Genomic DNA, 55,210 nt, shown 5'->3' on the forward strand with positions numbered 1-55,210 from the left:
TGCCCCATCAAAACTTCAACCTGCCGCAACTTCGAGACAATCTCTTCGGGCTTCGGTCGCTTGTTCGCCATTCTCAGTCCTCCGTTTCCTAAACATAACGGTGGACCAGTTCAGATGGGGAGGCTCAGGGTCGAAAACGAAGTGCTCTCGACCGAGGGATAGGCCGTCCAGCAGCCGGGGGTCGGAATTTCCACCAGATCCTTGCCGGCCTTCAGGTCGACGATATTGACAGAGGTCGCAGGCGTGGCGTTCTGCAGGACAAGGTAGTTGCCATCCGCCGAAAGATTGATGATGCCCTTCTGGCTAAGCGTTTGCGCCAGCTTGTTCGATACGACAAGTTCGCGCTCGGGGTTCAGGGTCGAGGCATTCCACTGCTGAACCACACCCTCGACTTCGCCATAGGTATAGCGCCGCAGATAGACCGACCCGGTATAAAGCGACGCCATGTCCGGCGACATCATCATCTGTGCAAACGTGCCCGTGCCGATAGTGCCGGCCATGGACAGGTCGTTAGCGTTCAGGATCGAGATCTGGCTGGACCCGTTGATGCCGAAATCCATGACGAAGACATGCTCTCCTTCAGAGATACGCTCTTCGACGGTCAGGATTTCAGGTTCGATGTTCACTTCCTGGGCGAACGCGGGGCTACCTGCACCGGCCGCCACGGAAAGAAGTGCGATAAGTTGATGTTTCATTGACCACCTGTTGAATTGTGTTTTGTGACTGATCGCCATCAGAGGCTGACGCACCCAATGGTTCGCTTTGCTGGCGCCATAAGCGCCAGAACTAGGTTTCACCGACGCCAACGGCGTCTGCCGCGACCCGTCGCCAATGAACGGGTTGGGGCGTGAAAGGGTGATTTTGATCCCTGGTATGTCTCCTCGCCAGCCAATCCTCCTTTGGCTGTCCCTCAGCTAAGCACGATTTTTTTCAGGCGACTTGGCGTACAACGCCAGAAACACTGCACGCTGCGCCAAAACCAAGCCTGTTGATATCTGATAGAGAGCCGGCATCCGCGACACGGCCCGCTTGCCAGTAGGACAAGTCAAATCGGCCGTGAGTGCGAAACCGCGGATCTGATGCCCGTTCCTGGCTAAAAGGCGGGGGGCACAAGCCCCCCTTTAAACCTTGAACAACCGGGGCAGGCGACCTGCCCCCATCGTGATGCAATTACGTCAATAGGCTGGCCTGTCGCCGGGCGATCAGTGCCCTGCCCCCAGCACGCCGGTGCGCACGGCATAGTTGGTCGCGACCTGATAATCGGGGTCGTCGTCTGAATCGATCATCAGCTGCCCGGCCTTGGTCAGCAGTTGGTGGCAGTCGCGGCTGAGATGGCGCAGTTGCACCTGTTTGCCGGCGGCCTCGTACTTCGCGGCGATGGCCTCGATGGCGGTCAGGGCCGATTGGTCGGCGACGCGGCTGTCGGCAAAGTCGATGATCACCTGTTCGGGATCGGCGGCGATATCGAAGATTTCAGAGAACCCCGCGGCCGAGCCAAAGAACAGCGGCCCCTGGATCTGATAAACCTTGGCGCCGTCGGGGGTTTCGCTGGTGCGGGCGTGGATGCGGCTGGCATTCTGCCAGGCATATTCCAGCGCCGATACGATCACGCCCACCACCACGGCGATGGCCAGGTCATAGGCGACGGTGGTGATGGTCACCAGCACGATCACCAGCGCATCGGCCAGCGGGATTTTCCGCATGATGGTCAGCGATTGCCAGGCGAATGTACCGATCACCACCATGAACATCACGCCGACCAGCGCGGCCAGGGGGATCTGCTCGATCAGCGGGCTGGCGGCCACGATGAACAGCAGCAAAAACAGCGCCGCCGAGATGCCCGACAGGCGCATCCGCCCACCCGATTTCACGTTGATCATCGACTGGCCGATCATGGCGCAACCGCCCATGCCGCCAAAGAAACCGGTGACCACATTGGCCGTGCCCTGGGCGATGCATTCCTGGCTGGCGCCGCCGCGCTCGCCGGTGATTTCACCGACCAGGTTCAGCGTCAGCAGGCTTTCGATCAGGCCGATCGCGGCCAGGATCAGCGCATAGGGAAAGATGATTTCCAGCGTGTGCAGATCGAACGGCACCATCGGCAGGTGGAATTGCGGCAACCCGCCCTCGATCGAGGCCATGTCGCCCACGCGCGGCACGTCGATACCAAAGGCGATGACCAGGCCGGCGGTAATCGCGATGCCCGCCAGCGGCGCGGGAATGGCGCGGGTCAGCTTGGGCATGCCCCAGATGATCACCATCGTGGCCACGACCAGCGCCAGCATGGTGATCAGCGGCCAGCCGGTCATCCATTCGCCATCAATCTTGAACTGGGTCATCTGCGCCAGGAAAATCACGATCGCCAGACCGTTCACAAAGCCCAGCATCACCGGGTGCGGCACCAGCCGGATGAATTTCCCCAGCCGGAATATGCCCGCAAGAATTTGCATGATGCCCATCAGAACCACGGTGGCGAACAGGTATTCGACGCCGTGCTCGGCCACCAGCGCCACCATCACCACCGCCAGCGCGCCGGTCGCGCCCGAGATCATGCCGGGCCGCCCGCCGATCAGCGCCGTGATCAGGCCGACCAAAAAGGCCGCGTAAAGGCCCACCAGCGGATGCACCCCCGCGACAAAGGCAAAGGCCACCGCCTCGGGCACCAGCGCCAGCGCCACGGTCAGACCGGCCAAGAGCTCGGTCTTGATGCGGCCGGGGGTCAGCCCGGCGGGCGACATCGACAGGGATGCGGGCGAGTAACGCTCGGCAAAAGCGGCAAGAAGGGATCGGGGCAAGGGATCTGTCCTGATTGGGATCGGTTGTTCGCGCCCGTGCTGGATAGCCGCATTTTGCCTTAAAGGAAACCGCTGCACCGCAGAAAATACCGGGGCTGCGCCGCGCGCATGGCCGCATTTGCCGGGTTTACAGCCGCTTTCGCCGGTCTAAAGTGGGGCGGCACAACCATCGGGGGAACAGGCATGGCGCGCAAGATCGGGGTCATCGGCGGCTCGGGCGTTTACGATATCGACGGGCTGGAAGGCGCCGAATGGCGCAGCGTCGACACCCCCTGGGGCGCGCCCTCTGACCAGATCTTGACCGGGCGGCTGAACGGGGCCGAGATGGCCTTTCTGCCCCGCCACGGACGCGGCCATGTGCATTCGCCCAGCACGGTGCCCTATCGCGCGAATATCGACGCGCTGAAACGGCTGGGCTGCACCGATGTGGTGGCCGTGTCGGCCTGCGGGTCGTTCCGCGAAGAGATGGCACCGGGCGACTTCGTGGTGGTCGATCAGTTCATCGACCGCACATTCGCCCGCGAGAAATCGTTCTTTGGTACCGGCTGCGTGGCGCATGTGTCGGTGGCACACCCCACCTGCCCGCGCCTGTCGGCGGCCTGCCTGACGGCGGGGCGCGCGGCCGGGATCACCATGCATGACGGCGGCACCTATCTGGCGATGGAAGGGCCGCAGTTCTCGACCCTGGCGGAATCGAAACTCTACCGCGAGGTCTGGGGCTGTGACGTGATCGGCATGACCAACATGCCCGAGGCCAAATTGGCCCGCGAGGCAGAGCTGTGCTATGCCAGCATCGCGATGGTCACCGATTACGACAGCTGGCACCCCGACCACGGCGCGGTGGATATCAGCGATATCGTGGCCATCCTGACCGGCAATGCCGACAAGGCGCGCAACCTGATCACCCGCCTGCCCGCCCTGCTGGGCGCGCCCGCTCCCTGCGCCGATGGCTGCGACCGGGCGCTGGATCATGCCATCCTGACCGCGCCGTCCAAGCGCGATCCGGCGGTTGTGGCGCGGCTGGACGCGGTGGCGGGACGGGTGCTGTAGGCCCTACTGTTCGGTGTTTTCCTGAATGAACCGGCGGATGAATCCGCGAATCTCGCGCGCGGCGCTGGTGTCCATATCCTTGCACAGCTGCACGAATTCGTCGCGCTGCGCCTTGTCCAGCCGCAGAACCAACTGACTGTCTTTGTTGTTCTTTTTCTTGTCAGATCTCTTGTTCACGGATTTTTCACGCTGTCACAATTGATTCACACTGATATGCAATGTATATACAAAACATATCAGTTTGCATTACTAGTTACTCAATCGAGCATGTAGGAGGAAACAAAAAATGATGCTGCAAACGGCACAATCGCTTTTGGTTCGCGACCGGATGGACTGGCGCAAGCCGCATCTGAATTGGCTGCCCGGCCGGCTGTATCGCTATTTCAGCGAGGTAAAGAACCGCGCTTGATCCGCGCGCGCGGCTAGGCCACAACATCGGCAGTTCACGCGAAAGGTCTGCCGATGCCCCCCCGCAAAACCGTCAAGGATTACATCCGAACCATCGTGGATTTCCCGCATGAGGGGATCATGTTCCGCGATGTGACCACGCTGTTCGCCGACCCACGCGGGTTTCGCATGGCGATCGACCAGATGCTGCACCCCTATGCCGGCATGCCGATCGACAAGGTTGTCGGGCTCGAGGCGCGCGGCTTCATCCTGGGCGGCGCGATCGCGCATCAGCTGTCGCTGGGCTTTGTTCCGGTTCGCAAAAAGGGCAAGCTGCCCGGCGCGGTGATTTCCGAAGAATACACGCTGGAATATGGCGAGGCCGTGGTCGAGATCCACGATGACGCCATTCAGCCGGGCGAGCGCGTGCTGCTGGTCGATGACCTGTTGGCCACCGGCGGCACGGCCGAGGCCGGGATCAAGCTGATCGAGCGTCTGGGCGGCGAAATCGTCGGCTGCGCCTTTGTCATCGACCTGCCCGATCTGGGCGGGCGGGCGCGGCTGGAAAAGATGGGCATGGATGTGCATGCCCTGTGCGATTTCGACGGGCTTTAATCGGCCAGACGTTCCAGCGCGGGATAGCGCGAGCCCAGCGTGAGGCCGCGCGCCACGAAGGAAATCAAAAAGGCGATCCACAGCCCGTGATTGCCCAGGGGCGGGATCAACAGCGCCGCCGCGATCACGTAGATCACAAAGGACAGGGCCATCATGTTGCGCATGTCTGTGCTGCGTGTCGCGCCGATGAAGATGCCATCCAGCAGCCAGCTGGGCGCGCCCAGCAGGGGCGCCGCGATCATATAGGGCAGATAGGCGCGTGCGGCCTCTCGCACCAGGGGCGCCGTGGTCATCAGGTCGATGATCAGCCCGCCCGCCACCGCAAAGATCAGCGCCAGCACCGCGCTGGTGCTCATCGTCCAGATCAGGCACAGCTTGGCCGCGCGGCGCAACGTTTCCCGCGCATGGGCGCCCAACGCCTGCCCCACCAATGCCTCGACCGCGAAGGCGAACCCGTCCAGCGCATAGGCGGTGATATAGAGGAATTGCAGCAGGATCTGGTTCGCGGCCAGCGGCACGTCGCCGAAATCGCTGCCCAGAAACAGGAACGAGATAAAGATCGCCTGCAACAGCATTGACCGGATCATGATGTCGCGATTGACCCGCGCCATGTGGATCAGCCGCGCCCGATCAAAGACGCGCGGCCAGTCGCGCCAGGCGGGGGTGTTAAACCCGTCGCGGCACAGCCACAGGCCCAGCGCGGCGCCGCTGGTTTCGGCGATGACGGTGGCCGTGGCCACGCCGCCCACGCCCCAGTCCAGCCCCAACACGAACAGCAGATCCAGCACGATATTGACGCCGTTCATCCACAGCTGAATGACCAGCACCGCGCGGGTGCGTTCCTGCGCGATCAGCCAGCCGGTCAACCCATAGACCGCGATCGCGGCGGGCGATGACCAGATGCGGATGCTCATGTAGTGACGCGCGAGGCCCTCGACCTCGGGGCTGGCGGGCGAGATGGCAAAGGCCGCGTTGAACAGCCAGATCTGGCCTGCAATCAACAGCACCCCCGCCGCCATGGCCAGCATCATCGCCCGCGACAGCAGGGCCGAGACCTCGGGCGCGTCGCCCGCGCCCAGCGCCTGGCCGGTCAGGCCGGTCGTGCCCATCCGCAGAAAGCCAAAGATCCAGTAAAGCCCGCCGATGATGATCGCACCGATGCCCACGGCGCCGATCGGGGCCGCCTGCCCCAGTTGTCCCACAACGCCGGTATCGACCGCGCCCAGGATGGGCACGGTGGCATTCGACAGGGCAATGGGCCAGGCAATGCGTAGCACGCGCGCATGGGTGACGGGCTTAGCGGTCATCCTGGGGCATGAGGAAATGGCCGGTGGCCTGTGCGAACAGCCGGCTGCGGTTGTCCTGCCAGCCTTCGACATGAACGCTGGCATAGCGCCGCCCCGACCGGTTGACCCGCGCCCGCGCATAGGCGTCGCGCGGCAGGCCCGACCGCAGGTAGTCGATGGTAAAGTCGATGGTCTTGGGCAGGCGCGGCAGATGCGCGGGGTCAAGCGCGGTGGGGTCCAGATCGCCGCGCTCCATCCGATCCCACAGGATCGACCAGCTGAGGCCGATGATCGCGGTCACCTCGAGAAAGGCCGAGGTCACCCCGCCATGCAGCGCGGGCAGAAACGGGTTGCCGATCAGCGTGTCATTGAAGGGCAGGATGGCGGTCAGCTCGTCCCCGCGGCGGTCGAACTCGATACCCAGATAGTTGATATAGGGCACGCCATGCACCAGCGCGTTCAGCGCGGCATCGCGGCGTTGTTTGACCACTTGCATGGGTTCAGGAGGGGTACGCGTCATTTCCGGCCCTCCACGGTAAAGGCGCCCGAGGCCGTGGCGACGGGCCGGTCGCGGTCCTCATCCATGGCCACCGCCTTGACGAAGGCCACCGAGCGGGTGACGTGATAGCATTCGGCGCGGGCGACGATGCGCTGCCCCGGCGTGGCCGGGCGCATATAGTCGATCCGCAGGTCGATGGTGGCGGTGACGGGCGATGAGGTCGGATGCGCCATGACCGAGGCCCCCGCGCAGGTATCCAGCAGCGCCGACACCGCGCCACCATGGATCACCCCGGTCAGCGGATCGCCGACAAGGCGTTCGTCATAGGGCATGGACAGTTCCGCCACACCCTCGCCCAGCTCATCAACTCGGATCGACAGGGCGCGCGCATGGGGAATGCCATTGATGAATTGTTGTGCAAGTTCCTGACGCTCGTCCGACATGACCACCCCTTTTTCTGCACTGCAGTGTATTCGCTCTTGCCAAGGCGACGGCAAGCCCCTAAATGTGCAATTGAGAATTATTCGCATTTAACGTCGCGTGAGCACATGACCCCTGTCGATCTTCATACGCCTGCCCGTGGATCGTCGCTGACGGCCCGCCTGCCCGGGCCTCTGCGCCCCCGGCGGCTGTTGGTGGTGCTGGCCTATCTGGCCCTGGCCCTGGCCCCCGGCGAGCTGGGCGAGATGACGCGCGGGCTGTTCACCGATGCCTTTACGCAGGTGTCGGTGTTTGTCGCGGCGACGCTGATGCTGTTCTACGGGGCCGAGCGGCTGTTCCGCTTTGATCTGGGCACCGCGTTGGAAAACGCGCGGGGCTGGCAGGTGCCGGTTGCCGCGCTGTTGGGCGCCACGCCCGGCTGCGGCGGTGCCGTTGTGGTTGTGGCGGCCTATAGCTCGGGCCATGTGGGCCTTGGCGCGATGGTGGCGACACTGACCGCCACGATGGGCGACGCGGCCTTTTTGCTGATTGCAACGCGGCCCGACGCGGCGATGGTGGTGCTGCCGCTGTCGCTGGCTGTGGGTATCGTGTCGGGCTGGATGGTGGATCGCATCGCCCCCATGCCCGAGGCCAGCCCGGTTGCCAAATGCGACATCGCCCCGCGGATCGGCCGCGTACGCACCCGCGACTGGGCCTATCTGGCCATCGCCCTGCCCGGCCTGGTGGTCGGCGCCGCGCAGCTGGGCCAGATCGAGATCACCCAGATGCTGGGCATTCCCGTGACCGCCATCGCCTGTGCCGGCATCGGCCTGGGCCTTGCGATCTGGGCCATCTCGCCGGTTACGGCAATGACCAACCCCGCCGATGCCCCCGCGACCAGGGCCGCCGAGGAAACCAGTTTCATCACCGTCTGGGTCCTGGCCGCCTACCTGGCCTATGACCTGGCGGCGGTCTATGCCGGGCTTGATCTTGAGGCCTGGTTCAAGACCTTTGCCCCGATGTTGCCGCTGATCGCGATTACCGTCGGTTTCGTGCCGGGCTGTGGGCCGCAGGTTCTGGTCTGCACGCTGTATATCAACGGGGCGATCCCGTTCTCGGCCCTGATCGGCAACGCGATCTCAAACGACGGCGACGCGCTGTTCCCCGCCATCGCGCTCAGCCCGCGGGCGGCGTTCCTGGCAACCGCCTATTCCGCCATCCCGGCGCTTATCGTGGCCTATGGGTTCTATTTTCTTGCCCCCGGTTTCCTGAACTGATTTGCACACTGCCTCTGATGGGTTTACCGTTACGTTAGCAACGATTTTTCGTAACGTCATAAAGACAACAGGGAAGTGCAATGGTTGGCGAGCGTCTGAGCTTTAAAGAGATGTGCGCGCGATTCGATGTGACACCGCGAACTTTGCGGTATTACGAGTATATCGAGCTGCTCAGCCCGGAGAAGGAAGGCCGTAGCCGGTTCTACACCGGACGCGAGATCGCCCGCATGACACTGATCCTGCGCGGTCGGCGCTTTGGATTCAGCCTTGAGGAAATCCGCCAGTGGCTGGAAATGTATGAAAGCGAAGGCACCGAGGCGCAAAACCGCGTCTGGGTCGAACGTGCCGACCGGCAGCTGGAAGTGCTGCAAAAACAGGTGCAGGACCTGCAAGACACCATCACCGACCTGCAAAAGCTGCGCGACGACGTGGCGGTGACGCTGAAGGACTGAGGGCGGCTAACGCCACGTCATATTGACGTTTACGTAAACGTCACTTGCGAGACCCACCCCGCTTGCCCATTCTTCTCTCGAGACGAGACATATGGGCAGAGCCATGGACGACGAATTCTCGACCATCAGTGAAATGTGCAGCGCGTTCGACGTGACGCCCCGCACCCTGCGGTTCTACGAGGCCAAGGAACTGCTGTTCCCCAAGCGCGAGGGGCAAAAGCGCCTCTTTACCCGCAGTGACCGCGCCCGGCTGACCCTGATCCTGCAAGGCAAGCGCTTTGGCTTCAGCCTCGAGGAAATCCGGCAGCTGCTCAATCTCTATGACATCGACGACCAGCAGGAAACCCAGCTGTGCAAGACCATCGACGCCTCGCGCCGCCATCTGGCCGAGCTTGAGCGCAAGCGTGACGAGTTGAACGACGCGATCCGCGATCTCAAGGTTCAGATGGACTGGATGGCCAATCGTCTGACGGAAATTCAGCAAGACTGACCCGCAATCAGGAGGACATGATGCCCACCTACGCCGCCCCCACCCGTGATTTCGCCTTTGTGCTGCACGATGTGCTGAAGGTCGACCAGTCCGACATCCCCGGCTATGCCGAGCTTGAGGCCGATTTCACCAACGCCGTGCTGGAAGAGGCCGGCAAGCTGGCGTCCGAGGTTCTGGCGCCGCTGAACCGGGTCGGCGATCAAGAGGGCTGTGTTCTGGAAAACGGCACTGTGCGCACGCCCGAGGCCTTCAAACCCGCGTTCGAGCAGGTCAAGGCGGGCGGCTGGACCGGGCTGGATTGCGATCCCGATTATGGCGGTCAGGGCATGCCGCTGGTGCTGAACACCGCCGTGGGCGAGATCTTTGTCTCGGCCAACATGGCGTTCAACATGTATTGGGGCCTGACCCACGGCGCCTATTCCACCATCCACGCCCATGGCACCGACCAGCAAAAGGCGACCTATCTGCCCAAGATGGTGTCCTGCGACTGGACCGGCACGATGAACCTGACAGAGCCCCATTGCGGCACCGATCTGGGCCTGATGCGCAGCAAGGCCGAGCCGCAAGATGACGGCAGCTATCGCATCACCGGGCAAAAGATCTTTATCTCGGCGGGCGAGCACGACCTGGCCGAGAACATCATTCACCTGGTGCTGGCCAAGGCGCCGGGAGGTGGCGAGGGCACCAAGGGCGTGTCGCTGTTCATCGTGCCGAAATTCCTGGTCAACGACGATGGCAGCCTGGGCGAGCGCAACGGCGTGTCTTGCGGCGCGCTTGAGGAAAAGATGGGCATCCACGGCAACTCGACCTGCGTGATGAACTATGACGGCGCGACCGGCTATCTGCTGGGCGAGTTGCACAAGGGCATGAGCGCCATGTTCACCATGATGAACGAGGCCCGCCTGGGCGTTGGCCTGCAAGGCATGTCCCAGGCCGAGGCCGCCTATCAGAACGCGGTGATCTATGCCAAGGACCGCCTGCAGGGCCGTGCGGTGACGGGGGCCGAAAACCCCGACGGGCCGGCCGATCCGCTGATCGTGCACCCCGATGTGCGGCGCAGCCTGATGGATCAGAAAAGTTTCATCGAAGGCGCGCGTGCCTTTGGCCTGTGGTCGGCCACGCTGCTGGATCGCGCGCACAAGATGGACGACGCCGATGCCGAAGGGCTGGTCAGCCTGCTGACCCCGGTGATCAAGGGCTTTTGCACCGACAAAGGGTTCGAAAGCGCGGTTCTGGCCCAGCAGGTTTACGGCGGTCACGGCTATATCGAGGAATGGGGCATGTCGCAATTCGTGCGCGATGCCCGGATCGCCATGATCTATGAGGGCGCCAACGGCGTGCAGGCGCTGGATCTGGTCGGGCGCAAGCTGACGTCAGACAGCGGCAAGCACGTGATGGCCTTCTTTGATCTGGTCAAAAGCTTCATCAAGGAAAACGAGGCCGATGCCGCACTGAAAGAGGGCTTTTTGGACCCGCTGAAAAAGGCCAGCAAGGATTTGCAGGCGGCGGGGATGTATTTCATGCAGCACGGTATGAAAAACCCCAATGCGGCGCTGGCGGGGTCGTATGACTTTATGCATCTTTTCGGCCATGTCTGCCTGGGGCTGATGTGGGCGCGGATGGCCAAGGCCGCGCAGGATGCGCTGGCCTCTGGCACCGGCGACGCGGCCTTCTACGAGACCAAGATCGCCACCGGGCGCTATTACATGGCGCGGCACCTGCCCGCGACGGGGATGCACCTTGCGCGCATCGAATCCGGCGCCGATCCGGTAATGGCACTGGACGCGGGGCAATTCTGACCCGAGGATCGGCATGACACGATCCAACCCAAGGAGACCGACCTTGCCCAAGCGCCTGCGCCTGACCCGCCGCTTTCCCGTCGCGATGACCGAGGACGGATACCGCCGCCTGCGCCGCTTTGCCCGCGAGGCCGGTCTGGACGAGGGCGAGGCGCTGTCGTTCCTGTTCGAACATTTCGACAGCATCACCAACCACGAAAACCTGTCGCACCGGTTGCGGCTGTTCAACGCCGAACTGGAGGCCCGAAAGAGATGACCATCAAGCTGTATTGCTTTGGCGAAAGCGGAAATGCCTACAAGGCGGCGCTGACGCTGCAACTGGCCGGGCTGGAGTGGGAGCCGGTCTTTGTCGATTTCTTCAACGGCGAGGCGCGGTCCGAGGCGTTTCTGGACCTGAACCCGATGGGCGAGGTGCCGGTGATGATCGACGGCGATGTGACGCTGACCCAATCGGGCGTGATGCAGGATTACATCTCGTCGAAAACCGGCCAGTTCGGCGGGCGCAGCGCGGCCGAGCGACGCGAGATCCTGCGCTGGCTGTTCTGGGACAATCACAAGATGTCGTCGCAATGCGGCACCACGCGGTTCCTGATGAATTTCATCCCGCCCGAGAAACGCCCCGCCGAGGTGATCACCTTTATGCAGGGCCGCCTGCGCGCCGCCTTCAAGGTGCTGAACCGCGCGCTTGAGGGGCAGGACTGGCTGGTGGGCGATCAGCCCACGATCGCCGACCTGGCCTGCTGCGGTTACCTCTATTACCCCGAGCCGTTCGGCTTTGATCGCGCGGACTGGCCCAATATCGACCGCTGGCTGGACGGCATCGCCGCCCTGCCCGGCTGGAAACATCCCTATGACCTGATGCCCGGAAACCCCGGTGACCGGGCCGCATGAAAGAGGACATGATGACCGACGCCTATATCTATGACGCCGTGCGCAGCCCCCGTGGCAAGGGCCGCCCCGATGGCAGCCTGCACGAGGTGACCTCGCTGCGCCTCAGCGCGCAGATCCTGAATGCAATCCAGGCCCGCAACGGGCTGACCGGCCATGCGGTCGAGGACGTGATCTGGGGCAATGTCACCCAGGTGGGCGAACAGGGCGGATGCCTGGCGCGCTCGGCCGTACTGGCGTCAGACCTTGACGAACGCATCCCCGGCCTGTCGATCAACCGGTTCTGCGCCAGCGGGCTAGAGGCCGTGAACATGGCCGCCAACCAGCTGCGCGGCGGGGCCGGTCAGGCCTATATCGCCGGCGGGGTCGAGATGATGGGCCGCGTCGCCATGGGCAGCGATGGCGCGGCCATTGCCGTCGATCCGTCGCTGGCGATGAAAACCTATTTCGTGCCGCAGGGCATTTCCGCCGACATCATCGCCACCGAATACGGGTTCTCGCGCGAGGATGCCGATGCGCTGGCGGTCGAAAGCCAGCGCCGCGCGGGCGTCGCGATGGCCGAGGGCCGGTTCGACAAGTCGATCATTCCGGTGACCGACCAGAACGGCCTGCCCATTCTGGATCACGACGAATACCCCCGCCCCGGCACCGACATGGCGTCGCTGGGCGCGCTGAAACCGGCCTTCAAGGACATGGGCGAGGTGATGCCGGGGTTCGATCAGGTGGCGCTGATGAAATACCCGCACCTTGAACGCATCAACCACATCCACCATGCCGGCAACAGCTCGGGCATCGTGGATGGCGCGGCCGCCGTGCTGATCGGCACAAAGGAATTCGGCAAGGCCAACGGCCTGAAACCCCGCGCCCGCATCCGCGCAACGGCCAAGATCGGCACCGATCCGACGATCATGCTGACCGGCCCGGTGCCGGTGACCGAAAAAATCCTGGCCGACAGCGGCATGTCGATATCCGACATCGACCTCTTTGAGGTGAACGAGGCGTTTTCGGCCGTCGTGCTGCGCTTCATGCAGGCGTTTCAGGTCGATCCGTCGCTGGTCAACGTCAATGGCGGCGCGATCGCGCTGGGGCACCCCTTGGGCGCCACCGGGGCAATAATTCTGGGTACCCTGCTGGATGAGCTGGAACGCACCGGCAAGGGCGTCGGCCTGGCGACGCTTTGCGTGGCCTCGGGCATGGGCGCGGCCACCATCATCGAACGGGTGTGACCATGGGCGTGATCGACATGGATAGGGTGCCGGTCAAGACCGGCTCGATCTACCCTGCCCCTTACGGCGAACAGATGGCCGGGCGCAGTTCGCTGCGGCTGGGCCAGGCGGGCGGGCTGACGCAGTTCGGCGCCAATCTGGTGATCCTGCAACCCGGCGCGCGCTCGTCGCTGCGCCACTGGCATGAAAACGAGGATGAGTTCGTGATGGTCACCCAGGGCGAATGCACTCTGGTCATGGACGCGGGCGAAACGGTGATGCGCGCGGGCGATTGCGCGGCCTTTCCGGCCGGTGTGGCCGACGGGCATTGTTTCGTGAACAACACCGATGCCGAGGCGCGGTTTCTGGTGGTGGGCAGCAAGGCCCCGCATGAAGTCGCCTGGTATTCCGATATCGACATGAAGGTTGAGGTGGCCGATGGCACGGCCGTCTTCACCCGCAAGGATGGCAGCCCGCTGGATCAGGCCTGATCCGCGCACAGACGAGACCCTGAAAGGGAGAGAGACATGACTGAATTCAGCTATGCCGTGGATGGCGAGGGCGTCGCGCTGATCACCTGGGATCTGGCCGGCAAAAGCATGAACGTGATGACCATGGCCGGGCTGGCCGAGTTCGAGGCGCATCTTGATGCGGCGCTGGCCGATGAGGCGGTCAAGGGCGTGGTGATCACTTCGGCCAAGGACAGCTTTGCCGCCGGGATGGATCTGAACGTGCTGGCGGGCATGGCCCGTGGCAGCGACCCGGCGCGCGGCGTGTTCGAGGGGCTGATGAAGCTGCACGCCCTGCTGCGCAAGGTGGAACGCGCGGGCATGGACTCCAAGACGCTGAAGGGCGGCAAGCCCATCGCCACCGCCCTGCCCGGCACCGCCCTGGGCGTCGGGCTGGAACTGGCGCTGTGCACCCATCGCATCTTTGCCGCCGACAACCCCAAGGCCCGGATCGGCCTGCCCGAAATCATGGTCGGCATCTTTCCCGGCGCGGGCGGCACCACGCGGCTGACGCGCAAGCTGGGCGTGATGGCGGCGGCGCCCTTCCTGCTGGAAGGCAAGACCGTGCCACCGCAAAAGGCGAAGTCGGCGGGCCTGATCGACGAGGTGGTCGATGACCCGGTTGCCTCCGCGCGCGAATGGGTGCTGTCAGCCACGGATGCCGATCTGGTGAAACCCTGGGATCAGCGCGGCTATAAGATGCCCGGCGGCGCGCCCTATCACCCGGCGGGTTTCATGACCTTTGTCGGCGCCAACGCGATGGTGCTGGGCAAGACCAAGGGCGTCTACCCCGCCGCCAAGGCGATGCTGTCGGCGATCTACGAGGGCGCGATGGTGCCCTTTGACACCGCGCTCAAGGTCGAGGCGCGCTGGTTCACCACGGTGATGATGAACCCCTCGGCCAAGGCGATGATGCGGTCGATCTTTATCAACAAGGAAAAGCTGGAAAAAGGCGCCTCGCGCCCGGCGGATGTGCCTGATCAGCGGGTGAAAAAGGTCGGCGTTCTGGGGGCGGGGATGATGGGCGCGGGCATCGCGCTGGTCTCGGCCCAGGCCGGGATCGAGGTGGTGCTGGTCGATCAAAGCATCGAGGCCGCCCAGCGCGGCAAGTCCTATTCCGAAACCTACATGGACAAGGGCATCAGCCGCGGCAAATCCACGCCTGAGCAGAAAGAGGCCCTGCTGGCGCGGATCACCGCCACCGATGATTACAGCGCGCTGCAAGGTGCGGATCTGATCGTCGAGGCGGTGTTCGAAGACCCCGGCATCAAGGCCGAGGTCACGCAAAAGGTCGAGGCCATCGTGGGCGAGGACTGCATCTTTGCCACCAACACCTCGACCCTGCCGATCAGCGGTCTGGCCAAGGCCAGCGTGCGGCCCGAACAGTTCATCGGCATTCATTTCTTCTCGCCTGTGGACAAGATGATGCTGGTGGAAATCATCAAGGGCAAACAGACCGGTGACCGCGCCGTGGCCAAGGCGCTGGATTACGTGCGCCAGATCCGCAAGACGCCGATCGTGGTCAATGACGCGCGCTATTTCTACGCCAACCGCTGTATCCTGCCCTATATCAACGAGGGCATCCGCATGGTGCGCGAGGGCGTGGCACCGGCGCTGGTGGAAAACGCCGCGCGCCTCTTGGGCATGCCGGTGGGGCCGCTGCAGCTGGTCGACGAGATCTCGGTCGAGCTGGGCGTCAAGATCGCCAAGGCCACCAAGGCGGCGATGGGCGATGCCTATCCCGATGATGACGTGGATGAGGTGGTGTTCTGGATGGCCAATCTGGGCCGGATGGGTCGCAAGGCCAATGCCGGTTTCTATGCCTATGACGAAAAGGGCCGGCGCACCGGGCTGTGGGACGGTCTGGCTGCGCAATACCCTGTGGCCGATGAGCAGCCCGAGCTGCACGAGGTGCAGCACCGGCTGATGATGGCGCAGGTGCTTGAGGCCGTGCGCGCGCTGGAGGAAGGCGTGCTGATGGATATCCGCGAGGGCGACGTGGGCGCCATTTTGGGCTGGGGTTTCGCGCCCTGGTCGGGCGGGCCGTTCGGCTGGCTGGATATCCTGGGCGCGGGCCGCGCGGTCGAGATCTGCGAGGACCTGACCGCCCGCTTCGGGCCGCGTTTTGCCACCCCCGCCCTGCTGCGCGAGATGGCCGACAAGGGCGATACGTTCTATGGCCGCTTTGACAAGGCTGCCGCTGCCTGATTGCCAGGGGCGCGGCTGGCCCGCCTGCCGCGCCTAGTCGAACCGATAGCCGAACCGCGCGATATCGGTCGCGCATAGATCCGCCACCAGGGCGGCATCGTCGGGCCGATAGTGGCCGTGATAGTCCCCCTGCCGGGCCGATCGGTTCACATGCGGCAGGTTCAGGCGAAAGCCCAGATGCGCCTCGACCGGGGCCAGGTCGGTTTCCAGATGCTCTAGCCGCACAAAGGCGTCGCACCGTTCATGCCCGTCGGGGGCGGTGACATAGCCCGCCGCCCCGTCAGCCGCCAGCGAGGCGCGGGTATGCGGATGGTTGAGAAACCCGGTAAAATCGAGCGACTGCGCCAGGGTGATTGCCGGGTGGTCGAATCGCTGCGCCCGCGCCCAGTGGTAATAGCTGACCATCCGGTCCCACGGGTTGCGCACCATGGTAAAGACAAAGAACGCGGCCATCTCGTCGGGCTGGATCAGCCCCGCCACATCCGCCAGCCGCGAATGTTTCCACAACCGCCCCGCTGTCTGAGCCTCGCGCAGGCGGTGGCGGCGCTTTTGCGCCTTGGGCGTGTCGCCGATCAGTATGTCATCGGCCGCCGCACGCGATTCCAGCGCCAGCGCCATCGAGGTGCCGCCGGTCTTGGGAATATGCACAAAGATGAAGCTGCGTTTGCGCGAGATGATCATTGGGCTACCCTATGTCGGCGGCGACTTGTCGCAAAGATCACAAAAGCCCTTTTCAAAGGGGGCGGGTCTCGACCATAATGTCAGACAATTAAAAGACCACGCCAGAGGGGAGTACGAAATGGGCTGGCTTGCCGACGAAACTGGGCTGGACAAATGTGCCGCCAACCACGTGCCGATGACACCGCTGTCGCATCTGCGGCGCGCCACCGATGTATTTCCGGATCGGATCGCGCTGATCGACCGGTCGCGCCGCTTTACCTATACGCAGCTGCACGAGCGGGTGTCGCGCCTGGCATCGGCGCTGACGCAACTGGGCGTCAAACCCGGTGACGTGGTGGCGACGCTGCTGCCCAACATCGCCGCCCAGGTCGAGGCCACCTGGGCCGTTCCCGCCTGTGGCGCGGTGCTGAGCACGATCAACACCCGGCTCGAGGCCGAGAACGTGACCTATATCTTTGGTCACTCCGGCGCCAAGGTGGTGCTGGTCGACAGCGCCCTGCTGCCGCTGGTCGAAGCCGCAGTCAGCCGCATGGACGCCAAGGATGTGCCGCTGATCGTCGAGGCGCCCGACCACGAAGCCGGGTTCCAGCCCTCGGGCCGCCACCCCGATTACGAGGATCTGCTGGCAAAGGGCGACCCCGGTTTCGAATGGGTGCTGCCGCAGGACGAATGGGAAAGCCTTGCGCTGAACTATACGTCGGGCACGACCGGCCTGCCCAAGGGCGTGGTCTATCACCACCGCGGCGCCTATCTGATGACCATGGGCACCGTGATTGCCTGGCGCATGGTTCTGCATCCGAAACTGTTGCTGATCGTGCCGCTGTTTCACTGCAATGGCTGGTGCCATACGTGGATGCTGCCGGTTCTGGGCGGCACGGCGGTGTGCTGCCGCGACGTGACGGCGCGCAACATCTATCACGCGATCTCGGCCGACGGGGTCACGCATTTCGGCGGCGCCCCGATCGTTTTGAACGCCATCGTCAATGCCAAGGAAGAAGACCGCGCGCCCTTTGACCACATCGTCGAAGTGTTCACCGCAGGCGCCCCTCCGCCCGCCGCGACCCTGGCCAAGATCGAGCCGCTGGGCTTTAACGTCACCCAGGTTTACGGCCTGACCGAGACCTATGGCCATATCACCGAAACCACCTGGAAGGCCGAGAAATGGGACGACCTGCCCCAGGCCGAGCGTGCCGAGATCAAGGCCCGTACGGGCGTGGCCTTGCCGACGGTCGAAGAGGCCACCGTTCTGGATGACCAGATGGCCCCGGTGCCGCGCGATGGTGCCACGGCCGGCGAAATCATGATCCGCGGCAACACGGTGATGAAGGGCTATTACAAGAACCCCGAGGCCACTGCCGAAAGCTTTGCGGGCGGGTATTTCCACACCGGCGACGTCGCCTTCCGCCATCCCGACGGCTATATCAAGATCACCGACCGGGCCAAGGACATCATCATCTCGGGCGGCGAAAACGTCAGCTCGGTCGAGGTCGAGGGCGCGCTGATGCACCACCCCGCGGTCGAGCTCTGCGCCGTGGTCGCCAAGCCCGACGAGAAATGGGGCGAGGTGCCCTGTGCCTTTGTCGAGCTGCGCGAGGGCATGACCGTCACCGAGGCAGAGCTGATCGCCTTTGCGCGTGAGCATCTGGCCGGGTTCAAGACACCGAAACGCGTGGTGTTCGCCGAGCTGCCGAAAACCTCGACCGGCAAGATCCAGAAGTTCGAGCTGCGCACCGTCGCGAAAACGCTGGACGACTGATCGGCCCGGCCTTGATTTGATTGTCGCCATCCCTTGCCCCCGATAGTATGGGGCAAGGGTATGGTAACGAGCAGGCAAGGCCGCGCATGACGGCGCTGACACAATTTCAACGACTCGAGGCATCGGGGCTGTGGCGGGAATATCCCGGCGCACAGCGTCGGGATGTGATCGTGTCGTTCGGGGATGCCTCGCTGGTGATCGCGGACATGCGCGAGGTGGCGCTGACCCACTGGTCGCTGGCGGCGGTGCGGCGGGTAAACCCGGGCGAAAGCCCTGCGCTTTATGCCCCCGGCCCCGAAGATTCCGAGCTTTTGGAAATCGACGACGATGTGATGATCGACGCCATCGCCAAGGTCATGACCGCGATCGAGCGCCAACGCCCCCGCCCCGGCCGGTTACGGCTGGTGCTGCTGGGGGCCAGCGTGGCGCTGGTGGTGGCAATGCTGCTGTTCTGGCTGCCGGGGGCGCTGCGCCGGCACACGGTGTCGGTGGTGCCGCCCAGCGTGCGCGCCGAAATCGGCCAGTCGCTGCTGCGCCAGATCTCTACCCTGTCGGGTGCGCCCTGTTCGGCCCCGGCGGGCAATCGCGCACTGGCGCGGCTGTCGCAAAAGCTGACCGGGCTGGGCAATGGCGTGGTGGTGCTGCCGGGCGGGATCACGGTGTCGAACCATCTGCCGGGCGGCACGATCCTGCTGAACCGCGCCCTGGTCGAGGATTACGAGGATGCCGATATCGTCGCCGGGTTCATCCTGGCCGAGACCGAGCGCATGGCCGCGCAAGACCCGCTGGACCGGCTGCTGCGTCAGGCCGGCACCATCGCCAGTTTCCGCCTGCTGACCACCGGAACCCTGCCCGACAAGGCGTTGGCGAAACACGCCCACAGCCTGGTTGCGGCCCAGCCTGCGCCGGTCGACGATGCCGCCCTGCTGGCCCGGTTTGCCGAGGCGCAGGTGCCATCAACCCCCTATGCCTATGCGGTCGATATTTCCGGCGAAACCACGCTGAGCCTGATCGAGGCCGATCCGATGCGCGGCCAGTCGCGCCTGCCGGTGATCAGCGACAGCGACTGGGTGCGGGTGCAGGGCATCTGCGGCGGCTGACCCCAAACGAAAAACGCCCCGCGCACTCTCGTGGGGCGCGGAGCGTTTTCTGTGTTCCGGTTATTTTTATCGCGTGAATGCGTCCCGGAACCCTGCCTTACGGACGGCCGAAAGGGCCGAATTCAATTGTGCCGCATCGTCGAACGGCCCTGCCATGACGATCTGGGCGGGCTTGCCAGCGGCGCGGCCCTGCCGGACGGCCACGGGCAGCCCGATGGCGCGCAGACGGGCGACGGTGCCCTTGGCATTGGCCGCAACGCCGAACATGCCGACCTGCACATAGCGCCCGGCGCTGGTGGCGGGCTTGGACGGCTGGGCGCGGGTCGAGACGCGCACCGACACGCTTGCCGGGCTGGCCTTGGCGCGGGTGGCCTGCACGCGTTTCACCTTGACCAGACGCGCGGGCACGTCGCGGGTCCAGACCTGATCCATCTGCGCCTCGCCCTGGGCAGTGCCCTTGGCGCGATGCGGGTTCAGCCGGCCATCCTTCCAGGCAAAGACATAGCCCTTGGGCACGAACACGGTGGTCGGCACAGGGTCACTGACCACCAGCTGCATCGGCGCGGGCCGGGCCGGTTCGGCCACGGGCGGCGGCGCGACCTTGCGGACGGGCTGCGCCACGGCGACAGGTTGTTGCGGTGCCGGGGCGGGAACCGGGGCCGGTTTGGCGACGGCGGCTTCAACCGGCGCAGACGCCGCAGCCTGCGTCGGCTTGAACCCGCACATCACCTCACGCGCGCGGTTCACCCGCGGCACCCAGTCGACCTGACCGCCAAAGCCCGCGCGAATATAGACGCAGCCCCGGCTGTCGACATATTGGGTACCCGTATAGCCCGCTGGCGGCATTTCGGCCGGCCCCTCGTCCTTGCTCAGCGGCTTTGCCTGAACGCCACCTGTGAAGATCGCGGTGGCGGCCGCCAGGGCCACCACCAGTTCACGTGCTCGCATTTTCGCCTCGATTGTTGTTAGGCGAATCATGCAGGAACGGCGCGAATCAGTAAAGGGGTGATCGGGTCTATTTTGTGCCGAACATGCGGTCACCCGCATCCCCTAGGCCCGGAACAATATATCCATGGTCATTCAGACGCTCATCCACAGATGCTGTGACGATCGGCACGTCAGGGTGGGCCTCTTTCATGCGGGCGATGCCCTCGGGCGCAGCCAAGAGGCACAGGAAACGGATATTCGTGGCGCCCGCCTGTTTCAGCAGATCAATCGCCGCGACCGAGGAATTGCCCGTGGCCAGCATCGGATCGACGGCGATGACCAACCGGTCTTCCAGCGCGTCGGGCACCTTGAAATAGTACTGCACGGGCTTCAGTGTTTCCTCGTCGCGGTAGAGCCCCACGAACCCCACGCGTGCCGAGGGCACCAGATCGAGGATACCGTCCAACAGCCCGTTCCCCGCCCGCAGGATCGACACCAGCGCCAGTTTCTTGCCATCCAGAATGGGCGCGTCGATTTCCTTGAGCGGCGTCTCCACACGCCGCGTGGTCATCGGCAGGCCGCGCGTCACCTCATAGGCCAGCAGCAGCGAGATCTCGCGCAAGAGCTGCCGGAAGCCCGCGGTCGAGGTATCCTTGTCGCGCATCAGGGTCAGCTTGTGCTGCACCAGCGGGTGATCGACGACGGTCAGATGTTCGGTCATGTCTGCGGCTCCAGTTTCTTGGCAATCGCCTCGCGGGTGGCATCATCGCAGAATGCGGCCTCCAGCGCGGTGCGGTTGAGGGTGTCGAATACCCCATCGTCCCAGTCGAACGCATCGGCCAGGCGGTCATATTCGCGGGTCATCGTGGTGTGGAAAAACGGCGGGTCATCGGTGGACACGGTGACCTTGACGCCCCGGTCGAACAGCATCCCGATCGGGTGGCGGCGCCAGTCGGGGTAAAGCCCCAGCGCGATGTTCGAGCCGGGGCAGACCTCGAGCACGATGCCGTTTTCGGCCAGCTCATCCACCAGCGCCAGATCCTCAGACGCGCGCACCCCGTGGCCCACGCGCGTCACCCCCAACGCCAGCGCATCGCGCACCGATTGCGGCCCGCCCCATTCGCCGGCATGGGCGGTCAGGTTCAGCCCGGCCTCGCGCGCCATGTCAAACGAATAGGCGAAATCTGCCAGCTTGCCCGCGCTTTCATCCCCTCCGATGCCGAACCCGACGATCCAGTCGCCCGCTGTTTCCTGGGCGCAGGCGGCGGCCTCGCGGGCCTTGTCGGGGCCGAAATGGCGGATGCAGGTGACGATGCCGCGCAAGGTGATGCCCATGCCGCGCTCGGCCTCGTCGGCGGCCTCGCGGATGGCGTGCAGGTATTCGCGCCACGCGCCCAGATCGCGCCCGCCACAAAAGTCGGGGGACAGGAAGGTCTCGCTATAGACCACGCCATGCTCGGCGCTTTGCTCAAGCACGGCCAGGGTCAGGCGGCGATAGTCATCGGGCGATTGCAACACCGAAGTCGCGGCCTCGTAGACGCGCAGGAATTCGGGGAAATCGCGATAGCGATAGCTGCCATCCTCGGCAAATATGCCAGAGATATCGACATGTCGCGCCTTGGCCAGATCGCGGATGAATGCGGGCGGCGCGGCACCTTCGTGATGCAAGTGCAATTCTATTTTATTTCGTAACTTCATAGCTTTGCAGATTGATCTTGAGGTTTTTCAACACCCAGATGCCCCGCGATCAGATCGGCCACGCCGGTAAAGGGAAACAGGCCCAGCTCTTGCAGGCCGACGCCATGGCCCACCACCGGCACTCGCTCGCGCGTGTGGTCAGTGCCGACCCAGGTAGGGTCGTTGCCGTGGTCGGCGGTAAAGACAAACAGGTCGCCCTCGCGCGCCTTGGCGAACAGCGCGGGCAGTTGCGCATCGAACCATTCTAACGCCTTGGCATAGCCCGACACGTCGCGGCGATGGCCATAGAGGCTATCGAACTCGACGAAGTTGGCGAAGGTCAGGCTGCCGTCTTCGGCCTCAGAGATTGAGTCGAGAAGGTACTGCATCAGATTGGCATCATTGCCTTTTTTGACATCGTCTATGCCATGCATCGAAAAGATATCGCCGATCTTGCCGATGGCATGCACCTTGCGCCCGGCGCCTTGCACCCAGTCGCACAGCGTTGGCGCAGGCGGGGCCATGGCAAAGTCGCGGCGGTTGGGCGTGCGGGTAAAGCCCTCTTCGGGCGAGCCGGTAAAGGGGCGCGCGATCACCCGGCCCACGCGCATCTTGTGCAAGGTCGGCGCCAGGGCGCGGCACAGATCCAGCAGCTGATCGAGGCCAAAGGTTTCCTCATGCGCGGCGATCTGGAACACGCTGTCGACCGAGGTATAGCATATCGGCCAGCCGGTCTGCATATGCTCGGCGCCCATCTTGTCGATGATCAGCGTGCCAGAGGCATGGCAGTCGCCCAGGATACCTTCGGTGCCGGCCAGCTGGCACACCTTGATGATAAGATCATCGGGAAAGCTGTTGGTTTTGCTTGTGAAATAATGCCAGTCCCAGGGCACAGGCACGCCTGCCAGCTCCCAGTGGCCGGTGGGGGTATCCTTGCCGGGCGACTGTTCGGTGGCCGCGCCCCAGAGGCCCGCCGGGGTTGCGTCAAGGCCGGGCGTGTCCTCGCCCGAGGCCAGCCGGATCGCCGCGCCCAGCCCCAGCGCATCGAGATTGGGCAGGCGTAGCGGGCCGCTGCGGCCCTCTTCGGCGGCGCCCATGGCACAGGCCTGCGCGATATGGGCCAGCGTGTTGGCCCCGCTGTCGGGCGAGCCGTCATTGTAGAACTGGTCGGCATCGGGCGCGCCGCCACAGCCGACGGAATCCATGACAATCAGAAAGGCACGGGGCATCAGCGAAGCCTCTTGTAGATCAGCGGCGGCACGGCGCAGGCGGTCGGGCCGATGGTATAGGCGGCACGCACGGCGGCCACGGCGGCGTCGGCCTGATCGGGGGTCGCGGCATGGACCACCGCCAGCGGCAGGTCGGGCGACACCTGGTCGCCCAGCATCGCCAGCCCGGTCAGCCCGACCGACGGGTTCACCCGGTCGGTTTCACGTTTGCGCCCGCCGCCCAGATCGACCACCGCCAGACCCAGCGCGTGACAGTCGATCGCGGCAACGCGCCCGGTGGCCAGCGGCATCACTTCGCGCTGCACCGGCGCGGCGGGCAGGCGATCGCGCCAGCGGTCGATGAAATCGGCGGGGCCGCCCAGCTCGGTCACCATGCGGCCGAACCTTTCGGCGGCGGCACCGGTTTGCAGCGCCATGCCGATGCGCCCAGCCCCGTCGGCGGCGTCAGCAGCCAGCCCGCCCAGCGCCAGCAGCTCGCCGCCCAGCGCGCAGGTCAGATCCCACAGTGGCGCCGAGACCTGCGGGCCGGTCAGCGCCTCCATCACCTCGATCACCTCGACGGCGTTCCCGGCCGAGGAAATCAGCGGCTGGTTCATGTCGGTGATCAGCGCCGTTGTCATACAGCCCAGACCCTGCGCGGTTTCGACCAGCGCCTCGGCCAGTTCCTCGGCCTCTTCCATCTCGACCATGAATGCGCCGCTGCCGACCTTGACGTCCAGCACCAGCCCCTCCAGCCCGGCGGCCAGTTTCTTGGACAGGATCGAGGCCGTGATCAGGTCGATGCTTTCGACCGTGCCGGTCACGTCGCGGATGGCGTAAAGGCGCTTGTCCGCGGGGGCGATATCGGATGAGGCGCCGACAATGGCGCAGCCCAGTTCGCGGGTGATCCGGCTCAGGCGTTCGGTATCGACCTCGCCGCGATAGCCGGGAATGGCCTCGAGCTTGTCCAGCGTGCCGCCGGTATGGCCCAGCCCCCGCCCCGAGATCATCGGCACATAGGCCCCGCAGGCCGCCAGCGCCGGGGCCAGCACCAGCGACACGCAATCGCCGATGCCGCCGGTGGAATGCTTGTCCAGCACCGGGCCGGGCATGTCCCAGTGCAGCACCTGGCCGCTGTCGCGCATGGCGCGGGTCAGGGCAACGCGTTCGTCCCGCACCAGCCCGTTCAGCAGCGCGGCCATGGCGAATGCCCCGGCCTGCGCGTCGGTGACGACGCCGCTGGCCAGGCCCTGCGCGAACCAGGCAAGCTCTTCGGCGCTCAGATGCTCTTCGTCGCGCAGCTTGGTGATGATGACGCGGGCGTCCATCAACCACCGTGTTCCATATGCGCGCGGCCAAAGGCGCCGGGCAGCAGTTCTGCCATGGTGGCGGTCTGTTCCTGGCCGTCGAGCGTAGCCATGGTGACGGCCACGTGGCTGGTGGCGAATTCGGCCAGTTTCTGCCGACAGCCGCCGCAGGGCGTGACCGGATGCGGGCTGTCGGCGATCACGGCGACCTCGGTGATCTCATATTCACCCGCCGCGCACATGGCGGCGATGGCGCCGGCTTCGGCGCAGGTGCCTTGCGGGTAGGCCACGTTTTCGACGTTGCAGCCGGTATAGACCGCGCCGCTTTTGCCGCGGATCGCGGCGCCCACCTTAAAGTGGGAATAGGGCGCATAGGCGTTCTCGCGCACCGATCGGGCATGATCTATCAATGACATGGCGCACCTCCTGCCGCAGTCTGATCCGGCCCCGCCCGCGATGCAAGCCCGCCCGACACCTGAACCGCACGTCACCGCCATTGGCTTCACCGGGCGAACCATCCCTGCCCCGGCGCCCCGTGCAACCCGGCCATTCGTGACGTGGGGTCAAATTCACCTTGAGAGAGGCCCCAAAAAAGCGTATCTGAGGGTAAAAATTAGTTTAACACTAAACTAAACGCCCGTCGGAGGGGATAATGGCCGAAATCACCAGCAAAGCAGACCGCACGGCAGCCCTGAATTATCACGCCGAACCGCGGCCAGGAAAGCTGGAGATCCGCGCCACCAAGCCGCTGGCCAACGGGCGCGACCTGTCGCTGGCCTATAGCCCCGGCGTGGCCGAGGCCTGCATCGAGATCAAGAACGACCCCGCAACCGCGATGAACTATACAGCCCGCGGCAACCTTGTGGCGGTGGTCTCGAACGGCACCGCGGTGCTGGGCCTGGGCAATATCGGCGCGCTGGCCTCGAAACCGGTGATGGAAGGCAAGGCGGTTCTGTTCAAGAAATTCGCCAATATCGACTGTTTTGACATCGAGGTGAACGAAAGCGACCCCGAGAAGCTGGCCGATATCGTCTGCGCACTGGAACCCTCGTTCGGGGCGATCAACCTCGAGGACATCAAGGCCCCCGACTGTTTCATCGTCGAAAAGATCTGCCGCGAGCGGATGAATATTCCGGTGTTTCACGACGACCAGCACGGCACGGCCATCGTCGTGGGCGCAGCGGCAACCAACGCGCTGCATGTGGCGGGCAAGAAATTCGAAGACATCAAGATCGTCTCGACCGGCGGCGGCGCGGCGGGCATCGCCTGCCTCAACATGCTGTTGAAACTGGGCGTCAAACGCGAAAACGTCTGGCTGTGCGACATTCACGGGCTGGTCTATGAGGGCCGCACCGAGGACATGACCGCGCAAAAGGCGGAATATGCGCAGAAATCCGATCTGCGCAGCCTGGATGACGTGATCGAGGGCGCCGACATGTTCCTCGGCCTGTCCGGTCCCGGCGTGCTCAAGCCCGAGATGGTCGCCAAGATGACCAAGCGGCCGATCATCTTTGCGCTGGCCAACCCCACCCCCGAAATCATGCCCGACGAGGTGCGCGCGGTCTGCCCCGAGGCGATCATCGCCACCGGCCGGTCGGACTATCCCAACCAGGTCAACAACGTCCTGTGTTTCCCGTTCATCTTCCGCGGTGCGCTGGACGTCGGCGCGACCGAGATCAACGACGCGATGAAAATCGGCTGTGTCGAGGGCATCGCCGCCCTGGCCCGCGCCACCACCAGCGCCGAGGCCGCCGCCGCCTACAAGGGCGAGCAGCTGACATTCGGCGCCGATTACCTGATCCCCAAACCGTTCGACCCGCGCCTGATGGGCGTCGTGGCCAGCGCGGTGGCCAAGGCGGCGATCGAATCCGGCGTGGCGACGCGCACGATCGACGACTTCAAGGCCTATAAGGAAAAGCTCGACGGCTCGGTCTTCCGCTCGGCGCTGATCATGCGCCCGGTCTTTGCCGCGGCCCGCAAGTTCGAACGCTCGATCGCCTTTGCCGAGGGCGAGGACGAGCGCGTGCTGCGCGCCGCCCAGGCGATGATCGAGGAAACCACCGACCGCCCGATCCTGATCGGCCGCCCCGAGGTGATCGAGCGCCGCAGCGAACGCGCCGGCCTGACCATTCGCCCCGGCACCCATTTCGACGTGGTCAACCCCGAGAACGACCCGCGCTATCGCGACTATTGGGGCACCTATCACGAGTTGATGGCCCGGCGCGGCGTGACGCCCGATCTGGCCAAGGCGATCATGCGCACCAACACCACCGCCATCGGCGCCATCATGGTGCATCGCGGCGAGGCCGACAGCATGATCTGCGGCACGTTCGGGCAGTATCTGTGGCACCTCAACTATGTGCGCCAGATCCTGGCGCGTGACGGGCTGCACCCGGTTGGCGCGCTCAGCCTGATGATCCTGGAACAGGGTCCGCTGTTCATCGCCGACACCCATGTGCACCCCGAGCCCACCCCCGAGCAGATCGCCGAAACCGTGGTCAGCGCGGCGCGTCACGTGCGGCGTTTCGGGGTCGAGCCCAAGATCGCGCTTTGCGCCCATTCGCAATTCGGCAGCCTGGACTGCGCGTCGGGCAACACGATGCGCCAGGCGATGGATATCCTCGCCGGGATGGAACCCGACTTTGCCTATGACGGCGAGATGCATGTCGACTCGGCGCTGGACCCGGTGCAGCGCGAGCGGGTGCTGCCCAATTCCGGCTTTAGCGGGCCGGCCAACGTACTGGTCTTTGCCAATGCCGATGCGGCCTCGGGCGTGCGCAACATCCTCAAGCTGCGCGCCGGCGGGCTGGAGGTGGGACCGATCCTGATGGGGATGGGCAACAAGGCCCACATCGTGACCTCGTCGATCACGGCCCGCGGGTTGCTGAACATGTCGGCCCTGGCCGGCACTCCGGTGGCCCAATACGGGTGAACATCATTCACGGGAATCCCCAGCTTTTCACCAGCGCGCCGATCAAGGCCGCGGGAAGTGCAAAACTTTGCAAAGTTGCTGAATTCTTAGCAGGTGAACCCGTGTTATCTAGAAGATTTGCAAAAGTTTGCGACATAATCCCAACGAAAACTGCAAATTTCTTGCAAAAAATACGCGTTGTGACCGGTAACAACGTTGCGTGAATCTATCGGCAAAGCGTATCAATTCCCGAAGAATGTGGAGGAGCACAAAATGACCTATGCTGACGTATATGAAAGCTGGAAATCCGACCCGAACGGGTTCTGGATGAAGGCTGCCGAAGGGATCGACTGGGACCGCAGGCCCAGCAAGGCCCTGTTCGACGAAAACGCCCCGCTCTACGAATGGTTCTCGGACGGCATGGTCAACACCTGCTACAACGCCGTCGACCGTCACGTCGAAAACGGCCGCGGCGAGCAGACCGCGATCATCTATGACAGCCCGATCACCCACACCAAGCGCGAGATCAGCTATGTCGAGCTGCGCAACCGCGTGGCCAACCTGGCCGGCGCGCTGCGTGCCAAGGGTATCGAAAAAGGCGACCGCGTCATCATCTACATGCCGATGATCCCCGAAGCGCTGGAGGCCATGCTGGCCTGTTCGCGCCTGGGCGCGATTCACTCGGTGGTGTTCGGTGGCTTTGCCGCGAACGAGCTGGCCGTTCGTATCGACGACGCCAAGCCCAAGGCGATCATCGCCGCCTCGTGCGGTCTCGAGCCCAACCGCGTGGTGCACTACAAGCCGCTGCTGGATGGCGCCATCGAGCTGGCCAAGCACAAGCCCGATTTCTGCGTCATCTTCCAGCGCGAGCAGGAAGTGGCCGACCTGATCCCCGGCCGCGACTATAACTGGCACGGCTTCCAGTATGGCGTCGAGCCGGCCGAATGCGTGCCGGTCGAAGGCAACCACCCCGCCTATATCCTGTATACCTCGGGCACCACCGGCCAGCCCAAGGGCGTCATCCGCTCGACCGGCGGTCAGCTGGTCGCCCTGAACTGGACCATGAAGAACGTCTATGACGTCAATCCGGGCGACGTGTTCTGGGCGGCCTCGGATGTGGGCTGGGTCGTTGGCCACAGCTACATCACCTACGGCCCGCTGGTGCATGGCAACACCACCATCGTGTTCGAAGGCAAGCCCGTCGGCACCCCCGATCCCGGCACCTTCTGGCGCATCATCCAGGAACACAAGGTCAAGACCTTCTTCACCGCTCCGACCGCGTTCCGCGCCGTGAAACGCGAAGACCCGACCGGCGAGTATATCAAGAAATACGACCTGTCCGGCCTGCGTGCCGTGTTCCTGGCCGGCGAGCGCGCCGACCCCGACACCATCGTCTGGGCGCAGCAGCAGCTGGGCGTGCCGATCGTCGACCACTGGTGGCAGACCGAAACCGGCTGGGGCATCGCTGCCAACCCGCTGGGGATCGAGGAACTGCCGGTCAAGGTGGGCTCGCCCTCGGTGCCGCTGCCGGGTTATGACGTGCAGATCCTTGACGAAGGTGGCCACCCGATGCCGGCCGGCGAGATGGGCGCCATCGCCATCAAGCTGCCGCTGCCCCCGGGCACGCTGCAGAACCTGTGGAACGCCGAGGCCCGCTATAAGAAGAGCTATCTCGAGCACTTCCCCGGCTACTATGAAACCGGCGACGCGGGCTATAAGGATGAAGACGGCTATGTCTACATCATGGCGCGCACCGATGACGTGATCAACGTCGCCGGCCACCGCCTGTCGACCGGCGCCATGGAAGAAGTTCTGGCCAGCCACCCCGATGTTGCCGAATGCGCCGTGATCGGCGTTGCCGACAAGCTGAAGGGTCAGTCGCCGCTGGGCTTTGTTTGCCTGAACGCTGGCGTCGATCGCAGCCATGCGGATGTCACCAAGGAATGTGCCGCCCTGGTTCGCGAAAAGATCGGTCCGGTTGCCGCCTACAAGATGACCCTGGTCGTCGATCGCCTGCCCAAGACGCGTTCGGGCAAGATCCTGCGCGGCACCATGGTCAACATCGCCGATGGCACCGAGTACAAGATGCCCGCCACCATCGACGATCCGGCCATCCTGGACGAGATCGCCGATGCGCTGAAAACGCTGGGCTATCCCAACGCCGGCTGATGTAACCCAGCCACTTGCAATTTTGGGCGCCAGCCTGTCGAATAAGACAGGTTGGCGCTCATCTTTTGGTGGGGTAGCAAATATCCAACGCAACCCTAACGCGCACCACAAAAGGAGTCGTCAGTCAGATATGGAGCAGCTGTCTTGACGCGACCCGCATCCCCCTTTTCCCAGACCGGATCCTCTGCCCAGGACAAGCGTGCGGCGCTTTTGGGCCATGACATCCGCAACGCGGTTTCGGATATTCTGGGCGGGCTGCGCCTGGCCGATCTGTCCGCTCTGGACGAGGCCTCGCGCCTGCAACTGGCCCGCGTACGCAGTGCCGGCGAACAGCTGGCCCGGCTCAGCGACGAGGTTCTGGCGCTGATCTCGGGCGAGACCGCCGCCACGGCCGAACCGGCCCATGCGCTGGCGCTTGAGGAGTTTCTCGAAGACACAAGCGGCCGCTGGACGGCCCATGCGCGCGAGCGCGACCTGGGGTTCTCGGTCGAAACCAGCGAGGACATGCCCTCGTTGATCGGATGCGATCGCGGCGCGCTGGAGCGGATTCTGGCCAACCTGATCGGCAACGCCGTCAAGCATACCGCGCAGGGCGAGATCTCGCTATCGGTCGGTATGCGCGCGCGCGAGACCCTGTGCCTGACGGTGCGCGATACCGGCACCGGCTTCAGCGATGATGCTTTGGCCATGCTGTTCGAGCCGGGTGGCCGCCCCAAGGCCAGCCAGACACCGGGCACCGGGCTGGGGCTGCATATCGTGCATGACCTGGCCGAACAGATCGGCGGCCATGTCGAGGTCGGCAACCACTCGCTGGGCGGGGCGATGGTATCGGTGCTGCTGCCGCGCTCGGCTTGGGCGCCCGGCCCGGCCCAGCGCGGGCAAAGCGACGCCCCCCTGCCCGATCTCAGCGGCCAGCGGGTGCTGGTGGCCGAGGACAACAAGACCAACCAGCTGTTGATTTCGCAGATGCTGGACACGCTGGGCGCCAGCTATCGCATCACCTCGGACGGGCTAGAGGCCGTGCGGGCGCTGGAACAGGGCCGCTATCACCTTGCGCTGGTCGATATCGAGATGCCGCAGCTGTCGGGCCTGGACGTGATCCGCGCCCTTCGTGCGCGCGAGGACCGCGACCATGGCGAGGCCGCGCTGCCGGTTCTGGCGATCACCGCCTATGTGCTCAGTGCGAACCGCGAGGAAATCTATGACGCCGGCGCCGATGGCATCCTGGCGAAACCGATCCTCAGCCTCGAATCCTTCGGGCATGCGATTTCCTCGGTGCTGGCCAAGCGCACCACCCGCGACCAGCAATCGCTGCCGCTGCCGCCGCAACAGACCGTGCTGAATGACCTGCATCTCGACCGGCTGCTGGCGCTGGCGGGCGATGCCAATGGCCCCGAGCTGCTGGAACGTCTGACCCAGGATTTCGAAACCGTTCAGACCGGCATTCAGGACGGGCTGCGCCGGCCCGACTATGCCTTGCTGCGGGCGCGGACGCATGTTCTGATCTCGCTGGCGGGGGCGGTGGGCGCCGACAACCTGCAAGCCATGGCAGAATCCCTGAACGCGGCCGCCCATAACAAGGACAGCGCGCTGGCCGGCGTGATCGGGCCGCGCGCCATCGCCTGCATCACCCGCGTTCTGGCCCGCCTGCGCCAGGAACAAGAGCACCGCTTTGGAGGAGAGACCGTATGAGCGGCACCCCCCTGTTGCTGATCGAGGACACGCCGTCGCTGCAGATGGTCTATGAATCGGTGCTGACCGGGGCCGGGCATTCTGTTGTCGTGGCCGGCACCGCGGCCGAGGGTCTTGACCAATTCACCCGCCACCGCCCCGACGTGGTGCTGCTGGACCTGATGCTGCCCGATCGCTCGGGGCTGGACCTGATGCGCGATCTGTTGACGCTGCGCCCCGATACCAACGTGATCGTGGTGACGGCCAACGGGTCGATCAACCGCGCGGTCGAGGCGATGCGCGGCGGGGCCTATGAGTTCCTGCTCAAGCCCTTTAACGAACAGCGGTTCCTGCATGCGATCGACAACGCCCTGTCGGATGCCAGGCGCCTGCGCGGCGACCGCCCGAAAGCTGCCGCGCCCGGCCCCATGGCCGGTTTCGTCGGCAGCTCGCCCGCGATGCAGCGCGTCTATGAGCGCATTCAATCGGTCAGCCGGTCGATGGCGACGGTGTTCATCACCGGCGAAAGCGGCACCGGCAAGGAAATCTGTGCGCAGGCGGTTCATGCCAGCTCGAACCGGGCGAATGGGCCGTTCGTGCCGCTGAACTGTGGGGCCATCCCGTCGGACCTGCTGGAATCCGAGGTGTTCGGCCATCTCAGGGGATCGTTCACCGGCGCCATCGCCGACAAGCCGGGCGCCGCGCAGGCCGCCGACGGGGGCACGCTGTTCCTCGACGAGATCTGCGAAATGGACCTGAACCTGCAAACCAAGCTGCTGCGGTTCTTGCAGACCTCGATGATTCAGCCCGTGGGCGCGCCGACCCCGCGCAAGGTCAATGTTCGCATCATCTGTGCCACCAACCGCGACCCGCTAGAGGAAGTGCGGCGCGGGCGGTTCCGCGAAGACCTGTATTACCGCCTGCATGTGGTGCCGGTTCACCTGCCGCCGCTGCGCGAACGCGGCGCCGATGTGATCGAGATCTCGCAAGACGCGCTGGAACGGTTTGCCTCGGAGGAGGGCCGCGTCTTTACCGGGCTTGATCCGCGGGTGCGCGACCTGTTTCTGGGGCTGCCCTGGCCCGGCAACGTGCGGCAGTTGCTGAACGTGCTGCGCCATGGCGTGGTGCTGAATGACGGGCCGCTGCTGACGCTGGACATGCTGCCGATCGAGCTGCTGCACGAGCGCGAGCGCCTGACCAACCCGGCCCCCGCCGCGCCCTCGGTCGCCCCTGCCCCGCGCCCGCATGTGACGCTGGACGGGCTGTTGGGCAAGACCCTGGCCGAGATCGAGCAACTGGTCATCGAGGAAACCATCGCCCTGCATGGCGGGTCGGTGCCCAAGGCGGCGCGGGTTCTGGATGTGTCGCCCTCGACGCTTTACCGCAAACGCGAGACCTGGACCAAGGACCAGTCCTAGACGAATTGCTCGCGGATCAGCCGTTCCTCTAGCCCGTGGCCCGGATCGAACAGGATGCGGTGCGCGATGTTCGGCTCGATCTCGATCTCGACCGACACGACCTGCCCGGCGCTGCGGCTGTCGGCATCGGCCATGACCGGGCGCTTTGACGGCTGCAACACGTCGAACCGCACCTGGGCATTGCTGGGCAGCAGCGCCCCGCGCCAGCGCCGCGGCCGAAAGGCCGACATCGCGGTCAGCGCCAGCACATCCGCCCCGATCGGCAGGATCGGCCCGTGCGCCGAATAGTTATAGGCGGTCGAGCCGGCGGGCGTCGACAACAGCGCCCCGTCGCAGACCAGCTCATCCAGCCGCACGCGCCCGTCGACCGAAATGCGCAGCTTGGCCGCCTGCGGGCCCGCGCGCAGCAGCGATACCTCGTTGATCGCCAGCGCCTCGGTCACCTTGCCATCATGCGAGATCGCCCGCATTTTCAAAGGGTTGATCACCTCTTCTTGGGCATTGTCGAGGCGTTCCATCAGCCCCGGCTCGTGGTATTCGTTCATCAGAAATCCCACGGTGCCGCAGTTCATCCCATAGACCGGCGTATCCAGATGCTGGGTGCCATGCAGGGTTTGCAGCATGAACCCGTCCCCGCCCAGCGCGACGATCACGTCGGCCTTTTCGGTCGGCGTGTTGCCATACTGTTCGGCCAGATGCCGCCGGGCGGTTTCGGCGACATGGGTCTCACTGGCCAGAAAGGCGATTTTCTTGTCGGGCATTGCGGCATCTCCCCTTTGCCCCATAGTTCTCAGCGCGGGGCGCGGAACTCAAGCCCAAAGGGCCCGTCAGCCCGCGCGACGGCCCGGCAAATCGCGCAAACCGCGTTCAAAGCGGGATTCCACCCTTTCACGGTTCGGATTTGTCGGCTAAACAGCGCGCAATTCCTCTGCCTTCAGGAGACGCCCATGAACGCCCCGCATCGTGACGCCGGTTTCTTTACCGAATCCCTCGCCTCGCGCGACCCCGAGATCGCAAAGGCCATCGGCCTTGAGCTGGGCCGCCAGCGCGACGAGATCGAGCTGATCGCCAGCGAGAACATCGTGTCTCGCGCCGTGATGGAGGCGCAAGGCTCTGTCATGACCAACAAATATGCCGAGGGCTATCCGGGGCGCCGCTATTACGGTGGCTGCCAGTTCGTCGATATTGCCGAGGATCTGGCCATTGACCGCGCCAAACAGCTGTTCGGCTGCGAATTCGCCAACGTTCAGCCCAACTCTGGCAGCCAGGCCAACCAGGGCGTGTTCAACGCGCTGCTGAAACCGGGCGACACCATTCTGGGCATGTCGCTGGATGCCGGCGGCCACCTGACCCACGGCGCCAAGCCGAACCAGTCGGGCAAGTGGTTCAACGCCATCCAGTATGGCGTGCGCAAAGAGGATTCGCGCCTGGACTATGACCAGGTTGCCGCGCTGGCCAAGGAACATCAGCCCAAGCTGATCGTGGCCGGTGGCTCGGCCATTCCGCGCCAGATCGATTTCGCCAAGATGCGCGAGATCGCCGACAGCGTGGGTGCCTGGCTGATGGTCGACATGGCGCATTTCGCGGGCCTCGTGGCCGGTGGCGCGCATCCCTCGCCCTTCCCCTATGCCGACGTGGCCACCACCACCACGCACAAGACCCTGCGCGGTCCGCGTGGCGGGATGATCCTGACCAACAACGAAGAGATCGCCAAAAAGGTGAACTCGGCCATCTTCCCGGGCATCCAGGGCGGCCCGCTGATGCATGTCATCGCCGGCAAGGCCGTGGCCTTTGGCGAGGCGCTGCGCCCCGAGTTCAAGGGTTACGCCGCGCAGGTCGTCAAGAACGCCCAGGCGCTGGCTGATCAGCTGATGAAGGGCGGTCTGGACATCGTCACCGGCGGCACCGATACCCATGTGCTGCTGGTTGACCTGCGGCCCAAGGGCGTCAAGGGCAACGCGACCGAAAAGGCGCTGGAGCGCGCGCATATCACCTGCAACAAGAACGGCATTCCGTTCGATCCCGAAAAGCCGATGGTCACCTCGGGCGTGCGTCTGGGCACCCCGGCAGGCACCACCCGCGGCTTTGGCGAGGCCGAGTTCCGCCAGATTGCCGACTGGATCGTCGAGGTTGTCGATGGTCTGGCCGCCAATGGCGAGGACGGCAATGCCGCGGTCGAAGCCAAGGTCAAGGCCGAGGTCGAGGCCCTGTGCGCCAAGTTCCCGATCTATCCGGGGCTGTAAGCCGCATCTGATATCACGGATCGGGGGGCCAGCGGCCCCCCTTTTCATGTCCGCCCGCCGGAACCGCCGATCGGCACTGGATCGGCCCCGGCCGACGCGCTATTCAAGGCCCATGCTCAATACCGTTCTCACCGGCTCTGCCACCGAAAAACTGCCGCTTTTGATCGTGCACGGGCTGTTCGGCTCGGCCCGCAACTGGGGCGTGATTGCCAAGCGCATGTCCGACACGCGCCAGGTCATCACCGTCGATATGCGCAATCACGGCGACAGCCACTGGCGCCCGACCCACAGCTACACCGACATGGCCGCCGATCTGGCCGAGGTGATCGAGACCCATGGCGGCCGCGCCGATGTGGTGGGGCATTCGATGGGCGGCAAGGCGTCGATGATGCTGGCACTGACCCGGCCCGAGCTGGTGAACCGGCTGATCGTGGCCGACATCGCGCCGGTGGCCTATGCGCATGACAATACCTCGCTGATCACGGCGATGCGGCAGGTCGATCTGGAGACGGTCGAGAAACGCTCGGACGCCGACCGGCAACTGGCCCAGCATGTCGAGGATCCGGGCGTGCGGGCGTTTTTGTTGCAGTCGCTGGATGTGAAGGAGCGGCGCTGGCGGCTGAATTTCGACGTGCTTGAGGCCGAGATGCCCAAGATCGTCGGCTGGCCCGAGGATGTGCCGGGCCAGTTCGACCCGGTCACGCTGTTCCTGTCGGGGGCTAATTCCGATTACGTGCGGCCCGAGTACCGCCCGGCCGTGCGGGCGCTGTTTCCGCATGCGCGGTTCGCCAAGATTTCCGGCGCGGGGCATTGGCTGCACGCCGAGAAACCGCGCGAGTTCGAGGCCTCGATGCAGGCGTTCTTTGCCTAGCGCTGCAACAGTGCCCGCGCAATGACCCAGGTCGCCGGTATCGCCAGCACAAACCCGACCGCAGCGGCGATCACGATCGGCACAAGCGTGTCATAGCCGGTAACCAGCGCGATAATCACGGCGGTGCCGGCCAGCGTGGTTGAAATCAGGGCGTACAGAATTCTGGCCAGTTGCAGCATGGCGAATACCTCTTAAATTGTGCGTACGGGCCCTGCCTATCGCCATATTGGGGCAACAGCTTTGACCCAGCGCAAGTCGCCTAGTTTTCGGGGTGTTTCATCCGCGACATGATGCCCGTGCGCAGGATCAGCTGGTGATAGAACGCCGCCGCGACATGCACGGCGACCAGCAGCACCATGGCCGAGGTCAGCGCCTCGTGGCCTTCGGCCGCCAATTCGACCCCGCCGAACCACGCCACCGCGCCCGAAACCGGCAGCAGGATCATCAAACCATAAAAGGCCCAATGCGCCACATGGGCGGCCTGTTGCAGCGCGGGGGGTTCCTCGGCGGGCGGCGGCGGCGCGCCGCGCATCAGCCGCAGCACAAGGCGCCACAGCACCAACAGCAGGATCAGCCCGCCGCCGAACACATGCGCGGCCACAAGCGGGCTAAAGGCGACCTGGCCGCCATGTTCGATCTTTTCCCAGGCCTCGCCGATGAAATCGGAAAGCAGGAATTGCAGGGCGATCAGACCGGCCACGATCCAGTGCAGCCGGATCTGGGTGCGGGAATATCCTTTGGGGGTAGGCATCGGTATCTCCTGTGCGATGACATCCCTTATACGCGCCGTCACACCCGTTCCGTCGCGCAAACGGATGCGCTAATGTCGCGGCGAACTCATAGACAAGGACAACAAGATGACCCGCATCCTTATCAGCCTTTCGATGATCGCAATGCTGTCGGCCTGCGCCACGATCGAGGGCGCCGGGCAGGATCTGGAAACCGCCGGTCAGGTGATCTCGGCCGAGGCGCGCGAGGTCAAAGCCAAGATGTAAGCCGCCGGACGCGGCTTAGTCGTCCATCTTGAGGGCGTTGATGAACGCCTGCTGCGGGATCTCGACCTTGCCGAACTGGCGCATCTTCTTCTTGCCGGCCTTCTGCTTTTCCAGCAGCTTTTTCTTACGCGTCACGTCGCCGCCATAACATTTGGCGGTCACGTCCTTGCGCATGGCCGACAGGGTTTCGCGGGCAATCACCTTGCCGCCAATCGCTGCCTGGATCGGGATCTTGAACATGTGGCGGGGGATCAGCTCTTTCAGCTTTTCGCACATGGCCCGGCCACGGGCCTCGGCGCGGTCGCGGTGCACCATCATCGACAGGGCGTCGACGGGTTCATCGTTCACCAGCACCTGCATCTTGACCAGGTTGTCCTCGCGATAGCCGATCATCTGGTAATCGAACGAGGCATAGCCCTTGGTCACCGATTTCAGGCGATCATAGAAATCAAACACGACCTCGTTCAGCGGCAGGTCATAAACCACCATCGCGCGCGAGCCGGCATAGGTCAGGTCCATCTGGATGCCCCGGCGATCCTGGCACAGTTTCAGCACGTCGCCCAGGTATTCGTCGGGCACAAGGATGGTGGCCTTGATGCGCGGTTCCTCGATGTGATCGACATAGGTCAGATCGGGCATGTCGGCGGGGTTGTGCAGCTCGCGCATCGAGCCGTCTTTCATGTGCAGATGATAGACGACCGAGGGCGCGGTGGTGATCAGGTCGATATCGTATTCGCGTTCCAGCCGGTCGCGGATCACCTCGAGGTGCAGCAGCCCCAGGAAGCCACAGCGAAAGCCAAAGCCCAGCGCGGCCGAGGTTTCCATCTCGTAGCTGAAGCTGGCGTCATTGAGCGCCAGTTTCTCGATCGCGTCGCGCAGCGCCTCGAACTCGGCGCTGTCGACCGGGAAGAGGCCGCAGAACACCACGGGCTGCGCCGGTTTAAAGCCGGGCAGCGCGGTGACGCAGGGTTTCTTTTCATGGGTGATCGTGTCGCCCACGCGGGTGTCGCGCACCAGTTTGATGCTGGCGGTGAAAAAGCCGATCTCGCCGGGGCCAAGTTCGGCGATGTCCTGCATCTGGGGGCGGAATACGCCCAGCCGGTCGATGCCATAGGCGCCGCCGGTCTTTATCATCTTGATCTTGTCGCCCTTGCGGACCACCCCGTCGATGACGCGGATGATGACGACAACGCCCAGATAGGCGTCGTAATAGCTGTCGACCAGCATCGCCTTGAGCGGCGCATCACGGTCGCCGCCCGGCGCCGGCAGGCGGGTCACGATCGCCTCTAGCACCTCGGGAATGCCGATGCCGGTCTTGGCGCTGATCTGCACCGCATCCGAGGCATCAATGCCGATCACGTCCTCGATCTGTTCGGCCACGCGCTCGCAATCGGCGGCGGGCAGGTCGATCTTGTTCAGCACCGGCACGATCTCGTGGTCGGCCTCGATCGCCTGATAGACGTTGGCCAGGGTCTGGGCCTCGACGCCCTGGGTGGCATCGACCACCAGCAGCGATCCCTCGACCGCCTGCATCGACCGCGACACCTCATAGCCGAAATCGACGTGGCCGGGCGTGTCGATCAGGTTCAGCACATAGGTCTGCCCGTCCTTGGCCGGATACTCGATCCGCACGGTGTTGGCCTTGATGGTGATGCCGCGCTCGCGCTCGATATCCATGTTGTCCAGCAACTGCGCTTTCATGTCGCGCTCGGCAACCGTGCCGGTCAGCTGAATCAGCCGGTCGGCAAGCGTGGATTTCCCGTGGTCGATATGCGCCACGATCGAGAAATTGCGGATGTTCTTAAGGTCGGTCATGATCCCCGCGATATGCGGCGGAAATGGGCGCTGGTCAATGGGCATTGCGCGCCCCACACCCGGTTTGACGCATGGAGCGGGACATTGCGCCACAGATCTTGTGAATTGAAAAATGCGCCGATTTTTGGCATGGTTCCCGCGAGAGTTCACCACGCCGGGGAAGACTCGCCAACAGATGTCACCCGGCCGGATCGAGGCAGACAGATGAAAAAACTGACCTTTGCAGCAGCAATCGCCGTTCTGGGCGCCACGGGTGCCTATGCGGGCACCATCGAAAGCGCCTGCCTGAAATCTGACCGCAAGGCGTCGCGCCAGCTGTGCGGCTGCATTCAAGAGGCCGCCGACCTGACCTTGACCGGGCGCGATCAAAAGGTTGCGGCCGCGTTTTTCCGCGACCCGCACAAGGCGCAGGAAACCCGCCAGTCGGATCGCCGCAGCGACGAGTCGTTCTGGCAGCGTTACAAGGAATTCGGCACCACCGCCGAAGTGTTCTGTAGCGGCGTCTAACCCTGCCTTGCCAGCGTGGCCAGCAGGCCGCGGCTGGCCTCTTCGATCAGATCCAGCACCAGATCGAACCCGCCGCTGTAATAGGGGTCGGGCACCTCGTCATAGTCTGTCTGCGCATAGCTGAGGAACAGCTCGACCGGGGTTTCGCTGTCGATGGGGCGCATGCGTTCCAGCGCCGCAAGGTTGGAATGATCCATCGCCACGATCAGGTCGAACCGGGCGAAATCGGCGGCCGTCACCTGCTGGGCGCGCAGGTGCGACAGGTCATAGCCGCGCTTGGCGGCCTCGGCCGTGGCGCGGCGGTCGGGCGGGTCGCCCACATGCCAGCCGCCGGTGCCGGCGCTTTCCACCACGACATCCGCCCCGGCCTGCGCGGCCAGGGTTTCGAACACCCCATGCGCCGTGGGCGAGCGGCAGATATTTCCCAGGCAGACGAACAGGATTCTTGTGGTCATCGCGGTCTCCTTGTTGCACCCTTGATAGCGCAAGGAGGAGACCATGACCAAGATCGTCATTCTGACCGGGGCGGGCATTTCCGCCGAAAGCGGGCTGGGCACGTTTCGCGAAAAGGACGGGCTGTGGACGAAATACGATCTGAACGAGGTCGCCACCCCCGAAGGGTTCGCGCGCAACCCGGCACTGGTGCATGAATTCTATAACGCCCGCCGCCAGAACTGTGTCGAGGCCCATCCCAATGCCGCGCATGAGGCGCTGGCCCGGCTGGAACAGTATATCGACGGGCAAATGCTGATCGTCACCCAGAATGTCGACGACCTGCACGAACGCGCGGGGTCGCGGCAGGTGTTGCACATGCACGGGCAGCTACGGCAGGCGCTGTGCGCGGGCTGTGGCCACCGCTGGGAGGCGCCGCTGGTGATGCAGCCGGCCGACCCCTGCCCCGCCTGTCAGGGCGGCCCGACCCGGCCCGATATCGTGTGGTTCGGGGAATATCCCTATTACATGGATGACATCTGGGACCATCTGCGCGGCGCCGACCTGTTCGTGTCGATCGGCACCTCGGGCAATGTCTATCCGGCGGCGGCCTTTGCCCAGGATGCGGGGCGGGCCGGCGCCTATACGCTAGAGCTGAACCTCGAACCATCCATGTGCGGCGATGATTTCGTTGAATCGCGCTATGGCGCCGCCAGCGTGTTGGTGCCGCAATGGGTCGACGAGGTTCTGGGCGCCTGAGCGATCAGCGAAAGGCCGGGCCGTGGGCCCAGATGGTCAGAGAATAGCGCTCTCCCTGCGTCACCGGCGTGACCCGGTGCAGCATGAAAGACGGGAACACCGTCGCCGCGCCGCGGGTGCGCCCGGCGCTGCGCAGGTGGCTGTCAGGCCAGATCTCCAGCACGCCGCCCTCATAGCTGTCAGGCTCGCTGAGCTGCACCACCATGGTCAGCTTGCGCTTGCGCGCGACCGGGCCGTCGCCAATGTCGGAATGCCAGGTGAAATGGCCCTCGCGCTCGGCGCCATAGCGGGCGACCTGGGGGCTTTCGGCGAATTCGCGCAGGTCAAAGTCAAAGACCCGCCGGTTACATTCGGCCACGACCTGGATGATGCGGTCCATGACCCAGCCAGTGCCCTCGCGTTCATCCAGCCAGGCCAGATCGGCGCGGCGATAATTGTGATCGGATTGCCCGCCCACCAGACCGGCATCTTCCATCGGGTCTGCCTTTGACAGGGCGATGATCGCGTCGCATTCCTCGACCGAAAAGGCCTGGTCGAACGTATATGTGGTGAACATGTTAGGGCCCGGAACCTGTGCCAGAGACCTGTGTCTCTTGCAGCCGTTTCCGGGCCCTGTCTGTCACTTCCGCGACCGTGCAGGTCGCTTTCAGCGCATGGCTCAGTTCTGGGTCATGCCCTTCTTTTGCATGCCCTGATGCATACCGTTGCCGTGCTGCATCTGGCCGTGCATGGGCTTGCGTTCCAGATCGACGGGGATCTGAACGGCAACCTCGCCGGCCTGTTCAAAGACCAGCACAACGTCGATCATGTCGCCGTGGTTCAGCGGGCGGTTCAGCCCAAGGAACATCAGGTGATCGCCGCCGCGCGCCAGCATGTGCACGCCGCCGGCGGGAACGGCAAAGCCATCCTCGACCTCGACCATGCGCATCACGCCATTGCCGTCGGACAGGTGGGTATGCAGCTCGACCCGCTCGGCCACATCCGAACGCGCCTCGATCAGGCGGTCATCGGCTTCGGTGCCGTTGTGGATTTCCATGAAGGCGCCGCCCGATTTCGACATCATGGTCGAGGCGCGCGCATAGGCGTCGTTGATGGTGATCTCACCGGCCCAGATCGGGGTGGCGAAAGACAGGGCGGTCGCAGCCGCCAGAAGGGTTTTGGTCAGGGACATGGTGTCCTCCTATGAAATGAAATTGCGTAAGGTGGGGTCAGGCAATTTCAGGAGGACCGCGCGCCGTGGCACGGCTGCGGTGCAGGTCGGCCTGGGCCATTCCGGTCAGGATGGTCAGCCGCTCGCCGGTGGAAAGGCGGCGCAGCGGCATGGTGGGCACCGGCGCATCTGCGGCGATGAAGGACGCAATTCCATCGGGGCAGACATGCGGGGCGCCGACCGGGTTGCCCTCGGCATCAAGATGTAGCACCTGCAGCCCCATGCCCGTGCAGATGACGACCTCGCCCACGACAGGCGCCTGTCCGCGCGCCACCGCAAGGGTCAGCGAGGTCAGCGCCAGCATCAAGGCCAGCGACAGCGCGAATATGGGGCCAAGCCGTTTCATCACCCGGATATAGGCACGCCCGCACGCCGAGGGAAAGCGTCAAAAGGAAGCGGCCCCGCCATTTCTGGCAGGGCCGCAAATTCCGTCATCGCAGGGCGATCAGGCGGCTGCCTGAGCCTTTTCGATGTCTTTCTTGATTTTCAGTGCCTTGCCAGACAGTTCGGCATCCTTGGCTTTCGCCAGGAAAGCGTCCAGCCCACCGCGATGGTCCACGGTGCGCAGAGCAGCAGCCGAAATGCGCAGTTTGAACGAACGGCCCAGAGCATCCGAGATCAGGGTCACGTCGTTCAGGTTGGGCAGGAAGCGGCGCTTGGTCTTGTTATTGGCGTGGCTGACATTGTTGCCAGACATCGGGCCTTTTCCGGTCAGTTCGCAGACGCGCGACATTTGTCTCTTCCTTGTCTCGATAAACACACAGGCGCCGCAAAGCAGCGCCCTAGAATTCAGTTTGGGTGCTTTAAGGGCAAATCGCCGGGGGCGTCAAGGGATTCGTTGCCATTTTCAGCTCAGTTCCCCCAGCATTTCCGCCGCCGCGCCTGAAACGCTGGCACGGCCGGCGGCCACGGCCTGGCCCAGTTCGGACATCCGCGCGCGGATCGCCGGGTCGGCTTCGAGGCGCCGCAACAGCCCCATGCGGACCTCTTCACCGAACCAGTGCTGCGCCTGTTCCGAGCGGCGGCGGGTGAAATGGCTGTGCTCGCGCCGCCAGTCGGCAAGGGTCTGCATTTCCTCCCAGGCCTTTTGCAGCCCCTGTTCCTCGAGCGCGGAAACGGTCATCGCCTTGGGGAACTGGTCGGGATCGTAGGAGCGTTTGCGCAGCAGGCGCAGCGCGCCGGCATAATCGGCGCAGGTCCGCATGGCAGCCGGCTTCAGATCGCCATCGGCCTTGTTCACCAGAATGATGTCGGCCATTTCCATGATGCCGCGCTTGACGCCCTGCAACTCGTCGCCGCCCGCCGGGGCCAGCAGCAGGATGAACAGATCCGACATGTCAGCGACCATGGTTTCCGACTGGCCGACGCCCACGGTCTCGATCAGGATCACGTCGAACCCCGCCGCCTCGCACAAGGCGACCGCATCGCGGGTGCGGCGCGCGACGCCACCTAGGGCCGATTGGCTGGGCGAGGGGCGGATAAAGGCGTTGGGGTCGCGGCTCAGGCGTTCCATCCGGGTCTTGTCGCCCAGGATCGAACCGCCCGACCGGGCCGAACTGGGATCAACCGCCAGCACCGCCACCCGCAGCCCCTGCGCCGTCAGCATCATGCCGAAGCTTTCGATAAAGGTCGATTTGCCCACCCCCGGCGTGCCCGACAGGCCGATGCGCAGCGCCTGCTTGCCGCCGCCGGCCAGACGATCCAGCAACTCGATCGCCTGCGCCCGGTGATCGTCGCGGCCACTTTCCACCAGCGTGATCGCGCGCGCCAGGGCACGGCGCTCGCCGGCCTCGATTCGGGTGGCAAGGGTTTCGGTATCCATTCGCTCCTCCGGTCTTTTGGCGTTCTGTTTGCCCTTGCAGCCCCCCGCATGTCCAGCCCGCAGCGCAGGTTTTTCAGCGGGCGCTGGCACGGGGCGCGCAAATCGCTGATAAGGGCGGCATGAAAACCGATCTGCCCATAGGCGCGGTGCTGGAACCGCTGGTGGCGGCGCTGCGCGCCGAGGGCCGCGCCGTGCTGCAGGCCCCGCCGGGTGCGGGCAAGACCACCGTTGTGCCGCTGGCGATGTTGCAGGCCGGGCTGACACCGGGCCGTATCGTCATGCTGGAACCGCGCCGCCTGGCCGCCCGCGCCGCGGCCGAGCGCATGGCCGAAACCCTGGGCGAGCCCGTTGGCCGCACCGTGGGTTATCGCATCCGGGGCGAAAGCAAGGTGGGGCCGGACACCCGGATCGAGGTGGTGACCGAGGGCATCCTGACCCGGATGATCCAGTCCGATCCCGAGCTGGCGGGCGTAGGCGCGGTGATCTTTGACGAATTTCACGAACGCTCGCTGAATGCCGATCTGGGACTGGCGCTGATCTGCGAGGTGCGCGAGGCGCTGCGCGATGATCTGATGCTGTTGGTGATGTCGGCGACGCTGGATGCCGCGCCGGTGGCCGCGATGCTGAATGACGCGCCGATGATCACGTCCGAGGGGCGCGCCTTTCCGGTGGAAACACGCTGGCTGGACCGCCCCCTGCCGCGCGAGGCACGCTATGAACAGGCGGTGGCGGGGCTGGTCGAACAGGCGGTTGGGGAAACCAGCGGCGGCGTGCTGGTCTTTCTGCCCGGAGAGGGCGAGATCCGACGGGTCGAGGCCGCGTTGACCGGTCGCCTGCCCGAGGGGTGCGCGATCCATCCGCTGTTCGGCGCGATGGAGTTCAAGGCCCAGCGCGCCGCGATTGCCCCGGCTCAGACCGGGCGCAAGGTGGTGCTGGCGACCTCGATCGCGGAAACCTCGCTGACCATTCAGGACATTCGCGTGGTGGTCGATGGCGGGCGGTCGCGGCGGGCGCGGTTCGACCCCAATTCGGGCATGTCGCGGCTGGTGACCGAGCGCGTCACCCGTGCCGAGGCCGAACAGCGCCGGGGCCGGGCGGGCCGTGTGGCCGAGGGCCTATGTTACCGGATGTGGACCAAGGGCGAAGAGGGCGCGCTGGCCGCCTTTCCCCCCGCCGAGATCGAGGCCGCCGACCTGACCGGGCTGGCGCTGGAACTGGCGCTGTGGGGCGCCGACGGCCTGCCGTTTCTGACACCGCCGCCCGAGGGCGCTCTGACCGAGGCGCGCGCCTTGTTGACCGCGCTGGGAGCGCTGGATCAGGGCCGCATCACCGATCACGGCCGGGCGCTGGCCGCCCTGCCCCTGCATCCGCGGCTGGGGCATATGCTGCTGACGGGCGGCGGGGCCGATCTGGCGGCGCTCTTGGCCGAGCGCGATCCGCTGCGCGGCGCGGGCACCGACCTGGCGCTGCGGCTGCGGGCGATCCGCGATCCGGCCTCGGTGCCCGGCGCCCATCGCGGCGTGATTGATCGTATCCGGCAAGAGGCCCGGCGCCTGCGCAAACTGGTGCCGGGTGGCAAAGACCTCAGCGCGGGCGAGATGGCCGCGCTGGCCTATCCCGACCGCATCGGCCTGCGCCGTGCGGGGGATGCGCCGCGCTATGTGCTGTCGGGCGGCAAGGGCGCGGTGATGCCCGAGGGCGACGCGCTGGCCGGGCAGCGGCTGATCGTGGCGCTGGACCTGGATGGCGATACCCGCGAGGCCCGCGTGCGCCTGGCCGCGCCAATCAGCGAAAGCGAGCTGCGCGGGCTTTACGGCGATCAGATCGCATGGCGCGATATCTGCGAATGGTCACGCCGTGACCGCCGGGTTCTGACCCGCCAGCGCGAGATGTTCGGCGCCCTGCCCCTGGCTGACCGGCAGTGGAAGGATGCCCCGTCCGATGCCATTGCCCGCGCCATGCTGGACGGGGTGCGCGAGCTGGGTCTGCCGTGGTCGAACGCCGCGCGACGCTATCAAGCGCGGGTGGAATTGCTGCGCTCCGAGGGATCAGACCTGCCCGATTTGTCGGATGCGGGGCTGATGGCGCGGCTGGAGGACTGGCTGCTGCCGCATCTGGGCGGGGTGAAATCGGCAGATGACCTGAAACGGTTCGACCTGATGCCCGCGCTGCAATCGGCGCTGGACTGGGATCAGCAGCACCTGCTGGCCCGCCTCGCCCCGGCGCATTTCGAAACGCCGCTGGGCCGCAAGGTGCCGATTGATTACAGCGGCGAGGCCCCCGGCATCGCCCTGCGCCTGCAAGAGATGTTCGGCGTCACCCAGCACCCGACCATCGGGCCCAAACGCCTGCCGCTGCGCATTACCCTGCTGTCCCCGGCGCATCGCCCGGTGCAGACCACGATGGATCTGCCCGGTTTTTGGGCAAATTCCTATGCCGATGTACGCAAGGACATGCGCGGCCAATACCCGAAACACCCCTGGCCCGAAGACCCGACACAGGCCGACCCCACATTACGGGCAAAACCGCGCCGAAATTCATGAAAAACACATATTCTTGCGCGATTTTCGCTTTTGCGGAGCCCGGTTTTCCGTCAAGATTCGACAAACGAGCAGACTGAAAACGCAACAATGATGCAAAAAGCCATCAAACTGACCTGGGGCAGCGTCGTGCAGCCCATGTTTCAACGCCCTCCGGCGTTGCAAGTGGCGGCGCTTTGCTATCGCTTGCGCAAGGGTCAGTTCGAGGTTCTGATGATCACATCGCGTGGCACCGGCCGCTGGATCATTCCCAAAGGCTGGCCGATCGAGGGGCTGGACAGCCCCGGCGCCGCCCTGCGCGAGGCCTGGGAAGAGGCGGGCGTGAAGATCGCGCGCAGCTCGAACGCCCCGGTGGGGCGCTACAGCTATTCCAAACGGCTGGACAATGATGTGCTGTTGCCCTGCGTCGTCGATGTTTACGCGGTGCGCGTCGAGAAGATCGCGAATGAGTATCCCGAGAGCAAACAGCGCAAGCGCCGCTGGGTGTCGCCCAAGCGTGCCGCCAAAATGGTTGACGAGCCCGACCTGCAAGAGTTGCTGCGCCAGTTCACCCCGCCCCTGCATTTGTAACAGCGGTTGATCCTCAAGAGATTCGCAGCTACCAGCGCCTCTGTAACAGATTTGTGACAGACGGCGCCGGGGGCTCTCATGGCAGATAAAATCAACCATCGTCAGTGGAAAACGCTCGACAAGGATCTGGGTCGGATCAGCCAGGTTGAATATGCGCTGCATTATGTCTCGCGGCCGCTGGTCGGGCCGGGCATCTCGCTGGCCTTCATCGTTCTGGCGGCGCTGGGGGCGCTGTTGTTCTTTGGCAAGCAGCCGACATCCTATGTGGTGATCGCCGCCGCCGCATTTGGCGCCTATATGGCGCTGAATATCGGCGCCAATGACGTGGCCAACAATATGGGGCCTGCGGTGGGCGCGAATGCGCTGACCATGGGCGGCGCCATCGCCATTGCCGCGATCTTTGAAAGCGCAGGGGCGCTGTTGGCCGGCGGCGACGTGGTCTCCACGATTTCCAAGGGCATCATCGACCCGGCCAGCGTGGCCGATGCGCGAGTGTTCATCTGGGCGATGATGGCGGCGCTGATCTCATCCGCGCTATGGGTCAACCTGGCTACTTTTGTCGGCGCTCCGGTCTCGACCACCCATTCGGTGGTGGGCGGCGTCATGGGCGCGGGCATCGCGGCCGCGGGCCTTGGCGCGGTCAACTGGCCCACGATGGGCACGATTGCCGCCAGCTGGGTGATCTCGCCCGTGCTGGGAGGCGCCATCGCAGCGCTGTTCCTGGCCTTTATCAAGGCCAAGATCATCTATACCGAAGACAAGATCGCTGCCGCGCGCCGCTGGGTGCCGCTGTTGATCGGTATCATGGGTGGTGCGTTCGGGGCCTATCTGGCGCTGAAGGGGCTGAAAAAGCTGATCAAGATCGACATGGGCCATGCGCTGCTGATCGGTCTGGCGGCGGGCGTGATCATCTGGGCGATCAGCGTGCCGTTGATCCGGCGCCAGTCGGAAGGGCTGGAAAACCGCAACAAGTCGCTGAAAAAGCTGTTCGGCCTGCCGCTGGTGTTCTCGGCCGCGCTTTTGTCCTTTGCCCATGGCGCCAATGACGTGGCCAATGCCGTCGGCCCGCTGGCGGCCATCGTCCATGCCGAGGAATTCGGCGCCGCCGCAGGCAAGGTCGCCATCCCGGTCTGGGTGATGGTGATCGGGGCCTTCGGCATCTCGTTCGGGCTATTCCTGTTCGGGCCAAAGCTGATCCGCATGGTGGGCAGCCAGATCACCAAGCTGAACCCGATGCGCGCCTATTGCGTGGCGCTGTCGGCGGCGATCACGGTGATCGTGGCCAGCTGGCTGGGCCTGCCGGTCAGTTCGACCCATATCGCCGTGGGCGCGGTATTCGGCGTGGGCTTTTTCCGCGAATGGCATGCGGAACGCCGCGTTCGCCGGAACACCAGCAAGCGCCCCGCCGCCAAGCAGATCGCCCCCGAGGAACGCCGTCGCCGCAAGCTGGTGCGCCGGTCGCATTTCATGACGATCGTCGCGGCCTGGGTCATCACCGTGCCCGCCGCAGCCCTGATGTCGGGCGTGATCTTCCTGTTCCTGGAACTGGTCTTCGTCTAAGCGCGCCCTGTCGGGGCCTCATGGGCCTCGACCGCGGCCAGCAGGGCCATGACATCGTCGTCATGAATGCCCAGCGCCTGGAACTGGCTGGCGATATTGGCCAGGTATTCGAGGCTGCTGCCCAGAACGCCCGTGCCGGTAGCGATCAGACGCACCTGTTCGTCCTGCGTCAGATCGGGGCAGATCGTGGGCGCATCGTGATCGGCCACAAAGGTCAGCGCGCGCTGTTGCGCCCCCCCCAGATCGACCTCGACGAAACGGGCGTGATAGGCCGGTTCGATCAGCTCGCGTCGGCAGAGGATCTGGGTCTCGTGCTCGATCACCTCTTCCGCAATGCGAAAGGCCAGACCCTCGCATCCCGGCCCGTGATCGAGCGCCGCCATCAGGCCCGGCGCATCGGGCCGGCCACGGGCGCCGCGGATATCGCGCAGGATGAACCGCCGCGCATAGCCGGGCGCATAGGCGCGGCGCACCTCGGCAAAGCGAAAGCCCGGATCCCACATCAGCGACCCATAGGCAAAGACCCACAGATCGCCGCCGGGATGGTTGCTCAGCGCCCGGCGCCGCAGGGCCTCGCGGTCGGCATCGGAATGCCACCAGCCCACCGGCAGGCCCTGCTCTGCCAGCATGGGCACCAGATCCTCGGCGCGAAAGCCGCGAAAGAACGACCTTTCGGGATCGGTGATCTTGCCGCGCAGGCCGGGGTGGTGGGCAAAGGGGTCTGACATCAGACCCCGAGACACCAGCGCATCACCGCCTTTTGCGCGTGCAGGCGGTTCTCGGCCTCGTCGAAGATCACCGAATGCGGGCCGTCCATGACGGCGCTGGTGGCCTCTTCGTCGCGATGGGCGGGCAGGCAGTGCATGAACAGCGCGTCGGGCTTGGCGTGGGCCATCAGCGCCTGGTTCACCTGATAGGGGCGCAGCTGGTTGTGGCGCCGTTCGCGCGCGGATTGCGGGTCGTGCATGCTGACCCAGGTGTCGGTGACGACCAGATCGGCGCCCTCGACGGCGCGCACGGGGTCGCGCTCGATCTCGACCTTGGCGCCCTTGGCGCGGGCCTCGTCGATGAACACCTGCTCGGGGTCAAGCGGCGGCGGGCCGCTGAAGGTCAGATCGAACCCGAACTGCCCGGCAGCATGGGCAAAGCTGGCAAAGACGTTGTTGCCGTCACCGCACCAGACGACCTTTTTGCCGGCGATCGGGCCGCGATGTTCCTCGTAGGTCTGGATGTCGGCCATGATCTGGCAGGGATGGGTGCGGTTGGTCAGGCCGTTGATCACCGGCACGGTGGCGTGCTCGGCCATCTCCAGCAGGGTGGCCTCTTCAAAAGTGCGGATCATGATCAGATCGACATAGCGCGACAGCACGCGGGCGGTGTCGGCGATGGTTTCGCCGTGGCCCAGCTGCATGTCCTGCCCCGACAGCACCATGGTCTGCCCGCCCAGCTGGCGCACGCCCACGTCGAATGACACCCGAGTCCGAGTGGACGGCTTTTCAAAGATCAGCGCCACCATGTGACCCGCCAGCGGCGTGTCATCATCGCCGGCGCCGCGCGGACGGCCGTTGCGGGCAGCCTTCATCGCCTTGGCGCTGTCGATCATGGCCCGCAGGTCGGCGGGGTCGGTGGCGTTGATATCCAGAAAATGTTTCATCGGTCTGTCCCCGGGGGTGTCCCCGTTTTGCTATTTCTTTTCGACAACCGCCGCAGCGGCGTCCAGCCGCGAAACGGCCTCGGCAATGTCTTCGTCGGTGATGTTCAGCGGCGGCAGCAGGCGCATCACGTTGTCGCCCGCGGGCACGGTCAGGAGGTGCTGGGCATAGCCCGCCTGCACCACGTCGGCGACCGGCGCCACGCATTTCAGCCCCAGCATCAGGCCAGACCCGCGCACGGCCTCAAACACGCTGGGGTGCGCCGCGACAAGACCCTCAAGGCGCTGGCGCAGCAGCGCGGCCTTGCGGTTGACCTCGTCCAGGAAGGCGGGGTCGCTGATGATCTGCATCACGCGCAGGCCCACAGCGCAGGCCAGCGGGTTGCCGCCATAGGTGCTGCCATGGGTGCCGGCGACCATGCCGAGGGCAGCCTCTTCGGTGGCCAGAACAGCGCCCAGCGGAAAGCCCCCGCCGATGCCCTTGGCGACCATCATGATGTCGGGCGCGACGCCCGCCCATTCATGCGCGAACAGCTTGCCGGTGCGGCCCATGCCGCATTGCACCTCGTCAAAGATCAGCAGAACGCCGTGCTGGTCGCACAGGTCACGCAGCCCCTTGAGGCACTGGTCGGGCACCGGGCGGATGCCGCCTTCGCCCTGCACGGGTTCGATCAGCACCGCGCCAACATCCGGCTGGGCGATGGCGGCGTTCAGCGCGTCGTGATCGCCAAATTTCAGATGCACAAAACCGGGCAGCAGCGGGCCAAAGCCCTTGACCATCTTTTCACTGCCCGCCGCCGCGATACCGGCCGAGGACCGGCCATGGAACGAGCCGTCAAAGGTGATGATATTGGTGCGATCGGGCTGGCCTTTTTCATACCAGTATTTGCGCGCCATTTTCACGGCCAGCTCGCAAGCCTCGGTGCCCGAGTTGGTAAAGAACGCCGTGTCGGCGAATGTCTCGGCCACCAGCGCATCCGCCAGAGCCTTTTGCTCGGGGATCTCGTAGAGGTTCGACAGGTGCCACAACTTGCCGGCCTGTTCGGTCAGCGCGGCGACCAGATCGGGGTTGGCATGACCCAGCGCGTTCACCGCGATGCCCGCGCCCATATCCAGGTATCGGCTGCCATCCGTCGCGGTCAGCCAGGGGCCCTGGCCGCTGACAAAGCTAAGCGGAGCACGGTTATAGGTCGGCAGGATGGACGGGATCATGGGCATTGGTCCTTGGAAGCGGAAGCCCGATTGGTGCCAAAGGCGACGGGCCAAGTCAACGATTTCAGGTGGTTTTCGCGTGCAGCCACGCGGGATCGGACGTCAGGCGCGGGTGCGTCGGCGTCGGGGAAGCGGGAAATGGGCGTTCCGTGCGATCATGGCGCGGCAGATATCGCGCTTTGCGGGCGCTGTAAAGCGGGATCAAAGCGCGGCGAATAGGGTGCCGAGGCGCTTGGCCTCGTCCTGGGTGCCCCAGGGGGCGTTCACGATGAACATGCCGCTGCCGATCATGCCGTGGCCTTCGCGCGCGGGCGGGAATGTCACCTCGTGGCGCAGCGTGTCGGGCAGGCCCTGCTGTTCCAGCGCGCGCAGCATCGGCTTGTGCGCGCCGCTGGTCAAAATCGGATACCACAGCGCGATCACGCCCACGTTCCATTTGCGGTGCAGGGCCGCGATCTGGCCGGGCAGCGTGGCGTAATCGGATTTCACCTCATAGCTGGGATCGATCAGCATCAGCCCCCGACGCGGGGTCGGCGGGCAGATGGATTGCGCAAGCTCCAGCCCGTCCTGTTTATGCACCTGGGCGCCATAGGGGCGCATGGCCTGGCGCAGGGCGGTGAATTCCTGCGGGTGCAGCTCGGCCAGGTGGATCGTGTCGCCGGGCCGCAGCGACAGCGCCGCCAGCAGGGGCGAGCCGGGATAGGCATCGACCCCATGCGCCGCCTTTACCTGCGCCATGGCACGGGCATAGGGGTGATCGGGCGCGAACCAGTCACCGGCGCGCGCGACGCCTTGCGCGGCTTCTCCGGTCTTGACCGCCTCGGGCGCGGTCAGATCATAAAGGCCCCTGCCCGCGTGGGTCTCGATATAGGACAGCGGCTTGTCCTTGCGGGTCATGTAATCCAGCATCACGCATAGCAGCGCGTGCTTTTGCACATCGGCCAGGTTTCCGGCGTGATAGATGTGCTGATAGCTCAGCATCAGGGCTTCATCCGGTAGCCGGTGCTGAACCAGCGCCAACAGACCGCGCCCACGGCCAGCGTCACCCCGGCGCAGATCGCAAGGCCCAGAACAGGGCTGCTGTCGGACTGGCCGATCATGCCGTAGCGCGCCCCGTCGATCAGGTAAAAGACCGGGTTGAAATGGGTGATGACCCGCATCACGGGCGGCAGGCTGTCGATCGAATAGAAGGTGCCCGACAGAAAACTGAGCGGCGTGATGATGAAATTGGTGATGGCCGACATCTGGTCGAACCGGTTGGCAAAGATCGCGCCCACTATGCCCAGCACCGCCAGCATCGCCGCGCCCAGCACCACGAACAGCGCCAGCCACAGCGGATGCGCCACCGGCATGCCCATCAGCACCACCACCGCCAGCCCGATCACCACCGCGACCAGCCCGCCGCGCACGACGCCGCCGGCGGTGTAGCCCAGCACCAGCTCCAGCGGCGACAGGGGCGGCATCAGCGTGTCGACGATATTGCCCTGCACCTTGGCGCTGACGATCGAGGACGAGGTATTGGCAAACGCGTTCTGGATGACGGTCATCATCAGGATGCCCGGCGCCAGGAACTGCACGAAAGGCACCCCCATCACCGGCCCGCGCGACGGCCCGATGGCCAGCGCAAAGACGGTCATGAACAGCCCCGCCGTCACCAGCGGCGCCGCGACCGTCTGGTTCCAGACCGCCATGAACCGGCGCACCTCGCGGCGGGCCAGCGTATAAAGGCCCAGCCAGTTCACGCTTCCGAACCGGCGCACGCCCATTGTGGTTGAACTTTCCATCCGTTTCCCCGATATATGCCGACTGCCGTGCCACGTATGTGTTGGGCTTGTATCCCACACCGTGCCACGAATAGAATAGGGCCAAGCCGAAATAAATCCGGGGGTCGCATCCGCCGCCCCCGCAGCCAAGGAAATCACATGTCCTGGACCGAAGAGCGCGTCGAGACGCTGAAGAAAATGTGGGGCGAAGGCCAGTCGGCCAGCCAGATCGCCAAGGAACTGGGTGGCGTCACCCGGAACGCGGTGATTGGCAAGGTGCACCGTCTGGGCCTGTCGAACCGCACCGGCGGTGGCGGCACCGCCAAGGCCGCCGCCAAGGAAAAGGCCGCGCCCAAGGCCGAAGCCGCGCCCAAGGCCGAAGCCGCGCCCAAGGCCAAGCCCGCGCCCAAGGCGGCTGAACCCGCGCCCGCCGCCAAGCCCGAGCCCGCGACCGAATCCGCCGCGCCCGCGCCCTCGATCTCGCCGCGCAAACAGATCATCCCCGCTGGCCAGCCGCTGCCGCCGCAGCCCTCGGCCAACGAGATCAGCCCCGAGGCGCTGGCCTCGGTGCGCGAGGTCGAGAAAAAGGCCAAGCGGCTCAGCCTGATGGAGCTGACCGAGCGCACCTGCAAATGGCCAATCGGCGACCCGGCGACCGAGGACTTCTGGTTCTGCGGCCTGGCGACCCAGCAGGGCAAACCCTATTGCGAGGCCCATGTGGGCGTGGCGTTCCAGCCGATGAGCTCGCGCCGCGACCGCAAGCGCTGATCACAAGCTAGACCGATCGGTTCATTTTTCTGGTCGTTATATGCCCGGGATGCTAAATCCCGGGCATAGTCTTTTTCTGTAAAGGGTGGCCGTCATGGCTCCGGTGATCTCGGTTCAGAATCTTGGCAAATCCTATGACAGCGGCACGGTTGCGCTGCGGGACGTGTCGCTGGATATCGAGCAGGGCGAGATCCTGGCCCTGCTTGGCCCCAATGGCGCGGGCAAGACCACGCTGATTTCCAGCATCTGCGGCCTGGTCACGCCCAGCAGTGGCCGGATCACCGTGGGCGGCCATGACATTGCCATCGAGTTTCGCAAGGCGCGCGCGCTGATCGGGCTGGTGCCGCAGGATATCAGCATCGAACCTTTCGAGAAGGTCATCAACACCGTGCGGTTCTCGCGCGGCCTGTTCGGCAAGCCGCGCAACGACGCCTATATCGAAAAGGTGCTGCGCGCACTTAGCCTGTGGGACAAGCGCAACGCCCAGACGCGCGAGCTGTCGGGCGGGATGAAACGCCGAGTTCTGATCGCCAAGGCGCTGTCGCATGAGCCGCGCGTGCTGTTCCTGGACGAGCCCACCGCCGGCGTCGATGTCACCTTGCGGCGCGATATGTGGCAACTGGTGCGCGAGCTGCGCGATGACGGCGTGACGATCATTCTGACCACCCATTACATCGAAGAGGCCGAGGAAATGGCCGACCGGATCGGGGTGATCGACAACGGCCGGTTACTGCTGATCGAGCGCAAGGACGCGCTGATGAAACAGCTGGGGCGCAAGCATCTGCGGATGCAACTGACCGCGCCGCTGGACGCCCTGCCCGGCACATTGGCGGGCCGCGGCCTCAGCCTGGCCGATGGTGGCCACTCGTTGATCTATGATTACAACACCCAGGCCGAGCGCAGCGGCATCACCAGCCTGATCGCCGATCTGGCCGAGGCCGGCATTTCGGTGCGCGACCTGGACAGCCGGCAAAGCTCGCTGGAAGAGGTCTTTCTGCGCCTTGTCGAGGAGGGCCAAGCATGAACTGGCAAGCCATCAGGGCAATCTATCGCTACGAGATGGCGCGCACCTTTCGCACGCTGGCGCAGTCGGTTCTGTCGCCGGTCCTGTCTACGGTTCTCTATTTCGTGGTCTTCGGCTCTGCCATCGGCAGCCGCATCGACGCGGTCGAGGGCATCAGCTATGGCGCCTTCATCGTGCCGGGGCTGATCATGCTGACATTGTTGCAGCAATCGGTGACGGTGGCCTCGTTCGGGATCTACTTCCCGAAATTCATCGGCACGATCTACGAATTGCTGTCGGCGCCGATCTCGTTCATCGAGATCGTGATCGGCTATGTTGGCGCGGCGGCGACCAAGGCGGTGATGATCGCGCTGATCATCCTGGCCACATCTACGCTGTTCGTCGACCTGCATATCCAGCACCCGATCTGGATGATCGGGTTCCTGCTGCTGACCGGCATTTCCTTTGCGATGCTGGGGTTCATCATCGGCATCTGGGCACGCAATTTCGAACAGCTGCAACTGGTGCCCCTGCTGGTCATTACGCCGATGGTGTTCCTGGGCGGCGCGTTCTATTCGGCCTCGATGCTGCCGCCCTTTTGGGAGACCGTCACCCGGTTCAACCCGGTGCTTTACCTGATTTCGGGCTTTCGCTGGTCGTTCTTCGGCGTGGCCGACGTGCCCGTCGGCGTGTCGCTGGCGGCGGTTCTCGGCTTTCTGATGGCCTGCCTGCTGTTCATCGGCTGGATATTCCGCAGCGGCTGGCGGCTGCGGAACTAGGGGTT

Annotated in this window: 58 protein-coding genes (1 of these 58 cut by a window edge); 29 read left to right on the forward strand and 29 right to left on the reverse strand. The window is 64.8% G+C overall.

What is annotated here, in order from left to right; genetic code table 11:
* Positions 1–110 precede the first annotated feature (110 nt).
* Entirely contained in the window at positions 111–695 is a 585-nt protein-coding gene (locus tag OE856_RS12700) for an amine dehydrogenase large subunit (protein WP_263716516.1), read from the reverse strand.
* A 507-nt stretch (positions 696–1,202) separates the two neighbouring features.
* Positions 1,203–2,738, reverse strand: a complete 1,536-nt coding sequence (locus OE856_RS12705; protein WP_412174888.1) for a SulP family inorganic anion transporter — start codon at positions 2,736–2,738, stop codon at positions 1,203–1,205.
* Between the two features lie 240 nt (positions 2,739–2,978).
* Between OE856_RS12705 and OE856_RS12710 the strand changes: the two genes are divergently transcribed.
* The gene (locus OE856_RS12710; RefSeq protein ID WP_263716519.1) at positions 2,979–3,845 is read left to right on the forward strand and encodes an S-methyl-5'-thioadenosine phosphorylase; all 867 of its coding nucleotides are present in this window, start codon (positions 2,979–2,981) and stop codon (positions 3,843–3,845) included.
* 3 nt (positions 3,846–3,848) lie between these two features.
* Here the strand turns inward: OE856_RS12710 and OE856_RS12715 are convergent, their stop codons facing one another.
* On the reverse strand, positions 3,849–4,022 hold the full coding sequence (locus OE856_RS12715; protein ID WP_263716520.1) for a hypothetical protein: 174 nt from the start codon (positions 4,020–4,022) through the stop codon (positions 3,849–3,851).
* 109 nt (positions 4,023–4,131) lie between these two features.
* On the opposite strand from OE856_RS12715, the gene OE856_RS12720 reads away from it, so the two are divergent.
* Positions 4,132–4,254: a hypothetical protein gene (locus tag OE856_RS12720; RefSeq protein WP_263716521.1), complete on the forward strand. Its 123-nt coding sequence runs from the start codon at positions 4,132–4,134 to the stop codon at positions 4,252–4,254.
* A 53-nt stretch (positions 4,255–4,307) separates the two neighbouring features.
* Complete coding sequence (locus OE856_RS12725) at positions 4,308–4,847, forward strand: adenine phosphoribosyltransferase (RefSeq protein WP_263716522.1); 540 nt, start codon at positions 4,308–4,310, stop codon at positions 4,845–4,847.
* Here the strand turns inward: OE856_RS12725 and OE856_RS12730 are convergent.
* From OE856_RS12730 to OE856_RS12740, 3 genes are read right to left on the reverse strand one after another with little or no spacing between them, the layout of a single operon-like run.
* Complete coding sequence (locus OE856_RS12730) at positions 4,844–6,154, reverse strand: MATE family efflux transporter (protein WP_263716523.1); 1,311 nt, start codon at positions 6,152–6,154, stop codon at positions 4,844–4,846. The genes OE856_RS12725 and OE856_RS12730 overlap by 4 nt on opposite strands.
* Positions 6,144–6,653 carry a PaaI family thioesterase gene (locus tag OE856_RS12735; protein ID WP_263716524.1) on the reverse strand — a complete coding sequence of 170 codons (510 nt, stop codon included), beginning with the start codon at positions 6,651–6,653 and terminating at the stop codon, positions 6,144–6,146. The genes OE856_RS12730 and OE856_RS12735 overlap by 11 nt, the downstream gene beginning before the upstream one ends.
* Positions 6,650–7,075, reverse strand: coding sequence for a PaaI family thioesterase (locus OE856_RS12740; RefSeq protein WP_263716525.1), 426 nt, complete (start codon positions 7,073–7,075; stop codon positions 6,650–6,652). The genes OE856_RS12735 and OE856_RS12740 overlap by 4 nt, the downstream gene beginning before the upstream one ends.
* Positions 7,076–7,180: 105 nt before the next feature.
* On the opposite strand from OE856_RS12740, the gene OE856_RS12745 reads away from it, so the two are divergent.
* The 9 genes from OE856_RS12745 (at position 7,181) to OE856_RS12785 (ending at position 15,880) form a co-directional block, all read left to right on the forward strand.
* Positions 7,181–8,329: a putative manganese transporter gene (locus OE856_RS12745; protein ID WP_263716526.1), complete on the forward strand. Its 1,149-nt coding sequence runs from the start codon at positions 7,181–7,183 to the stop codon at positions 8,327–8,329.
* Positions 8,330–8,409: 80 nt separating this feature from the next.
* Entirely contained in the window at positions 8,410–8,781 is a 372-nt protein-coding gene (locus OE856_RS12750) for a MerR family transcriptional regulator (protein ID WP_263716527.1), read from the forward strand.
* A 103-nt stretch (positions 8,782–8,884) separates the two neighbouring features.
* The gene (locus OE856_RS12755) at positions 8,885–9,271 is read left to right on the forward strand and encodes a MerR family transcriptional regulator (RefSeq protein WP_263716528.1); all 387 of its coding nucleotides are present in this window, start codon (positions 8,885–8,887) and stop codon (positions 9,269–9,271) included.
* 20 nt (positions 9,272–9,291) lie between these two features.
* Entirely contained in the window at positions 9,292–11,070 is a 1,779-nt protein-coding gene (locus OE856_RS12760) for an acyl-CoA dehydrogenase C-terminal domain-containing protein (RefSeq protein ID WP_263716529.1), read from the forward strand.
* Positions 11,071–11,113: 43 nt separating this feature from the next.
* Entirely contained in the window at positions 11,114–11,326 is a 213-nt protein-coding gene (locus OE856_RS12765; protein WP_263716530.1) for a hypothetical protein, read from the forward strand.
* Complete coding sequence (locus tag OE856_RS12770; RefSeq protein WP_263716531.1) at positions 11,323–11,961, forward strand: glutathione S-transferase family protein; 639 nt, start codon at positions 11,323–11,325, stop codon at positions 11,959–11,961. Before OE856_RS12765 ends, OE856_RS12770 begins: the two co-directional genes overlap by 4 nt.
* Before the next feature lie 11 nt (positions 11,962–11,972).
* Entirely contained in the window at positions 11,973–13,184 is a 1,212-nt protein-coding gene (locus tag OE856_RS12775; protein ID WP_263716532.1) for an acetyl-CoA C-acetyltransferase, read from the forward strand.
* 2 nt (positions 13,185–13,186) lie between these two features.
* On the forward strand, positions 13,187–13,654 hold the full coding sequence (locus tag OE856_RS12780; RefSeq protein ID WP_263716533.1) for a cupin domain-containing protein: 468 nt from the start codon (positions 13,187–13,189) through the stop codon (positions 13,652–13,654).
* Positions 13,655–13,690: 36 nt separating this feature from the next.
* Positions 13,691–15,880 (forward strand): 3-hydroxyacyl-CoA dehydrogenase NAD-binding domain-containing protein, encoded by a 2,190-nt coding sequence (locus OE856_RS12785; RefSeq protein ID WP_263716534.1) that lies wholly within the window; start codon positions 13,691–13,693, stop codon positions 15,878–15,880.
* A 33-nt stretch (positions 15,881–15,913) separates the two neighbouring features.
* Here OE856_RS12785 and OE856_RS12790 read toward each other — a convergent pair whose 3' ends face one another.
* Positions 15,914–16,561, reverse strand: coding sequence for a sulfotransferase family protein (locus OE856_RS12790; protein ID WP_263716535.1), 648 nt, complete (start codon positions 16,559–16,561; stop codon positions 15,914–15,916).
* Between the two features lie 118 nt (positions 16,562–16,679).
* Between OE856_RS12790 and OE856_RS12795 the strand changes: the two genes are divergently transcribed.
* On the forward strand, positions 16,680–18,317 hold the full coding sequence (locus tag OE856_RS12795; protein WP_263716536.1) for a long-chain-fatty-acid--CoA ligase: 1,638 nt from the start codon (positions 16,680–16,682) through the stop codon (positions 18,315–18,317).
* An 86-nt stretch (positions 18,318–18,403) separates the two neighbouring features.
* A complete protein-coding gene (locus OE856_RS12800) occupies positions 18,404–19,417 on the forward strand; it encodes a hypothetical protein (RefSeq protein WP_263716537.1) in 1,014 nt (337 codons plus the stop codon).
* Positions 19,418–19,483: 66 nt separating this feature from the next.
* Here OE856_RS12800 and OE856_RS12805 read toward each other — a convergent pair whose 3' ends face one another.
* From OE856_RS12805 to OE856_RS12830, 6 genes are all read right to left on the reverse strand, one after another.
* Positions 19,484–20,365: an SPOR domain-containing protein gene (locus tag OE856_RS12805; protein WP_263716538.1), complete on the reverse strand. Its 882-nt coding sequence runs from the start codon at positions 20,363–20,365 to the stop codon at positions 19,484–19,486.
* A 67-nt stretch (positions 20,366–20,432) separates the two neighbouring features.
* Positions 20,433–21,065 (reverse strand): uracil phosphoribosyltransferase, encoded by a 633-nt coding sequence (gene upp, locus OE856_RS12810; RefSeq protein ID WP_263716539.1) that lies wholly within the window; start codon positions 21,063–21,065, stop codon positions 20,433–20,435.
* Positions 21,062–22,042: an adenosine deaminase gene (locus OE856_RS12815; RefSeq protein WP_263716540.1), complete on the reverse strand. Its 981-nt coding sequence runs from the start codon at positions 22,040–22,042 to the stop codon at positions 21,062–21,064. Before OE856_RS12815 ends, upp begins: the two co-directional genes overlap by 4 nt.
* Positions 22,039–23,250 (reverse strand): phosphopentomutase, encoded by a 1,212-nt coding sequence (locus tag OE856_RS12820; RefSeq protein ID WP_263716541.1) that lies wholly within the window; start codon positions 23,248–23,250, stop codon positions 22,039–22,041. Before OE856_RS12820 ends, OE856_RS12815 begins: the two co-directional genes overlap by 4 nt.
* Complete coding sequence (locus tag OE856_RS12825) at positions 23,250–24,557, reverse strand: thymidine phosphorylase (RefSeq protein ID WP_263716542.1); 1,308 nt, start codon at positions 24,555–24,557, stop codon at positions 23,250–23,252. Before OE856_RS12825 ends, OE856_RS12820 begins: the two co-directional genes overlap by 1 nt.
* Positions 24,557–24,952, reverse strand: coding sequence for a cytidine deaminase (locus tag OE856_RS12830; protein WP_263716543.1), 396 nt, complete (start codon positions 24,950–24,952; stop codon positions 24,557–24,559). Before OE856_RS12830 ends, OE856_RS12825 begins: the two co-directional genes overlap by 1 nt.
* A gap of 236 nt (positions 24,953–25,188) precedes the next feature.
* Here OE856_RS12830 and OE856_RS12835 point away from each other — a divergent pair, with 236 nt between their 5' ends.
* From OE856_RS12835 to OE856_RS12850, 4 genes are all read left to right on the forward strand, one after another.
* Complete coding sequence (locus tag OE856_RS12835) at positions 25,189–27,468, forward strand: NADP-dependent malic enzyme (RefSeq protein WP_263716544.1); 2,280 nt, start codon at positions 25,189–25,191, stop codon at positions 27,466–27,468.
* 252 nt (positions 27,469–27,720) lie between these two features.
* A complete protein-coding gene (gene prpE / locus OE856_RS12840; protein ID WP_263716545.1) occupies positions 27,721–29,616 on the forward strand; it encodes a propionate-CoA ligase PrpE in 1,896 nt (631 codons plus the stop codon).
* Positions 29,617–29,760: 144 nt separating this feature from the next.
* Complete coding sequence (locus tag OE856_RS12845; protein ID WP_263716546.1) at positions 29,761–31,308, forward strand: hybrid sensor histidine kinase/response regulator; 1,548 nt, start codon at positions 29,761–29,763, stop codon at positions 31,306–31,308.
* Positions 31,305–32,705, forward strand: coding sequence for a sigma-54-dependent transcriptional regulator (locus tag OE856_RS12850; protein ID WP_263716547.1), 1,401 nt, complete (start codon positions 31,305–31,307; stop codon positions 32,703–32,705). The genes OE856_RS12845 and OE856_RS12850 overlap by 4 nt, the downstream gene beginning before the upstream one ends.
* Here the strand turns inward: OE856_RS12850 and OE856_RS12855 are convergent.
* Complete coding sequence (locus tag OE856_RS12855) at positions 32,702–33,466, reverse strand: NAD kinase (RefSeq protein WP_263716548.1); 765 nt, start codon at positions 33,464–33,466, stop codon at positions 32,702–32,704. The two genes, OE856_RS12850 and OE856_RS12855, sit on opposite strands and share 4 nt — an antisense overlap.
* Before the next feature lie 186 nt (positions 33,467–33,652).
* Here OE856_RS12855 and glyA point away from each other — a divergent pair, with 186 nt between their 5' ends.
* Together glyA and OE856_RS12865 are read left to right on the forward strand one after the other, a co-directional pair.
* A complete protein-coding gene (gene glyA / locus OE856_RS12860; protein ID WP_263716549.1) occupies positions 33,653–34,948 on the forward strand; it encodes a serine hydroxymethyltransferase in 1,296 nt (431 codons plus the stop codon).
* Positions 34,949–35,060: 112 nt separating this feature from the next.
* Entirely contained in the window at positions 35,061–35,819 is a 759-nt protein-coding gene (locus OE856_RS12865) for an alpha/beta fold hydrolase (RefSeq protein WP_263716550.1), read from the forward strand.
* Here the strand turns inward: OE856_RS12865 and OE856_RS12870 are convergent.
* Both OE856_RS12870 and OE856_RS12875 read right to left on the reverse strand, forming a co-directional pair.
* A complete protein-coding gene (locus OE856_RS12870) occupies positions 35,816–35,998 on the reverse strand; it encodes a CTP synthetase (protein WP_263716551.1) in 183 nt (60 codons plus the stop codon). The genes OE856_RS12865 and OE856_RS12870 overlap by 4 nt on opposite strands.
* An 80-nt stretch (positions 35,999–36,078) precedes the next feature.
* Entirely contained in the window at positions 36,079–36,570 is a 492-nt protein-coding gene (locus OE856_RS12875; protein ID WP_263716552.1) for a cytochrome b, read from the reverse strand.
* 106 nt (positions 36,571–36,676) lie between these two features.
* Here OE856_RS12875 and OE856_RS12880 point away from each other — a divergent pair, with 106 nt between their 5' ends.
* Positions 36,677–36,814 carry an entericidin A/B family lipoprotein gene (locus tag OE856_RS12880; protein WP_263716553.1) on the forward strand — a complete coding sequence of 46 codons (138 nt, stop codon included), beginning with the start codon at positions 36,677–36,679 and terminating at the stop codon, positions 36,812–36,814.
* Positions 36,815–36,829: 15 nt separating this feature from the next.
* On the opposite strand, the gene lepA is transcribed toward OE856_RS12880, so the two are convergent.
* On the reverse strand, positions 36,830–38,629 hold the full coding sequence (gene lepA / locus OE856_RS12885; protein WP_263716620.1) for a translation elongation factor 4: 1,800 nt from the start codon (positions 38,627–38,629) through the stop codon (positions 36,830–36,832).
* Positions 38,630–38,833: 204 nt separating this feature from the next.
* Between lepA and OE856_RS12890 the strand changes: the two genes are divergently transcribed.
* The gene (locus OE856_RS12890) at positions 38,834–39,136 is read left to right on the forward strand and encodes a hypothetical protein (protein WP_263716554.1); all 303 of its coding nucleotides are present in this window, start codon (positions 38,834–38,836) and stop codon (positions 39,134–39,136) included.
* Here OE856_RS12890 and OE856_RS12895 read toward each other — a convergent pair.
* The gene (locus tag OE856_RS12895; protein WP_263716555.1) at positions 39,133–39,591 is read right to left on the reverse strand and encodes a low molecular weight protein-tyrosine-phosphatase; all 459 of its coding nucleotides are present in this window, start codon (positions 39,589–39,591) and stop codon (positions 39,133–39,135) included. The two genes, OE856_RS12890 and OE856_RS12895, sit on opposite strands and share 4 nt — an antisense overlap.
* Positions 39,592–39,634: 43 nt before the next feature.
* Here OE856_RS12895 and OE856_RS12900 point away from each other — a divergent pair, with 43 nt between their 5' ends.
* Positions 39,635–40,327 carry an NAD-dependent deacylase gene (locus OE856_RS12900; RefSeq protein WP_263716557.1) on the forward strand — a complete coding sequence of 231 codons (693 nt, stop codon included), beginning with the start codon at positions 39,635–39,637 and terminating at the stop codon, positions 40,325–40,327.
* Positions 40,328–40,331: 4 nt separating this feature from the next.
* On the opposite strand, the gene OE856_RS12905 is transcribed toward OE856_RS12900, so the two are convergent.
* From OE856_RS12905 to meaB, 5 genes are all read right to left on the reverse strand, one after another.
* Positions 40,332–40,883: a 2OG-Fe(II) oxygenase gene (locus tag OE856_RS12905; protein ID WP_263716558.1), complete on the reverse strand. Its 552-nt coding sequence runs from the start codon at positions 40,881–40,883 to the stop codon at positions 40,332–40,334.
* 102 nt (positions 40,884–40,985) lie between these two features.
* Complete coding sequence (locus tag OE856_RS12910) at positions 40,986–41,498, reverse strand: copper chaperone PCu(A)C (RefSeq protein WP_263716559.1); 513 nt, start codon at positions 41,496–41,498, stop codon at positions 40,986–40,988.
* A 37-nt stretch (positions 41,499–41,535) separates the two neighbouring features.
* Positions 41,536–41,883: a hypothetical protein gene (locus tag OE856_RS12915; protein ID WP_263716560.1), complete on the reverse strand. Its 348-nt coding sequence runs from the start codon at positions 41,881–41,883 to the stop codon at positions 41,536–41,538.
* A 99-nt stretch (positions 41,884–41,982) separates the two neighbouring features.
* A complete protein-coding gene (gene rpmB / locus OE856_RS12920) occupies positions 41,983–42,270 on the reverse strand; it encodes a 50S ribosomal protein L28 (protein WP_263716561.1) in 288 nt (95 codons plus the stop codon).
* Between the two features lie 114 nt (positions 42,271–42,384).
* Entirely contained in the window at positions 42,385–43,359 is a 975-nt protein-coding gene (gene meaB / locus OE856_RS12925) for a methylmalonyl Co-A mutase-associated GTPase MeaB (RefSeq protein ID WP_263716562.1), read from the reverse strand.
* A 119-nt stretch (positions 43,360–43,478) separates the two neighbouring features.
* On the opposite strand from meaB, the gene hrpB reads away from it, so the two are divergent.
* The 3 genes from hrpB (at position 43,479) to OE856_RS12940 (ending at position 48,029) form a co-directional block, all read left to right on the forward strand.
* Entirely contained in the window at positions 43,479–45,902 is a 2,424-nt protein-coding gene (gene hrpB, locus OE856_RS12930; RefSeq protein WP_263716563.1) for an ATP-dependent helicase HrpB, read from the forward strand.
* Positions 45,903–45,992: 90 nt separating this feature from the next.
* Positions 45,993–46,469: an NUDIX hydrolase gene (locus OE856_RS12935; RefSeq protein ID WP_263716564.1), complete on the forward strand. Its 477-nt coding sequence runs from the start codon at positions 45,993–45,995 to the stop codon at positions 46,467–46,469.
* A gap of 78 nt (positions 46,470–46,547) precedes the next feature.
* Positions 46,548–48,029 (forward strand): inorganic phosphate transporter, encoded by a 1,482-nt coding sequence (locus tag OE856_RS12940; protein ID WP_263716565.1) that lies wholly within the window; start codon positions 46,548–46,550, stop codon positions 48,027–48,029.
* Here OE856_RS12940 and OE856_RS12945 read toward each other — a convergent pair.
* The 5 genes from OE856_RS12945 to OE856_RS12965 all read right to left on the reverse strand — a co-directional run bounded on the left by OE856_RS12945 (position 48,026) and on the right by OE856_RS12965 (position 52,676).
* Positions 48,026–48,757, reverse strand: coding sequence for a gamma-glutamylcyclotransferase (locus OE856_RS12945; RefSeq protein ID WP_263716566.1), 732 nt, complete (start codon positions 48,755–48,757; stop codon positions 48,026–48,028). The genes OE856_RS12940 and OE856_RS12945 overlap by 4 nt on opposite strands.
* Positions 48,757–49,683, reverse strand: a complete 927-nt coding sequence (gene argF / locus OE856_RS12950) for an ornithine carbamoyltransferase (RefSeq protein ID WP_263716568.1) — start codon at positions 49,681–49,683, stop codon at positions 48,757–48,759. The genes OE856_RS12945 and argF overlap by 1 nt, the downstream gene beginning before the upstream one ends.
* A gap of 30 nt (positions 49,684–49,713) precedes the next feature.
* Positions 49,714–50,892 (reverse strand): aspartate aminotransferase family protein, encoded by a 1,179-nt coding sequence (locus tag OE856_RS12955; RefSeq protein ID WP_263716569.1) that lies wholly within the window; start codon positions 50,890–50,892, stop codon positions 49,714–49,716.
* Between the two features lie 201 nt (positions 50,893–51,093).
* Complete coding sequence (locus OE856_RS12960; protein ID WP_263716570.1) at positions 51,094–51,873, reverse strand: 23S rRNA (adenine(2030)-N(6))-methyltransferase RlmJ; 780 nt, start codon at positions 51,871–51,873, stop codon at positions 51,094–51,096.
* Positions 51,873–52,676, reverse strand: coding sequence for an ABC transporter permease (locus OE856_RS12965; protein ID WP_263716571.1), 804 nt, complete (start codon positions 52,674–52,676; stop codon positions 51,873–51,875). Before OE856_RS12965 ends, OE856_RS12960 begins: the two co-directional genes overlap by 1 nt.
* 138 nt (positions 52,677–52,814) lie before the next feature.
* Here OE856_RS12965 and OE856_RS12970 point away from each other — a divergent pair, with 138 nt between their 5' ends.
* The 3 genes from OE856_RS12970 (at position 52,815) to OE856_RS12980 (ending at position 55,205) form a co-directional block, all read left to right on the forward strand.
* Complete coding sequence (locus tag OE856_RS12970; RefSeq protein WP_263716572.1) at positions 52,815–53,423, forward strand: GcrA family cell cycle regulator; 609 nt, start codon at positions 52,815–52,817, stop codon at positions 53,421–53,423.
* A gap of 94 nt (positions 53,424–53,517) precedes the next feature.
* Positions 53,518–54,447: an ABC transporter ATP-binding protein gene (locus tag OE856_RS12975; protein WP_263716573.1), complete on the forward strand. Its 930-nt coding sequence runs from the start codon at positions 53,518–53,520 to the stop codon at positions 54,445–54,447.
* The gene (locus OE856_RS12980; RefSeq protein ID WP_263716574.1) at positions 54,444–55,205 is read left to right on the forward strand and encodes an ABC transporter permease; all 762 of its coding nucleotides are present in this window, start codon (positions 54,444–54,446) and stop codon (positions 55,203–55,205) included. The genes OE856_RS12975 and OE856_RS12980 overlap by 4 nt, the downstream gene beginning before the upstream one ends.
* 3 nt (positions 55,206–55,208) lie before the next feature.
* Here OE856_RS12980 and OE856_RS12985 read toward each other — a convergent pair whose 3' ends face one another.
* On the reverse strand, positions 55,209–55,210 hold a 2-nt sliver of the coding sequence (locus OE856_RS12985) for an AsmA family protein (protein WP_263716575.1). Its footprint extends 1,927 nt past the window's final position; just 2 of its 1,929 coding nucleotides fall inside the window; its start codon lies beyond the right edge, outside the window — the gene reads right to left on this strand; only part of the stop codon is in view: it crosses the right edge, with 2 bases visible at positions 55,209–55,210.

Origin of the sequence: Actibacterium sp. XHP0104 (genome assembly GCF_025751515.1) — a bacterium.
Taxonomy (GTDB): domain Bacteria; phylum Pseudomonadota; class Alphaproteobacteria; order Rhodobacterales; family Rhodobacteraceae; genus Actibacterium_D.

Excerpts from the sequence above, each read along its gene's own strand:
- OE856_RS12875 (WP_263716552.1), bottom strand. The coding sequence starts at position 36,570 with ATGCCTACCCCCAAAGGATATTCCCGCACCCAGATCCGGCTGCACTGG.
- OE856_RS12900 (WP_263716557.1), top strand. The coding sequence starts at position 39,635 with ATGACCAAGATCGTCATTCTGACCGGGGCGGGCATTTCCGCCGAAAGC.
- OE856_RS12970 (WP_263716572.1), top strand. The coding sequence starts at position 52,815 with ATGTCCTGGACCGAAGAGCGCGTCGAGACGCTGAAGAAAATGTGGGGC.
- OE856_RS12770 (WP_263716531.1), top strand. The coding sequence starts at position 11,323 with ATGACCATCAAGCTGTATTGCTTTGGCGAAAGCGGAAATGCCTACAAG.
- glyA (WP_263716549.1), top strand. The coding sequence starts at position 33,653 with ATGAACGCCCCGCATCGTGACGCCGGTTTCTTTACCGAATCCCTCGCC.
- OE856_RS12815 (WP_263716540.1), bottom strand. The coding sequence starts at position 22,042 with ATGAAGTTACGAAATAAAATAGAATTGCACTTGCATCACGAAGGTGCC.
- rpmB (WP_263716561.1), bottom strand. The coding sequence starts at position 42,270 with ATGTCGCGCGTCTGCGAACTGACCGGAAAAGGCCCGATGTCTGGCAAC.
- OE856_RS12835 (WP_263716544.1), top strand. The coding sequence starts at position 25,189 with ATGGCCGAAATCACCAGCAAAGCAGACCGCACGGCAGCCCTGAATTAT.
- OE856_RS12870 (WP_263716551.1), bottom strand. The coding sequence starts at position 35,998 with ATGCTGCAACTGGCCAGAATTCTGTACGCCCTGATTTCAACCACGCTG.
- hrpB (WP_263716563.1), top strand. The coding sequence starts at position 43,479 with ATGAAAACCGATCTGCCCATAGGCGCGGTGCTGGAACCGCTGGTGGCG.
- OE856_RS12700 (WP_263716516.1), bottom strand. The coding sequence starts at position 695 with ATGAAACATCAACTTATCGCACTTCTTTCCGTGGCGGCCGGTGCAGGT.
- OE856_RS12820 (WP_263716541.1), bottom strand. The coding sequence starts at position 23,250 with ATGCCCCGTGCCTTTCTGATTGTCATGGATTCCGTCGGCTGTGGCGGC.
- OE856_RS12705 (WP_412174888.1), bottom strand. The coding sequence starts at position 2,738 with ATGTCGCCCGCCGGGCTGACCCCCGGCCGCATCAAGACCGAGCTCTTG.
- OE856_RS12730 (WP_263716523.1), bottom strand. The coding sequence starts at position 6,154 with ATGACCGCTAAGCCCGTCACCCATGCGCGCGTGCTACGCATTGCCTGG.
- OE856_RS12980 (WP_263716574.1), top strand. The coding sequence starts at position 54,444 with ATGAACTGGCAAGCCATCAGGGCAATCTATCGCTACGAGATGGCGCGC.
- meaB (WP_263716562.1), bottom strand. The coding sequence starts at position 43,359 with ATGGATACCGAAACCCTTGCCACCCGAATCGAGGCCGGCGAGCGCCGT.
- OE856_RS12855 (WP_263716548.1), bottom strand. The coding sequence starts at position 33,466 with ATGCCCGACAAGAAAATCGCCTTTCTGGCCAGTGAGACCCATGTCGCC.
- argF (WP_263716568.1), bottom strand. The coding sequence starts at position 49,683 with ATGAAACATTTTCTGGATATCAACGCCACCGACCCCGCCGACCTGCGG.
- OE856_RS12865 (WP_263716550.1), top strand. The coding sequence starts at position 35,061 with ATGCTCAATACCGTTCTCACCGGCTCTGCCACCGAAAAACTGCCGCTT.
- OE856_RS12850 (WP_263716547.1), top strand. The coding sequence starts at position 31,305 with ATGAGCGGCACCCCCCTGTTGCTGATCGAGGACACGCCGTCGCTGCAG.
- OE856_RS12710 (WP_263716519.1), top strand. The coding sequence starts at position 2,979 with ATGGCGCGCAAGATCGGGGTCATCGGCGGCTCGGGCGTTTACGATATC.
- lepA (WP_263716620.1), bottom strand. The coding sequence starts at position 38,629 with ATGACCGACCTTAAGAACATCCGCAATTTCTCGATCGTGGCGCATATC.
- OE856_RS12735 (WP_263716524.1), bottom strand. The coding sequence starts at position 6,653 with ATGACGCGTACCCCTCCTGAACCCATGCAAGTGGTCAAACAACGCCGC.
- OE856_RS12825 (WP_263716542.1), bottom strand. The coding sequence starts at position 24,557 with ATGGACGCCCGCGTCATCATCACCAAGCTGCGCGACGAAGAGCATCTG.
- OE856_RS12915 (WP_263716560.1), bottom strand. The coding sequence starts at position 41,883 with ATGAAACGGCTTGGCCCCATATTCGCGCTGTCGCTGGCCTTGATGCTG.
- OE856_RS12725 (WP_263716522.1), top strand. The coding sequence starts at position 4,308 with ATGCCCCCCCGCAAAACCGTCAAGGATTACATCCGAACCATCGTGGAT.
- OE856_RS12720 (WP_263716521.1), top strand. The coding sequence starts at position 4,132 with ATGATGCTGCAAACGGCACAATCGCTTTTGGTTCGCGACCGGATGGAC.
- OE856_RS12760 (WP_263716529.1), top strand. The coding sequence starts at position 9,292 with ATGCCCACCTACGCCGCCCCCACCCGTGATTTCGCCTTTGTGCTGCAC.
- OE856_RS12945 (WP_263716566.1), bottom strand. The coding sequence starts at position 48,757 with ATGTCAGACCCCTTTGCCCACCACCCCGGCCTGCGCGGCAAGATCACC.
- OE856_RS12745 (WP_263716526.1), top strand. The coding sequence starts at position 7,181 with ATGACCCCTGTCGATCTTCATACGCCTGCCCGTGGATCGTCGCTGACG.
- OE856_RS12935 (WP_263716564.1), top strand. The coding sequence starts at position 45,993 with ATGCAAAAAGCCATCAAACTGACCTGGGGCAGCGTCGTGCAGCCCATG.
- OE856_RS12740 (WP_263716525.1), bottom strand. The coding sequence starts at position 7,075 with ATGTCGGACGAGCGTCAGGAACTTGCACAACAATTCATCAATGGCATT.
- OE856_RS12910 (WP_263716559.1), bottom strand. The coding sequence starts at position 41,498 with ATGTCCCTGACCAAAACCCTTCTGGCGGCTGCGACCGCCCTGTCTTTC.
- OE856_RS12890 (WP_263716554.1), top strand. The coding sequence starts at position 38,834 with ATGAAAAAACTGACCTTTGCAGCAGCAATCGCCGTTCTGGGCGCCACG.
- OE856_RS12785 (WP_263716534.1), top strand. The coding sequence starts at position 13,691 with ATGACTGAATTCAGCTATGCCGTGGATGGCGAGGGCGTCGCGCTGATC.
- OE856_RS12795 (WP_263716536.1), top strand. The coding sequence starts at position 16,680 with ATGGGCTGGCTTGCCGACGAAACTGGGCTGGACAAATGTGCCGCCAAC.
- prpE (WP_263716545.1), top strand. The coding sequence starts at position 27,721 with ATGACCTATGCTGACGTATATGAAAGCTGGAAATCCGACCCGAACGGG.
- OE856_RS12775 (WP_263716532.1), top strand. The coding sequence starts at position 11,973 with ATGACCGACGCCTATATCTATGACGCCGTGCGCAGCCCCCGTGGCAAG.
- OE856_RS12755 (WP_263716528.1), top strand. The coding sequence starts at position 8,885 with ATGGACGACGAATTCTCGACCATCAGTGAAATGTGCAGCGCGTTCGAC.
- OE856_RS12780 (WP_263716533.1), top strand. The coding sequence starts at position 13,187 with ATGGGCGTGATCGACATGGATAGGGTGCCGGTCAAGACCGGCTCGATC.
- OE856_RS12895 (WP_263716555.1), bottom strand. The coding sequence starts at position 39,591 with ATGACCACAAGAATCCTGTTCGTCTGCCTGGGAAATATCTGCCGCTCG.
- OE856_RS12805 (WP_263716538.1), bottom strand. The coding sequence starts at position 20,365 with ATGCGAGCACGTGAACTGGTGGTGGCCCTGGCGGCCGCCACCGCGATC.
- upp (WP_263716539.1), bottom strand. The coding sequence starts at position 21,065 with ATGACCGAACATCTGACCGTCGTCGATCACCCGCTGGTGCAGCACAAG.
- OE856_RS12800 (WP_263716537.1), top strand. The coding sequence starts at position 18,404 with ATGACGGCGCTGACACAATTTCAACGACTCGAGGCATCGGGGCTGTGG.
- OE856_RS12960 (WP_263716570.1), bottom strand. The coding sequence starts at position 51,873 with ATGCTGAGCTATCAGCACATCTATCACGCCGGAAACCTGGCCGATGTG.
- OE856_RS12940 (WP_263716565.1), top strand. The coding sequence starts at position 46,548 with ATGGCAGATAAAATCAACCATCGTCAGTGGAAAACGCTCGACAAGGAT.
- OE856_RS12965 (WP_263716571.1), bottom strand. The coding sequence starts at position 52,676 with ATGGAAAGTTCAACCACAATGGGCGTGCGCCGGTTCGGAAGCGTGAAC.
- OE856_RS12750 (WP_263716527.1), top strand. The coding sequence starts at position 8,410 with ATGGTTGGCGAGCGTCTGAGCTTTAAAGAGATGTGCGCGCGATTCGAT.
- OE856_RS12830 (WP_263716543.1), bottom strand. The coding sequence starts at position 24,952 with ATGTCATTGATAGATCATGCCCGATCGGTGCGCGAGAACGCCTATGCG.
- OE856_RS12790 (WP_263716535.1), bottom strand. The coding sequence starts at position 16,561 with ATGATCATCTCGCGCAAACGCAGCTTCATCTTTGTGCATATTCCCAAG.
- OE856_RS12905 (WP_263716558.1), bottom strand. The coding sequence starts at position 40,883 with ATGTTCACCACATATACGTTCGACCAGGCCTTTTCGGTCGAGGAATGC.
- OE856_RS12880 (WP_263716553.1), top strand. The coding sequence starts at position 36,677 with ATGACCCGCATCCTTATCAGCCTTTCGATGATCGCAATGCTGTCGGCC.
- OE856_RS12975 (WP_263716573.1), top strand. The coding sequence starts at position 53,518 with ATGGCTCCGGTGATCTCGGTTCAGAATCTTGGCAAATCCTATGACAGC.
- OE856_RS12955 (WP_263716569.1), bottom strand. The coding sequence starts at position 50,892 with ATGATCCCGTCCATCCTGCCGACCTATAACCGTGCTCCGCTTAGCTTT.